Origin of the sequence: Xanthomonas sp. NCPPB 2922 (assembly GCF_041520885.1) — a bacterium.
In the GTDB taxonomy this organism is placed as follows: Bacteria; Pseudomonadota; Gammaproteobacteria; order Xanthomonadales; family Xanthomonadaceae; genus Xanthomonas; species Xanthomonas campestris.
Genome location: NZ_JBGOFY010000020.1, coordinates 1 through 57,671 on the forward strand (window position 1 = coordinate 1; position 57,671 = coordinate 57,671).

The window sequence follows — 57,671 nt, forward strand, 5'->3', positions numbered from 1 at the left end:
GGTGTCATCGGCGACCGGCTATGGGGGGGCAGCCGGTCTTTGCATTGCACGTTTTCTGGAGAGAGTCGTCATGCAATTCCATGTACTGGGCGCGGCAATTTGCTGCGCACTATCGTTTTCTGCTGTCGCTACCGCGGCTGATTTGTCGACCCCTGCGGTGGTATCGCGCGCGCAGTCCCTGCTGGGAAACAACGCCGCAGCTTTGGTCAATCGTGCGCCGGCTGATGCTTTCATCGCGCGCGACAGTATTGTCGATGCCGATGGCACCGAGCATGTGCGTTTTGATCGCACGTATCAGGGGTTGCCGGTGATCGGTGGCGATGTGGTGGTGCATTCGCGGCGCGGGGTGATGCGCGAGTTGAGCCAGACCTTGGCCACCACGCTACGCCCGGCCACGGTGCCCGGCATCGAGGCGGCGACCGCTGTGCGCGTGGCCGGCACGCGCTTCGATGTGGCGCCCGATGCCGCACCGCGTGCAAGCCTGGCGCTGTACGCTCGCCAAGGCACGCCGCGCTTGGTGTATGAAGTGATCTACAGCGGCATCAAACCCGATCAGACGCCTACCGAAATGCATTACATCGTGGATGCGGTGGATCAACGCATTCTCGAGTCCTGGGACACGGTGCATACCGCCTGCGCCGGTGGGACCAGTGCGGCCGGCACCGGGCGCGCGCTCTATGCCGGTAGCGTGGCGCTGTCGACCACGCGTTGCAGCAGCGGGTATGAGCTGACCGATCTGAGTCGCGGTGGCGGCGCCACATACACCATGCGCAACAGCACCTCCGGCAACGGCACGTTGGTCACCGACGCCGATAATGCATGGGGCAGCGGCGCCAACAGCGATACGGTGACAACAGCGGTGGATGCGCATTACGGCGTGGCGTTGACCTGGGACTACTACCGCACCGCGCATGCACGCAGCGGCATCGCCAACGACGGCGCCGGTGCACGTAGTCGCGTGCATTACGGCAGCCGCTACAACAACGCCTTCTGGTCGGACAGCTGTTTTTGCATGACCTTTGGCGATGGCGATGGCAGCGCGTTTACACCCTTGGTGTCGGTGGATGTGGCCGGCCATGAGATGACCCATGGCGTGACCAGCCGGACAGCGCGATTGGTGTATTCCGGCGAATCCGGCGGCTTGAACGAAGCAACCTCCGACATCATGGGCGCGATGGTGGAGTACTCCGCCAACAACAGCGCGCAGCCGGGCAATTACCTGATCGGCGAGAAGATCGTGCCCGGCAACACCACCGGCACGCTGGCGCTGCGCTACATGTTCAAGCCGAGCCTGGATGGCGATTCACCGGACTGCTACAGCAGCAGCCTGGGCTCGCTCGACGTGCATTACAGCTCCGGTGTGGCCAACCATTTCTATTACCTGTTGGCCGAAGGCGCGGTGGTGCCGAGTGGCTTCGGTGCAGGTACCAGCTGGAATGTGACGCCGGCCGGCTTGGTCTGCAACGGCAACACGGCGTTGACCGCGATCGGCAGGGCTGCGGCCAGCCGCATCTGGTATCGCGCGCTCACTGTCTACATGACCTCGTCCACCAACTACGCCGCGGCACGGCGTGCCACGCTCAGCGCGGCGACCGATCTGTATGGCAGCACCTCCAGCCAGTACCGGGCGGTGGCTGCGGCCTGGAGTGCGGTCTCGGTCAACTAGAGCGACTAACAAAACGGAGCAAGCAGCCGTCCGGTGGGTGCGGAGGGCGCGGAGGAACCGGCGTGTACGTAGGTACATGCCGATTTTGCGCACCGGCCGCGCCCGCCTGGCGGCGGCGCAGTCGTTTTGATCGCTGCTCTAGGGCTGGCTGCGGGCCGTGGTCCGCAGTGAGCGAGGCCGGTGCGCGGCAACCGGCGTGGACGCAACGAACGACGCCGCTGGCGGCACCACCCTCGCCCGCCTGGCGGGCAATCGCCGATGCGCGGAGCGTGATACGCAACACAGGCAACCTGCCACGCGCTGGTGCGTGGCAGGTCCTGTTCCCGGCAGCTGCCCCGCAAGCGCCACTGCGGCCATCCGCGCGCGTATGCTTGGGCGATTCCTGGGAGGGAACATGACCGAACGCACCACGACCGCGCGACCGCTCGATCGCTATTTCGCCAGTTATTCCGACGACCACCGCAACGCGACCAACCAGCAGATCCACGTGCTGGCGGTGCCGGCGATCCTGTGGTCGGTGGTGGCCTTGCTGTGGTGCATCCCGGTGGGCGGCACCTGGTTCAGCAGCGGCGTGTGGGCGGCGCTGGCGATGTTCGCCGCGTGGTCGTATTACAACCGGCTGTCGCGGCCGCTTGGTCTGGGCATGTTGGCGATCTTTTTCTTTTTCGGCTGCCTGTGCCGGCTGATCGAGGGCCGACTGGGCCTGGGCGGCCTGTTCACGCTGGCGGTGACGGTGTTCGTGCTGGCGTGGATCGCGCAGTTTGTCGGCCACAAGATCGAAGGCCGCAAGCCGAGCTTTCTGACCGACCTGACCTATCTGCTGATCGGGCCGCTGTGGGTGCTGGCGAAGTTGTATCGGCACCTGGGTTGGCGGTTCTGATCTTCGGATTTCCCGCGTCAGCGATACCGCGCTGACGCCAACGCAGGCTACTCGCCGATGCCCAGCTCTTCCGGCAGCGGGCGAAACGCACGCGGTGCATAGCCGAAGTCGCGCCGCGCCGGCTCCAGGTCGAACACCAGGTCATCGCGCATGCGCTGCAACGCGGCGGTATTCATGCTGCGCAGCCGGCCCAGGCGCTGCGCGGTGGTGAGCGCCAGACCGAACAGCGAAGGCGGCACCTGATACAGCCGTGCCGGCCGCGGCAAGGCCTCCAGCACGCGTTCCACCATCTGCGTGTAGGCCAGCACTTCGCCACCGCCCACCGCATAGCTGCGCTGATGCGTGGCCGGCTGGGCGACCACCGCCAATGCCGCGCTGGCCAGATCGTCCACATGCACCGGCTGGCGCAGCCCGGTGGCATTGGCCGGCAACACGAACGCGCCCGTGCGCCTGGCCAGCCCGGCAATCTGGGTCAGCGTGCGGTCGCGGCCGGCGCCGTAGACCAGGGTGGGGCGCAGCACGGTGGCCGCGGCGCCACGCGCCTTGGCGGCGGAAAACAGCGCTTGTTCGGCATTGGCCAGCCGCTGGGCGACATCGCGCTCGGCGGCATCGATCGAATGTTCCTTGACCTCCACGCTGGTGGAACCGAACGCGACGATGCGCGGCGTGCTCAACGCGTTGGTCTCGTACCAGTGCGCGAAGTGATCCAGCGGGCCGCAGCTGAAGATCACCTCGAAACTCTCGCCCGCCACCGCCGGTGCCGCCAGGTCACCTTGCCGCCAGATGAGTCCTGCGCGTGCGGCGCGCGGCGCGCGCGACCAGGCGGTGACCTGCCAGCCACGCCCCAGCAGGCGGGTGAGCAGGCGTTCGCCGATCTGGCCACTGCCGCCGAAGACCAGGGCACGGGGTGCAGCGGCGGCGACGGAAGGAGCGGGATTGGCAGCAGTCACAAGATACGCAGGCGGTGGCGATAGTGTCAGCATACCGAGTGCAACGCGGCGGTGCGACGGCACATCCTGTCGTTTTCCCGACAGGCGCACGCTCACCTTGACGCCGGCGTCAGTCAACGGTTTGTTAAGCTCTCTGGCCTGCTCGCGAATCTCGTGTTCCCTGCATGCCTGCACCGTTGGAAATTCTGCTCGCGCTGCCGTTCCTGATGGCGGCCGCCGTGGCGCTGTCGTGGCGCACCTCCCGTTCGATCACTGCGTGGTTGGCTGCGGCCGCGCCGTGGGCCGGCCTGGGCATCCTGGCACTGCTGACACCGGCGGTGCTGCGCGGGGAAATCATCCGCAGCCAACATGTCTGGTTACCGCAGATCGGGCTGCTGTTCTCGCTGCGCATGGACGGGCTGGCCTGGATGTTCGCGCTGCTGGTGCTGGCGATCGGCGCGCTGGTGGTGATGTATGCGCATTACTACCTGAGTGCACGCGATAGCGCCTCGCGCTTCTTTGCGTATTTGTTGCTGTTCATGGGCGCGATGCTGGGCATGGTGCTGTCGGGCAACCTGCTGCTGCTGATGGTGTTCTGGGAACTCACCAGCCTCAGCTCCTTCCTGCTGATCGGTTTCTGGTCGCATCGCAAGGATGCGCGCGAAGGCGCACGCATGGCGTTGGTGCTCACCGCCGGCGGCGGCCTGGCGTTGCTGGGCGGGGTGCTGCTGATCGGCCGCATCGTTGGCAGTTTTCAGCTGGATGCAGTGCTGGCCTCGGGTGATCTGATCCGTGCAAGCCCGCTGTACCCGTATGCGCTGGTGCTGGTGCTGCTGGGCATCTTTACCAAGAGCGCGCAGTTTCCGTTCCACTTCTGGTTGCCGCATGCGATGGCCGCGCCCACACCGGTGTCGGCGTATCTGCATTCGGCCACGATGGTCAAAGCCGGCGTGTTCCTGCTGGCGCGCCTGCACCCGGCGCTGGCCGGCACCGACCTGTTCCTGTACACGGTGACCAGCATCGGCGCGATCACCGTGCTGCTGGGCGCATGGCATGCGATTTTTCAGCACGATCTCAAGGGCGTGCTGGCGTATTCGACCATCTCGCACCTGGGCCTGATCACCATGCTGTTCGGCCTGTCCACGCCGATGGCGGTGGTGGCTGGTGTGTTCCACATCCTCAACCACGCGGTGTTCAAGGCCTCGCTGTTCATGGCCGCCGGCATCATCGACCACGAAACCGGCACGCGCGACATGCGCAAGCTGGGCAACCTGCGCCGCTTGATGCCGTTCACCAGCGCACTGGCGATCACCGCGTCGCTGGCGATGGCCGGCATTCCGCTGCTCAACGGGTTCCTCTCGAAGGAAATGTTCTTCGCCGTGGCGCTGGAGGCCGAAGGCCCGCAGCTGCTGCGCCTGCTCGCCAGCGGCGCGGCGTTGATGGCCGGCCTGCTCGGCGTGGCCTACAGCCTGCGCTTTGTGCACGACACCTTCTTCGGCCAGGGCCCGCGCGACCTGGACCGCACCCCGCACGAGCCGCCGCGCTGGATGAAGATTCCGGTGGAAGTATTGGTGCTGACCTGCGTGGCGGTGGGCATCGTGCCAGCCTGGACGGTGGCACCGGTGCTACGTGCCGGTGCCAGCGCGATCCTGGGCGATCGCCTGCCCGATTACAGCCTGGCGCTGTGGCACGGGTTGAACTGGCCGCTGGCGATGAGCATCGCCGGCGTGGTGGGCGGCGTGCTGCTGTACATGGCGCTGCGCAAGCTGCTGGATCTGTACGCGATCGAAAACCGCTCGCCGGGCAAGGCCTTGTTCAATTGGAATCTGCGGGCGCTGTTCGCCGCCTCCGCACGCGCCACCGACGCGATCACCAACGGCAACCTGCAGCGCATGTTGATGCTGCTGGTGCTCAGCGCGGTGGTGGTGGCGCTGGTGCCGTTCCTGCAGGGCGGCGCGTTGCGACCGTGGCCGACACCGGCGCCCATGCCGCTGCTGGGCTGGGCGTTGTGGCTGCTGATGCTGGCCTGCGCGCTGGGCAGCCTGTTCCTGTACCGGCAACGCTTGCTGGCGGTGCTGGTGCTGGGCGGCACCGGGTTGGCGGTGAGCCTGACCTTCGTGTTCCTGTCTGCACCGGACCTGGCACTGACGCAGTTGCTGGTGGAGATGGTGACGCTGGTGCTGATGCTGCTGGCGATGAACTACCTGCCGGAAACCTCGCGCCCGGAACGCGCGCCGCTGCGTAAATTCCGCGATGCCTGCATTGCCGTCGTTGCCGGCGGCGGCCTGGCGGCGCTGGCCTACACGTTGATGACCCAGCCCAGCCCGACCATCGCTGGCGAGATGCTGCAGCGGGCCTTGCCGGAGGCGTACGGGCGCAACGTGGTCAACGTGATCCTGGTGGACTTCCGCGGCTTCGATACGTTTGGCGAGATCACCGTGTTCGCCATCGCCGGGCTGGTGGTGCACGCGCTGCTGCGGCGCTCGCGCATGGCACCGGAACGCACCATGCCCGGCCCGGCGATCAAGCTGCCGGTGCCGGCGGATCTGGCACAGATCATGTTCCCGCTGACGCTCACGGTGTCGCTGTTCCTGTTCCTGCGCGGCCACAACGCGCCCGGGGGCGGCTTCATTGCCGGCCTGGTGCTGGCGGTGCCGTTGCTGATGCAATACGTGATCCAGGGCGCGGCGTCGGTGGAGTCGCGCTTCGGGTTCGACTACATCCGCCTGATCGGCATCGGGCTGTTGTGCGCACTGCTCAGTGGTGCCGGCTCGCTGCTGTTCGGCCGGCCGTTCCTCACCAGCGGGCACGCCGAGATTCCGCTGGGATGGCTGGGCGAGCTGGAGCTGGCCAGCGCGTTGGGCTTCGACACCGGCGTGTATCTGGTGGTGTTCGGTGCGGCGATGTTGATGCTGTCGATGATGGGCACGATCAAACCCTCGCGCACCCGCGACTCGCATCGCGGCGAGATCGATCCCACCCAGCGTTCGACGCGCACTGCGGAGCAGCATTGATGGAACTGGCACTGGCAAGCGCGATCGGCGTGCTCACCGCCCTGGCGATCTACCTGCTGCTGCGTGCGCGCAGTTTCGATGTAATCCTGGGGCTCACCTTCCTGTCGTATGCGACCAACCTGCTGATCTTCGCCGGTGGGCGTCTGCGCAGCGGGCAGCCGCCCGTGCTGCGCGACGGCATTGCCGCCGACCTGAGCCAGCACACCGACCCGCTGCCGCAGGCGCTGGTGCTCACCGCGATCGTGATTGCCTTCGCGATGACCGCGGTGAGCCTGGTGCTGGCGATCCGCAGCCGCAGCGACAACGGCAGCGACCACGTGGATGCGCACGAAGATGCGGATACCGGCGAAGACACGCGTGAGGCGCGCCGATGAACCATCTGCTGATCCTGCCGATCCTGATCCCGATGCTTGGCGCGTCGGCGTCGTTGTTTGTCGAACACCGCCGCTATGGCCCGCGTGTGCAGCGCGCCGTGGCCTGGACCAGCATGGCCCTGCTGGCGGTGGCAGTGGTCGCCCTGTTCGCCCGCGCTGCGCACGGCGAGGTGCTGGTGTACCTGCTGGGCGACTGGCCGGCGCGGCTGGGCATCGTGCTGATGGGCGACCGGCTGGCCGCGTGGATGCTGATGACCACGCTGGTGCTCGGCGCGGCCTGCCTGCTGCACGCCTGCGCCGGCTGGGACCGCCGCGCGCCGCACTTCCATGCGCTGTTCCAGTTCCAGCTGATGGGCTTGAACGGGGCATTTCTGACCGGCGATATCTTCAACCTGTTCGTGTTCTTCGAGGTGATGCTGATCGCCTCCTACGGCCTGCTGCTCAGCGGCGGGCGCGGGTTGCAGATGCGTATCGGCCTGCACTACGTGGTGTTCAACGTCTGCGCCTCCACGCTGTTTTTGATTGCGCTGGGGCTGTTGTTCGGTTTGTTCGGCACACTCAACATGGCCGAGCTGTCGCAGCGCATCGCCACCCTGCCCGCACCGGACGTGCCGCTGGCGAAGGCCACCCTGGGGTTGTTGTTGCTGGTGTTCTGCAGCAAGGCCGCACTGCTGCCGCTGTACCTGTGGCTGCCGGAAACCTATTCGCGCGCGCCGGCCTCGGTGGCGGCCTTGTTCGCCATCATGACCAAGGTGGGCCTGTACGCGGTGCTGCGGGTGTCGTCGTTGTGGTTCGGTGCCGGCGCAGGCGCATTGTACGGCTTCGGCCGGCACGCGCTGCTGTGGCTGGGCATCGGCACGCTGGTGATGGCGGCCTTCGGCGTGATGGCGGCATCGCGGCTGCGGGTGATGGTGTCGTACCTGGTGGTGTTTTCGGCGGCGACGTTGTTCATCGCCTTCTCGCTGGACGATGCACGTGCGCTGGGCGCCGGCCTGTATTACCTGCCGCATAGCTGCTTTGTGGCGGCGGCGTTGTTCATGGTTTCGGACCTGATCCGCCGGCGCCGTGGTCGCGCCAGCGATCGCAAGGAAGTGGTTGCCCCACTGCCTGGGCGGGCGATTCCCGGCGCGATGTTCATGATTGCGGCCGTTGCCGTGGCTGGCCTGCCACCGCTGTCCGGGTTCCTGGCCAAGGCCGCGCTGCTGCAGCATGTGCCCGGCGACCTGGTAGCCCCGGTGTGGGGCGCGGTGCTGGGCAGCAGTTTGCTGGTGGTGATCGGCCTCACGCGTGCAGGCGTGCGCCTGTTCTGGCGCGTGCCCGAGGCGGTGGAAGAGGCGGTCCAGGACGATGCACCGGAGCGCCTGCCGCAACGGCGCGCGCGCATGCGCCCGGTGGAAACCGCCGCCACGATCATCCTGTTGAGCGGTCTGGTGGCGATGACGATCGGTGCCGGCCCGTTGATGCACTACACCGATGCGGCCGGTGCGCAGCTGCGTGACCCCGGCGCGTATCTGGAACGGGTGCGCGGGACCACGCCGCAACGGAGGCAGCCATGAGCGCGCAGGTGTCCTGGCAACGCCGGCTGTTTCCCTCGCGCCCGCTGAGCGTGATGGTGTTCCTGTTCTGGCTGCTGCTCAGCGACAGCTTCGGGCCGCAGCAATGGGTGCTCGGTCTGCTGCTCGGCTGGGTGGTGCCGATCTTCGCCGCGCGGCTGGACCGCGAGTTCGCGCGCATCGGCTCGTTGCGTTCGGTACCGCGCATGCTGCTGGTGGCCGCTGTCGATATCGTGCGCTCCAACATCAAGGTGGCGCTGCAGGTGCTGGGGCCGGAATCGCGTATCCAGCCCGGCTTTATCTGGGTGCCGCTGGACATCGAGAATATCCACGGCATCGCCGCGCTCACCAGCATGATCACGCTGACGCCGGGCACGGTGTCGGCAGCGCTGTCGGACGACCGCAAATACCTGCTCGTGCATGTGCTGCATCTGGATGACCCGGATGCGCTGATCGCCGAGATCAAGTCACGCTATGAAACGCCCCTGATGGAGATCTTTCCATGACCGGCCATACCTTCATCGAAACGACCATCGTCGTGTGCATGCATGCGGTGGCGCTGGCCATGTTGATGTCGCTCTGGCGGCTGCTGCGCGGGCCCACCGTGCCGGACCGCATCCTGGCACTGGACACGCTCTCCATCACCGCCATTGCCGAGCTGATGTTGCTGGGCATGTACCTGGATTCGCCGATTTACTTCGAGGCTGCCCTGGTGATCGCCATGCTGGGCTTCGGCAGCACCGTGGTGCTCAGCAAGTACGTGCTGCGCCGGGATATCGTCGAATGATCGCGCTCACCGAATATCTGCTCAGCGCGTTGCTGCTGGTGGGCACCTTCTTCATCCTGATCGGCGCGTTCGGGCTGGTGAAGTTGTCGGACTTCTTCAAGCGCCTGCATGCGCCCACCAAGGCCAGCACGCTGGGCGTGGGCTGCGTGCTGCTGGGCTCGGTCGGTTATCACCTTTTCCTGGGCGTGGACCCGCAACCACGTGAGTTGCTGATCACCGTGTTCCTGTTCATCACCGCGCCGATCAGCGCGCACATGATGGCCAAGGCCGCGCTGTCGCTGATGATGGAAGACCGCCCGGAAGTCCCCAACCACGGCGACATGCAAAAAGAAGGGCTGCCGCCGGCGCAAGGCGATGTGGGCGAGAACATGGAAACCACGCCGGACCGGTCGACGTCGGAGCACAACTCCGGCGGTTGATGGGTTGACTGGTCAGCGCACTCCGGTTGTCCCGCGATGCTGCGTTCGATGCGGGTTTGGTCATTGAACGCAGGCGACACTGACGTATAGCACCGCGCTGCGCTGCCCGGATCAGCCGCAGCCTTCCACGTAATCCACCTGCGGCGCCACACCCACGCGCCAACTGGTCACCTTGCCGTCGGCATCGGTGTCGAACACCAGCGCGCTTTGCGATTGCGCGTCGGCATGCCGCAGGCTCAGCGCACCGGGGATGTACTTGTGTGGTTGTTCCGTCAGGCCATCGGGATACAGCGCGCGCAACTCGGCAGCCGTCATGCCCACCCGCCCGCCACCGGGCGCCACTTCCTTGGGCTCGTTGGTCTGGTAACGCACCAGCCGGTCGCCCTCGAACATGAAACCGAAGCGGCGCGCGTCGTCGGCCCACTGCGGGCGCAACAGGTAACAACCGCCATCGGCCGCTGCATCGCCGCGTAAGGCACCGCCCCAGGCCGCACGCGCCTGCGCGGCGTCCATGCCCAGGCGCACGTCGCCATAGCCATCCAGGCGCGCCAATGCGGCCGGGTCCTGACGCAGGCGTGGCGGCAGGCTGCCCGGCGGCGCGGTGGCCGGCGGAACGTCGCCGCGCGGTTGGTCCGCCTCGGCGGCGGGCGCTGCCGGCGGGCTGGACGCAGTGGCGTCATCCGCGGCCGGGGTTTCAGCGGTGCGGCTGCAGCCGGTGGCCAATGCCGCGAACGCGATCACTGCAATCAGTCTGGATGTCATGCCTGCACTCCCTACCAAGTCGCCATCAGCCTACACAGTGCGCATCGCGGCCATGTGCAGGCGTTGCGTGTTCGGGGCATGGCAGGTGCGCGGCTTGGGGCGTTCACGGCGCCTGCCGCCATGCGGTCGCCGATGTCATCGTCGCTTCATTGGCGACAGTCACCCTGGCGACTTCGCAGGACTACCGCCATGTACCCACGCAAGACCCATCTCGCCCTGACCGCGCTGCAATCCCATCGCAGTCCGCTGACCTTGCTGCAGCGCCGTGCACTGATCCTGGCCGATGGCCAGCGCGATCTGGACACCCTGGCGGCGCTGCTGGGCGGCGAGGCCGCCACGCTGGTGCAGACCCTGTGTGCGCTGGGCTACCTGCACCTGGGTGCAGGCGTGGCGACCAACGCGGCGCCGCCCTCCGCCGCCGCTGAAGCACCTTCAGCACTCAGCGACGCCGAGCCGGCAGCACCGTTGCTGAGCGAAGAAGAACAACAACGACAGCGGCGGCGCGCGACCACCAACGCACGCCTGTATCTGCTGGATATCCTGCAGTTGCAGCGCAACCCGGTCACGGTCCTGCTGCACCGTCGCCTGCAGGCCGCACGCAGCGACATCGAGATTCATGCCGCCATCGCCGAGGCACTGCAGGCCTTGCCGCAATTCACCTCAGCCAGCTATGCCGAACGCGTGCGTACGCGCAGTGCGGAGTTGCTGCCTGACACGCTGGGTGAAGCGACTGCAGCGGCTGCGGAATCAGTCGTGCGCCATGCGGATAACGCATCGGTTTAGTTGACGCGGCGATGGGTAGCACGACGCATGTGCTTGGAAACGAATGCGGTGGCTGCAATCGACTTACGGCATGCCATCAAGATGCTGGCTTAGAGCAGCTAACAAACGTGGCGAGCAGTTGTTGTCAGGTGGGTGCGGCCGGCGCGGAGGAACCGGAGTGTGAGGGGTACATGCCGATTCCGAGCAGCGGCCGCGCCCGCCTGGCGGCTGTGCAGTCGTTTTGATAGCTGCTCTTTAGCTCAACGCCAGCTGGTCACGCGATGCAACTGATGAAACGTAAGCTCCTTAGGAGCTGCGTTGCTGCCGATGCTGTCGCTATGCAGCTGGCGATGAACCCGATGGATCCGACGTAAACGTAGCCACCGGGTGTCGTCCGCGTTTTGCATTTGTTCGCTGGTTAACCGCCCATATCCCTCAGCAAAAATCGCAACGGCCATCGAAGATGCTTCGGAACGCTCGTGCTGTTGCGAGACTTAGGGTTAATGCGCAACAGCGTGCAGCGTCATGAGGCACCGCTCAACACCACACTATTGAGCCGGCGCTACCGCACTCAGCTAGCCGGCGGCGCCTGAAATGCATTGCGCAACCCCGCCCAGCACTGCTGATAATCGCCCTGCCGATGCGGTGCCTGCAGCGCTTGCGCGGTGGGGCGCAGCACGGCGCGGGTTTCGAACATGAAGGCCATCGTCTCGGTGATGACGTCCGGCCGCGACAGGTCCGCTTGCGAGGCCTTGTCGAAGGTGGCCGCGTCCGGGCCGTGGCCGCTCATGCAGTTGTGCAGCGACGCACCGCCCGGCGCGAAGCCGTCGGCCTTGGCGTCGTACACGCCGTGCACCAGCCCCATGAACTCGCTGGCCACATTGCGGTGGAACCACGGTGGGCGGAAGGTGTTCTGCGCCACCAGCCAGCGCGGCGGGAAGATCGCAAAATCCATGTTGGCCGTGCCGTGCGTGTCGCTGGGCGAGGTCAGCACCGTAAAAATGCTCGGGTCCGGATGATCGAAGCTGATCGAACCGATGGTGTTGAAGCGGCGCAGGTCGTAGCGGTACGGCGCGTAGTTGCCGTGCCAGGCCACCACGTCCAGTGGCGAATGGCCGATGTCCGCACGCCACAGGTGGCCCTGGAATTTGGCCACCAGTTCAAAGCGGCCTTCGCGTTGCTCGAAAGCCGCACACGGGGTTTCGAAGTCGCGCGGATTCGCCAGGCCATTACTGCCAATCGGCCCCAGGTCGGGCAGGCGCAGCAAGCCACCGAAGTTTTCGCAGACATAGCCGCGCGCGGTGTCGTCGCGTAGCTCGACCCGGAAGCGCACGCCACGCGGAATCACCCCGATCTGCTGCGGCTCCAGCTCCAGCACGCCGAGCTCGGTGTGCACGCGCAGGCGCCCGAGTTGCGGCACCAGCAGCAGCTCGCCGTCGGCGTTATAGAAGAAGCGATCCTGCATGGAGGCATTGGCCGCATATAGATGCACGGCCACGCCGTTCATTGCTTCCGGGCCGCCGTTGCCGGCCATCGTATACAGGCCCTCGATGAAATCGGTGGGTGTCTGCGGCAACGGCAGCGGGCTCCAGCGCAGCTGGTCCGGCGGCACCGGTCCGTGGCCGAAATCGTTGTGGAACTGCGACTGCTCGATCAACGAAAACGTCCCGTGCACCGCGGCAGGACGCATGCGGTACAGCCAACTGCGCCGGTTTTCGCTACGCGGCGCGGTGAATGCAGTGCCCGACAACTGCTCGGCATACAGCCCGTGCGCCACACGCTGCGGCGAGTTCTGGCCAACCGGCAGGGTATCGGCTACTGCCTCGCTGGCGAATTCATTGCCGAAGCCGGTCATGTAACGCTGGTCGTTGTGCATGGGTGCGTCCGGATGTTGACCCGCCCTCCACGACAGCAGAAGGGTGGGATCGAGTTGGATCAAGCCGCTCTTACCGAAAAAGAGCTCAAGCCTGGCGGATCAAGCCCCTCTCCCACCGGGAGAGGGGTTGGGGTGAGGGTACGGCGGCGCAACGACATGACAGATCGCCTCAACCACCGCATCCAGCGAAAGCAACACATCGTTGTTCCAGAACCGCAGCACTGTCCATCCCTTCGATTGAAGCCACCGCGTCCTTGCCTGATCGCTGGATGCTTGGTGCTGCGATCCATCCAGCTCAATAATCAATGCTGCATCGATACAACAAAAATCTGCGATGTAGGGCGGAATCGGATGCTGACGTCTGAACTTGAAATCGTGTAGCTGGTTGCTGCGTAGACAGCGCCAAAGTGCGCGTTCTGCGTCTGTCAGCTCTTTGCGTAATGCGCGCGCATGGGTGCGTGTGACAGTGGGTAATGGTGGTTTGATTTTCATCGCTCCACCGTACCCTCACCCCAACCCCTCTCCCGCAGGGAGAGGGGCTTTGACTACGTGCGTCTTCGTTGCTGTGTGTTGTCAGAAAAATGCCTTGACTGGTCGTGCTTGATCGCGACCACTTGCCGCTCGCTTCGTCGGATCCGTACCGGAACCACATCCGACATCACGGGCAGCCAGGCGCGGCACCGCAACAATCTGCACCACTCAAAACCGCACCGAAGCAATTAATGGCAGCAACCACAAATCCCGAGTAGCGAATCACCCATCCCGGCTATCAAAGCACCCCACGCTTCATCTGATCGCGCTCGATGCTTTCGAACAAGGCCTGGAAGTTGCCTTCGCCGAAGCCTTCATTGCCCTTGCGCTGGATGATCTCGAAGAAGATCGGGCCGATGCAGTTGGTGGTGAAGATCTGCAGCAACTTGCGCTGCTTGGTGTCCACGTCGGCGTCGATCAGGATCTTGTTGCGGCGCAGGCGCTCGACGTCTTCACCATGATCGGGAATGCGCAGGTCAACCACATCGAAATAGGTGTCCGGCGTGTCCAGGAATGTGACGCCGGCAGCGCGCATCCGTTCCACCGAGGTGTAGATGTCGTCGGTGAAGCAGGCGATGTGCTGGATGCCTTCGCCCTGATAAGCGTCCAGGTATTCGTTGATCTGGCTCTTCGGGTCGGAGGACTCATTGAGCGGAATGCGCACGATGCCGTCCGGGGCGGTCATCGCCTTGGACACCAGGCCGGTCTTGGCGCCCTTGATGTCGAAGTAGCGGATCTCGCGGAAGTTGAACAGCCGCTCGTAGTAATCCGACCACTGCTGCATGTTGCCGAAGTACAGGTTGTGGGTCAGGTGGTCGATGAAGGTGAGCCCGAAGCCGGCCGGATGCTGGTCGGCGCCTTCGATTGCCTCGTAGTCGGCGTCGTAGATGCTCCCCGCCTCGCCGTAGCGGTCCACCAGGTACAGCATGCAATCGCCAATGCCCTTGACCACCGGCGCCGGCACCGCGCGCGTGTCGGGCTTGTTCTGCACGGCTTCGCCGCCGTTGCCGAGCACGGTCTGCAGCACGGTGTCGGCCGGGGTGCGGAAGCGGATCGCAAAACCGCAGGCACACGGGCCGTGCGCGGCGGCGAAATCGGCCGCGAACGAATCCGGGTCTTCGTTGAGCAGGAAGTTCACCCCGCCCTGGCGATACACCGTGATCGGGCGGCTGCGGTGGCGCAACACCGCGGTGAAGCCCATCTTGCGGAAGTAGTCGTGCAACTGCACGGCCTGGCCGGCGGGGGCGGCGAATTCGACGAATTCGAACCCGTCGATGCCCATCGGATTTTCGAAGGTGGTGACCTGCATGCCCGGGTCCGGGCGCGTTGCAGTGGTGTTCGGTTGTGCGCTCATCGTCGTTTCTCCACGCTAGGGCGCCCGCGGGGCTATGCGGGGTGGCAGAAGACCCGCGAGAATGCGCAGGCCACCCTCCGTTTGTAGTTGCAAATGAAACCAAAATCAAGACACAGTGCAACATGAGCGATCTCGACACCCCCACACCATCGCCGCATCCCGTCCTGCTCAATCTCGAGCAGTTCCTGCCCTATCGCCTCAGCGTGCTGTCCAACCGCATCAGCGGCAACATCGCCAAGGTCTACGGCGACCGCTATGGCATGGCCATTCCCGAGTGGCGGGTGATCACCATCCTGGCACTGTATCCGGGCTCCTCGGCCAGTGAAGTGTCAGACCGCACGGCGATGGACAAAGTTGCCGTCAGCCGCGCGGTGGCGCGCCTGCTGGAACGGGGCTTCATCCGCCGCGAAACGCACGGCGACGACCGCCGCCGCTCGATGCTGGCGCTGTCGCCGGCCGGGCGCCAGGTGTACGAAACCGTGGCACCGCTGGTCAACGAGATGGAGCAGCGGCTGATGTCGGTGTTCAGCGCCGAAGAACAGCAGACGCTGGAACGGCTGATCGACCGCCTGGCCAAGGACGGGTTGCCGCGGATGGCCAGCAAGGACTGAGTGCGGGTCTGCGGTGCAGCTTCGGGGAGAAGCGCTGGTTCGGTCGTGCGCTGTGCGCCATCCGCGTTCTGGAAGAGAACGCCTGCGGTCTGTTTGATGCGCCGCATGGCGATGGCATGAGATTGTCGCGGCCAGCATTGCATGTGCTGTGGCGTTGGCCTGCGACGTGTGCCGCGACCCGCGGCTACGCGAGCAGAGCCGCGCGGTCTTGCGCAGTCACAGGTTCGCCGCCCACTGCGCCGCTTCCCGTGCGCGCATTCGCAGCCGGCGTCATCGCGCCATTCCCGGCAGAGCGCGGTGCGTTGCGTTGCGTTGCGCTAGACAGCACGTCCCTGCACCACCGCATCGGGTATCTACGCTGCTGGGCGTCCACTGCCACGCACCTGCACGCCCGGATCGGCTTGGGCACATGCGGCACGCAGCGTCCCAGCAAGCCACCCTCAACAAAAACCCCCGCACTGGCGGGGGTTTTGTTTTAACTCCAGCAGGAACCGTGCTCAGGCGTCCGGCGGTGCCCACTGCTTGAGAAAGTCGAACAGCTTCTTGCGGTCGTAGCCATCGCCCTTGCGCAGTTCCGGGCCGGCCTGCAGCGTCAGCGGCTTGCCGTTGTTGTCCAGCACCAGCAGCGAGGGGAAGTCGTTGAGCTGGGCGAACTGCGACAGGAACGCGGCATTCTCGTTGGACGCATCGCGGTTGACCTTGACCACCACGAAATGCGCGTCGCGGAAGCTGCGCAGCTCCGCATCGCCGCCCATCACCTCGTCCAGTGCCTGGCACGGCGCGCACGCGGCATTGCCGACATTGAGCACGATGCGCTTGCCACCGCGCTTGGCTTCGACCTTGGCCGTTTCCAGATCCGCTGCCGGATCGCGCGAGGGGTCGTACTGCGCATTGAGCGCAGCGGCCGCAGCGATATCCGCCGCGGTGGGCGTGTTGCCCGAGGACACCGGCTGGCTGGGATCGGCGCTGGGCGGTTTCTGCATGGAGGTGTCCAGCGGCCGTGGCGCCTGTTGCTGGTCGGTGGGCTGCCCGCAGGCGCTCAACAGACCTGCCATCAGCAGGCCACAGACAGTCACTTTGATCGGCATTGCGGTTCTCCTCACTTCACACCATGCATCAGTTTGTTGATCAACGGCGCGATCAGGAACAGCAACGCGCCAGCGCCCAGCAGGGCCCAGAACCCGAAGGTATACCCGCCCAGGGCCGAGGACACGCTCATGCCTTCGCTACCGCTGACATGACCGGCAAAAATGCCCGACAGGTTGTTGCCGATGCCGGTAGACAAAAACCAGCCGCCCATCCCGAAACCGACCAGGCGTACCGGGGCCAGCTTGGTCACCATCGACAGGCCGATCGGCGACAGGCACAGCTCACCCACCGACTGAATCACGTAGACCATGAACAAGGTCCAGAACGGGATCTTGCCGGCGTCGCTCACCAGGCTGGAAAGCGCAAACATCAGCAGCAGGAACGCCAGGCCGTTGAAGATCAGGCCCAGGCCGAACTTGCGCGGAATGGACGGATTGAAGCGGCCGGACTTGACCCAGATCCAGGCGATCACCGGCGCCAGGGCGATGATGGCGATGGAGTTCACCGACTGGAACCAGGCGGTGGGGAAGGTCCAATCGCCGAAGGTGCGGTTGACGATGTTGTCGGCCAGGAAGGTGAACGAGCTGCCGGCCTGTTCGAAGAACATCCAGAACAGCACGTTGAAGGCGAAGATGATCAGCATCGCGATGACCTTGTCGCGCTGCACCTTGCCCTCGCGGATGCCTTCGATCAACAGCAGCACCGACAGGCCGATGAACAGCACCGTGAGCACCGCCTGCAGCACATCCGCGCCGACTGCCAGCAGGAAATACACCACCGGGATCGACACCAGGCAGCCGCCCAGCACCATCAGCACACGGCCCATGCCCTGCGCGTTGGGCGCCGGTGCGCCGATGCCGGCCAGCTGACGGCGGCCGATCCAGAACCAGACCAGGCTGATCAGCATGCCCACGCCCGAGGCCATGAACACCATCTTGTAGGACGGCATGGCTTCGGTGCCGAAGACCTTTTCGGCCAGCAGCTGGGTCAGCACCGGCGAGATCATCGCGCCGAGGTTGATGCCCATGTAGAAGATGGTGAACCCGCTGTCGCGGCGCGGGTCGGCCACCGAATACAGCTTGCCGACCATGGTGGAGATGTTGGGTTTGAACAGCCCGTTGCCCACCACGACCGTGGCCAGGCCGATCTCGAACACCACATGGTTGGGCACCGCGATCAGGAACAGGCCCGTGGCCATCACCGCCGCGCCCACCAGGATGGAGCGCTGGTAGCCGAGCACGCGGTCGGCCACGTAGCCGCCGAAGATCGCCGCCGCGTACACCAGCGCCAGATAGGCGCCGTAGGTGCGCCCGGCCGGGGCCTGGCCGCTGGCTTCGCCGCCGAAGAACTGCGCCACGATGTACAGCACCAGCGCCCAACGAATGCCGTAGAACGCAAAACGTTCCCAGAATTCGGTCATGAACAGCATCCACAGCGGCCGGGGGTGGCCGAGCAAGGTGGGGAACTGGGGAGGCGCAGGCGGTTGCGGCGGAGTGGAGGCGGAAGTCGGCGCGGCAGCGTCAACGCTCATGAAGTGTCCCTTGCGTATTCAGTAATGGCTGGGTGCCTGGGACGAACCCGGGGCGACGCGCGAGGATCACTTAGACGTCATGTACGCGTCAAATTCGCCGGACTCGGCGACCGGATGGGGATGGGTGGAAACGCCCGCATCTCCCACCGCCGCATGCCCGCTTCCCCTTCTCCCGCTGGGAGAAGGTGCCCGCAGGGCGGATGAGGGTGCGATGTCGCTGGGTGGTGCCGATCGCCGAAGTACGAGCATCAGCAAGTAGCTGATCCCGGGGATGAGGCCCGTACCCTCACCCCAACCCCTCTCCCGCCGGGAGAGGGGCTTCGAGCGACTTCTCCACTAAGTACTTTCCCGGGTAAGTGCTCTCCCGAGCTTCAGCGCCCCCCCTGCGTTGCCAAGCTTTTGCCTCGCTCAGCGCTTCCCAGCGTCCGCACTCCCCTGCGGCGGTCGGTTGTCCACGCCTACGGACGTACGCACGTCGAACAGCTCCGGGAAAAAGGTCAGTGCCAGGGCCTGCTGCAGGAACCCCACGCCACTGGAGCCGCCGGTGCCGCGTTTGAAGCCGATCACCCGCATCACCGTGCGCATGTGCCGGAAGCGCCACAGCTGGAATTGGGTTTCCACATCCACCAGGTCTTCGCACAGCGAATATTCGCGCCAGTAGCGGTCGGTATTTTCGTAGATGCGCTCGAACACCGGCCGCAGCGTGTCGTCGGCCACGTGCGCAGCGGTCCAGTCGCGGGCCTGGTATTGCTGCGGAATCGCATGCCCGAAGCGCGCCAGGTAACGCAGGAATTCTTCGTACAGGCTCGGGGCTTCCAGTACTTCGCGCAGCCGTGCCTGGCCGGCAGGGTCATAGGCGAACACCTGCAGCATCTGCGGATTCTTGTTGCCCAGCAGGAACTCGATGTAGCGGTATTGCAGCGACTGGAAGCCCGATGAGGGGCCGAGCACATCGCGAAAGCCCATGTACTCGCTGGGGGTCAGCGTTTCCAGCACCGACCATTGCTCGGTCAGCTGGCGCAGCACCTGCTTGCTGCGCGCCAGCACCTTGCGGCATTGCCAGACCTCGTCGCGCTGCAGGTGCACGATGGCCGCGCGCAGCTCGTGGGCCAGCAGTTTCAGCCACAGCTCGGAGGTCTGATGCTGGATGATGAACAGCATTTCGTCGTGGTGCGCCGGCTCGGACAAGGGCTGCTGCGCACTCAGCAACTGGTCCAGGCGCAGGTAGCCGCCGTAGGTCAGCCGCCCTTCCAGATCGGTGTGGATGCCGGGTTCCAGGTCACGCAGGTTCTTGTCGACGGGCATGGCGATGCAAATGGATCGGGCCGGTCAGGGTAGCTCAGCGGCGGGGATTGGGGATTGGGGATTGGGGATTGGGGATTGGGGATTGGGGATTGGGGATTGGGGATTGGCGGTTGGCGGTTGGCGGTTGGCGGTTGAGAGTGGATGGGCGTCGCCGCCGGGATGGAACCGAACTGCGCCGGTGCCGTCCAGGTCGGTAACCATTCGAGGCGTGGCCCCAGTGAATGCGCATCCCGGGTGGCCGGGATGGATGAACCAGGCGTCCGTTGCTCGTCCGCACCCGGTGCGAGGGCGTGGATGCCTGCGGCGTCTGGTTGGCGCCCGTTCCGGGGCCGGGCGAGCACAGCCCGCATTGCCTGGCTACCTGGCTGCTTTCAGCGCTGGGCCGCCGTGCTCGGGCGCAAGCTGGCTGCCCGCACAGCGTGCCGCGCGAGACACGGCCACTCATCGGACGCCGCACGTCCGGGCGTGGCAGACGGGGAGGTGTTTCGCTTCTGAACCACCCGGCCAGCCGCCAGCGCAGTCGCAGCCACTGCGCCGGTGTCACCGTATCGTCAACCTAGGTCTGCAAATTCATGCAGAATCGAACAGCGCTGCCGGCCAGGGACGTGGCCGGACCAGGGGAGCGCTCCACGTCTCAAGGATCAGGGGACTCTCATCTCATGCAAGTGTTGCAGCGTCGTGCAGCCTTATTCGTCTGTGCGCTGGCGTTTGCCGGCCACGCCAGCGCCGAAGTCGTCATCAGCCAGGTCTACGGCGGTGGCGGCAACAGTGGCGCCACCCTCCGCAGCGATTTCATCGAGCTGCACAACACCGGCACCACCACGGTCAGCCTGGACGGCTGGTCGGTGCAATACGCCTCGGCCGCCGGCAGCAGCTGGCAGACCACACCACTGGCGGGCGCAGTGCCGGCCGGTGGCTATTACCTGATCAAACAGGCCGATGGCAGCGGCGGCAGCGTTGCGCTGCCCACGCCCGATGCCACCGGCACGCTGGCCATGAGCGGCACTGCCGGCAAGGTGGCGTTGCGCAACAGCACCGCCGCGCTGAGCGGCACCTGCCCCACCGAATACGCTGATCTGGTCGGCTACGGCAGCAATGCCAGCTGCGCCGAAGGCAACGCGCCCGCCCCGGCGCCCAGCAACACGCTGGCGGTGCTGCGCGGCGGCGAAGGCTGCAGCGACACCAACAACAACGCCGCCGATTTCGCCGCTGGCGCCCCGGCCCCGCGCAATGCCGCCAGCGGCGCACGGCTGTGCAGCGGTGGCGGCCAGCCGATCGCCACGCTGGCCGATGTCAGCCAGGCCGAAGGCAACGCCGGCAGCCGCAGCGTCGTGTTCACGCTGAGCCTGAGCCAGCCGGCCGGTGCCGGTGGCGTGCGCTTCACCGCCGCTACCGCCAATGGCACCGCCGTGGCCGGCAGCGACTACGTCGCCCTGCCCGCCACCAGCGTGCAGATCGCCGCAGGCGAGCGCGCTGCCACCGTCGCGGTAGAGGTGCTGGGTGACATCACGCCCGAACCCGATGAAACCTTCACCCTGCAGATCAGCGGCCTCACCGGCGCGCTGCCGGCTACGCTGAGCGCCACCGGCACCATCGTCAACGACGATTTCCAGCTGCTGCCGATCCATGCCATCCAGGGCAAGGGCGCACGCTCGCCGCTGGAAGGCCAGGTGGCGGCGACCTCCGGGATCGTCACTGCGCGCCGCAGCGCCGGTTTCTTCCTGCAGGCGCCCACGGCCGAAGCCGATGCCGACCAGGCCACCTCCGAAGGCGTCTACGTCTATACCGGCAGCGCCCCGCCGGACACCGCCGCCATCGGCAACCGGGTGCGCGTGCAGGGCACGGTGATCGAATACGTGCCCACCGCCGACCCGACCCAGCCGCCGCTGACCGAAATTGGCGGCACCCTGACCGTGCTGCTGGATTCCACCGGCAACGCGCTGCCTGAGCCCGTGCTGCTGAGCCCGGCCCTGCCCAACCCGAATGGCGCCTTTGATCAGCTCGAAGCGCTGGAAGGCATGCGCGTGGCGGCGCCCAGCCTCACCGTCAATGCGCCCACCGGCGGCAACGTCAACGAGACCACCGCCACCGCCACCAGCAACGGCGTGTTCCATGCGGTGGTCACCGGCTTGCCGCGTGCCTTCCGCGAGCCCGGCGTGCAGTTGCCCGACCCGCTGCCGGCCGGCTCGCCCGCTGGGGTGCCGCGCTGGAATACCAATCCGGAAGTGATCGCCGTCGGCAGTGCCGGCGTGGGCGCCGAGCGGCTGGATCTGGCATCGGGCTGTGTGGTGATCGGTGCCACCGGCCCGCTGGATTACAGCTTCCGCCGCTACACGCTGTATCCGGAACGCACCCCGCAAGTGAACTGCAACGGTGCCGACCAGCCGCGCCCGGCACCGATGCCGCAGGCCGACGACGTGGCCGTGGCCACCTACAACATGGAGCGCTTCTTCGACGACCAGAACGACCCGGCGATCGGTGAACCGGTGCTCACCCCGGCTGCATTCCAGGCCCGCCTCAACAAGGCCTCGCTGGCGATCCGCAACTACCTGCACACGCCCGACATCCTGGGCACGGTGGAAGTGGAAAACATCAGCGTGCTGCAGACCCTGGCTGCCCGCATCAACGCCGACGCCGTGGCCGCCGGCCAGCAGGATCCCAAGTACGTGGCGTATCTGCAGGAAGGCAATGACGTTGGCGGCATCGACGTCGGCTTCCTGGTCAAGACCGCCGACGTCAGCGGCGGTGTACCGCGCGTCGAAGTGGTTTCGGTGGCGCAGGAAGGCAAGGCCACCACCTGGACCGAACCGGGCGGCGCGGTGAGCCTGCTCAACGACCGCCCGCCGCTGGTGCTCAGCACCCGCGTGCATCAGGCCGACGGCCGCGTGCTGCCGCTGACCACCATCGTGGTGCATCAGCGTTCGCTCAACGGCGCCGAAACCGATGACGCCGCCGGCACCCGCATCCGTGCCAAGCGCCAGGCGCAGGCCAGCTACCTGGCGCGTTTGCTGCAGGCGCGCCAGCAGCAGGATCCGGCCGAACGCGTGCTGGTGATGGGCGACTTCAACGCGTTCGAGTTCAACGATGGCTATGTGGACGCAATGGGCACGGTCACCGGCAAGCCGGCAGCGGATGCGCAGACGGTGGTCAGCGGTGATGGCATCGATCTGGTCGACCCGGACTACACCGACCTGACCTGGTTCAACACACCGGACCAGAGTTACTCCTACGCGTTCGATGGCAACGTGCAGTCGCTGGACCACATCCTGGCCAACGACGCCTTGATGCGCGCATCCAACATCGCCTCGTTGTCGGTGGGCCATGCACGCATCAATGCCGACTTCCCCGGCACCGCGCGCAACGATGCCAATACGCCCACCCGCCTGTCCGATCACGACCCCACCGTGGTGCTGTTGCGCATGACGCCGCAGGTGAATGCAGACATGCGCGTGGCGGTCACTGCAGCACGTGATCAGGTGCTCGAAGGCGAGCGCATCGACTACACCGTGGATGTGGAAAACGGCGGTCCGAACAGCGCGGCATTCCCCGCTGTGGCATTGGCGTTTGATGCAGCTGTGAGTCCGCGTGTAACCGCGGCGCCGGGCTGGACTTGCAACCCGCCTGAAACCGGTGGCCAGACCGTGGTCACCTGCACCGCGCCGCTCCTGGCCGCCGGCAACGCGCAGAGCTTCACCGTGCAGCTGGATGCCGGTGCGGACCTGGCGGGTCGCACCCTTACCCTGGCCGCCTCGGTCGCCTCGCAATCGCCCGACCCGCAGCCGGACAACAACACCGACACCGCCAAGGTGGCCGTGCAGGCCCGGTTGCGCAGCGATCTGGCGGTGCGTCTGGAAGGCCCCGCCAGCCTGCCGACCACCGCCTTCAACGCGAGCTATCGCGTGCTGGTGGACAACCGCGGCAACGCACCGGCAACCGGCGTCAGCGTGCGCGTGGAGGGCAACACGCTGTCTGCGCTGTCGCTGCTGGTGCCCCCACGCGGCTGGCGCTGCGACAAGCAGCTGCAGTCGCTGCGCAGTGCGGTGTTCGTCTGCACCACTGCGGCTGCGCTGCAGCCCGGTGCGCAGACCGCCTTCCAGCTGACCGTGGCGACCAAGCCGATCCCGGCCGAACGCGCGGTGCAGGTGCAGGCCACGGCCAGCTCCAGTTCACCGGATACGAACCCGGCCGACAACGCTGCGCGGATCAGCACTCCGATTGGAGGCGGCGCCGGGCGGCGTTGATCGCACTGCAACACGTCGCAGTTTTCAACTGTGGCAAAGGGCGCGGCCTGGTCCGCGCCCTTTTTTTTGTGCAACCCAGCATCATTGTGTGCTGCGGTGCAGGACAGCTTTTTGCTTCGCCGTCCTTAACATCGCAACTCATATCATTTGAAACTTCTTGATGAAGGTGTCGCCGCAATGAGCGTAGCCGCGCAGTTCGAAATCGAATATCTGCAATACATGGACGCGGACGGCCAACTGGTCCGCGACGATCTGCCGGCCGACGCCGCCAACCCGCAACAGTTGCTCGCCCTGTTCAAGCGCATGCTGTTCGTGCGCACCTTCGACAGCAAGTCGATCGCGCTGCAGCGCACCGGCAAGCTCGGCACCTACGCCGCCAGCCTGGGCCACGAGGCCACCCATGTGGGCATCGGTGCCTCGATGCGCAGCGGCGATGTGTTCGCGCCCAGCTACCGTGAGTACGGCACCATGTTCGAACGCGGCGTGCGTCCACGCGATGTGCTGCTGTACTGGGGCGGCGACGAGCGCGGCAGCGACTACCCGCGCGACGCCGATGCGGCGATCGACTTCCCGATCTGCGTGCCGATTTCCACCCAATGCCTGCACGCGGCCGGCGCGGCGCTGTCGTTCAAGCTGCAGGGCAAGGCGCAGGTGGCAGTGGCGTGCTGCGGCGATGGCGGCAGCTCCAAGACCGACTTCTACGCCGCGCTCAACTCGGCCGGCGCCTACACGCTGCCGCTGATCCTGTGCGTGATCAACAACGGCTGGGCGATCTCGGTGCCGCGCTCGGCGCAGACCGGTGCGCAGACGCTGGCACAGAAGGGCCTGGCCGGCGGCCTGCATTGCCTGCAGGTGGACGGTAACGACCTCATCGCCGTGCTCGAAGCCATGCGCCAGGCACGTGCGCGCGCCCTGGCCGGCGATGGCGGCACCGTGATCGAATTCCTCACCTATCGCCTCACCGACCACACCACCGCCGACGACGCCCGCCGCTACCGTGGCGAGGAAGAAGTGAAGCAGGCCTGGGCACGCGAACCGATGCTGCGCCTGCGCCGCTACCTCACCGCGCAAGGTCTGTGGGACGAGGCGCAGGAAGACGCCTGGAAGGCCGAGTGCGGCGCGCGCATCGACGAAGAGGTCAATGCGTATCTCAATACCCCGGTGCAGCCGGTGGAAGCGATGTTCGATTATCTGTACGGCGACCCGCCGGCCGAACTGCTGGCCCAGCGCGCCGAGGTCATCGCCCTGGAGGCCCGTCATGGATGAGCTCAACCACGCACAGCTCGCCGGCTCACAGCAGGCCAGTGCCCCTTACAACGCCGCTGCCACGCGCGGAGAGATCGCCATGAGTTCGCCCATCACCCTGATCGAAGCCATCACCCAGGCGCTGGCCTGGGAGCTGGAACACGACCCCGCGGTGCTGGTGCTGGGCGAGGACGTGGGCGTCAACGGCGGCGTGTTCCGCGCCACCGCCGGCCTGCAGCAGCGCTTCGGCAGCGCGCGCGTGCTCGACACGCCGCTGGATGAAACCACCATCGCCGGGCTGAGCGTCGGCCTGGCCGCGCAAGGCATGAAGCCGGTGGCCGAAGCGCAGTTCGACGGCTTCGTGTATCCCATGGTCGATCACCTGATCTGCCACGCCGCACGCCTGCGCAACCGCACCCGTGGCCGCCTGCATTGCCCGATGGTGCTGCGCGTGCCGTGGGGCGGCGGCATCCGCGCACCGGAACACCACAGCGAAGCCAACGAAGCCATCTTCACCAACGTGCCCGGTTTGCGCGTGGTGTTGCCGTCTTCGCCGCAACGCGCGTATAGCCTGTTGCTGGCTGCGATCCGCGACCCGGATCCGGTGATCTACATGGAGCCCAAGCGCATCTACCGCCAGTACAAGGAAGTGGTGGCCAATGATGGCGAAGCGCTGCCGCTGGATGTCTGCTTCGTGCTGCGCGACGGCACCGACGTCACCCTGGTGACCTGGGGCGCGCAGGTGAAGGAAGCACTGGAAGCAGCCGACAAACTGGCCGGCGAAGGCATCAGCGCCGAAGTCATCGACGTGGCCACGCTGCGCCCGCTGGATTTCGACACCATTGCTGAATCGGTGGCCAAGACGGGCCGCTGCGTGATCGTGCAGGAAGCCCCGCGCACCGCCGGTTTCGGTGCGGAGATCGCTGCGCAGCTTGCCGAAAAGTCGATGTATGACCTGCTCGCCCCGGTGGAACGGGTGACCGGCTATGACACGCATATCCCGCTGTTCCGGCTGGAGATGAAGTTCCTGCCCAGCGTGGAGCGCATCGTCACCGCCGCCCGCCGCGCGGCGGCTGCAGGCTGACATGCGCGCCCGCCTGCTTTGCGACTACCGCGCCGCTTACGCCAACCCGATCCGCTTCCATGCCGGCCAGCAGGTCGCCATTGGGGTGCGCGATGAAGAATGGCCGGCGTTTGCCTGGGTGAACACCGGCGAAGGCCATGCCGGCTGGGCGCCGGTGGCCTGGCTGCGCCCGCTGGGCGACGGCCTGGCTGAAGCGCTGCGTGATTACGATGCACGCGAGCTCGATGCCCACCAGGGCGAGCACGTGCTGCTGCATTACGAACACGGGGGGTGGTGGTGGTCCGAGCGTGCCGATGGCACGCAGGGCTGGCTGCCGGCCGCCGACCTCGAACTCCTCGACGACACCACGCCGCAGTTGCAGACGGCGCAAGAGAACCTGCCATGAGCGAAGCCAAGAATTTCCACCTGCCCGACCTGGGCGAAGGCCTGCCCGACGCCACCATCGTCGAATGGTTCGTCAAGGAGGGCGACCCCGTGCGCCTGGACGACCCGCTGGTGTCGATGGAGACCGCCAAGGCGGTGGTCGAAGTGCCCTCGCCGTTCTCCGGCACCGTGGTCAAGCTGGCCGGCGCGGCCGGCGATGTGATCACCACCGGCGCGGTGCTGGCGCAGTTCGCGCTGGATGCCTCGCAGCCGCAGCGTGCCGACGGCCAGGACACCGGCCACGGGCATGGCCATGGCGCGCCTGCCGCAGCGCCGCCCCCGAGCACTGGCGAAAGCGCGGCCGGCCCCACCACCCGCGTGGTGGCCTCCGATGAGGGCGGCGAGATTGCCGATGCCGACAGCGACGGTGGCCGCGACGATGCGGGCACCGTGGTCGGCGCGATGCAGAGCTCCAACGCCGTGCAGAGCGAGCAGGCCATCGCCGTGGGTGGAGTGCGCGCCATGCCGGTGGTGCGCGCGCTCGCACGCAAGTTGCGCGTGGACCTGACCCAGGTGCGCGCCACCGGCCCCGATGGCACGGTGACGCTGGCAGACGTGAAGCAGGCGGCTGCGGCAGGCACGGCGCAGGCCGTGCGCGGCGCAGTGATCGCACCAATCGGCGGCGCAGCGGCGGCAAGCCTTGGCGGTGATCATGGGCAGCGCCCGGCCGCAGCCGGCACGACGTTGCCGCAGGCCAGCAACATCACGCGCACCGCCGACCAGGCGCGCTCCACGCTATCGGCCAGCGGCAAGCCGATGCGCACGCAATCGCCGGGCACCCTGGTCAAGGGCCAACCCGAGCAACTCAAGGGCGTGCGCCGCAACATGGCACGCGTGATGGCCGATGCGCACAGCAAGGTGGTGCCCACCACGCTCAACGACGACGCCGACCTGCACGCCTGGCAACCCGGCAACGACGTCACAGTGCGCCTGGTGCGCGGCATCGTGCGCGCCTGCCAGGCCGTGCCCGCGCTCAACGCCTGGTTCGACGGCGAGGCGCTGAGCCGCACGCTGCACCCGCAGGTGGACATCGGCATTGCGGTAGACACCGAAGAAGGCCTGTTGGTGCCGGCACTGCGCAACGCCGACATGCTGGATGCGCATGGCATTCGCGAAGGCGTCAACCGGCTGCGCCAGCAGGTGGAAAGCCGCAGCATCGCCGCGTCCGAACTGAGCGGCTACACCATCTCGCTGTCCAACTTCGGCATGTTTGCCGGCCGCTACGCCACGCCGGTGGTGGTGCCGCCCTGCGTGGCGATCGTGGCCGCCGGCCGCGCGCGCTACCAGCTCACCCCGGTGATGGGCGGAGTGGAAACCCACAAGGTGATGCCGCTGTCGCTGACCTTCGATCACCGCGCCGCCACCGGCGGTGAAGCGGCGCGCTTCCTGCGCGCCTTGCTGGACGATCTGGCGTTGGCCAACTGAGCACTGTCTTTTTTGCCATGTAGCACGATGTGCGTCACCGTGACAGCGGCAACATTGGCCGCTGTCCGATGCACATGCTGCACCGGCCCGGAACACTCATTCACGCCGATGTGCGCCTTCATCCCGAGATACCACTGCTTGCCCTCTCGGCGTGATGCATCTCAGGGTCGCGCGCGTGATCGGCGCTTTTGGTCGAACCGGGCGCAGCGATCCGCGTCGCATCGACGATCGTCCCGGGACGTAGACTCTGGCCCTTGCGCGTCAGAGGCGCGTTGACCGCTTCCAGCAACACCATGGGCCTCCAGCAAGCGTCGAAAGTTGAGAATCGTGGTCTCGTCGAGAATGTCGTCCAACCCACCGAGCTGGGCAAATCGCCGCAAGGTCGGAATCTCGTGCAGCGCTTCTTCCCTCGCAGGATCGCTCAACGCATACCCCTGCTGCAGCAGATGATCCGCAATATCGTCGCCAGTGCGTAGGGCTGCCGCCCTGGCCGCCCCGACGCCGGATAGTGCGGCGCGATCAGCCCGAGCAGTTTCTGCCACGCAACGACCTGCTCCATCTCGGCCAGGAAGATCTCGTGCCGGGTCTGCTTGCGCTTGCCCAGGCTCTCGGTGTCACTGAACATCAGTTGCATGGATCACTCATCAACATGAGGCGGGCAATTTCGTGTATCTGTGGCGCCTTGTTCAGAGGCTCCTTAGCCAAACGCCTTATAACTCAGACCGCGCTGCAATATTGGAACGCGTATGCGACCGGGCCGACAATTTGTCGGCCCGGCTAAGACAGGTTTATCTTTAATTTCTAACCTTTATAACCATTATTTTTTAATAAGTCTTTGTATGCAGCATATAGTTTTGGATCTCTCTTAGTAGACCTCTTGACATCGCTGGGAAGACCTCGCGGATACGTAGCGTAGAGCTGGCCTGCGCTGTAACTAAGTGCAGTGTCATCACTCAGCACAATACCAGGCTTTCGATCCTCGCGAGGCAAATCGTGAACAGTGGGCTCCTCTGTCGAGAATCTGACATTTAAGAGCTCTCCACGCCGACGATGGCGACTACTCATGTGTTGCAGACCGCTGAACTGAGCAGACGGAGGTGGATTCGAAGGTTGTCCCTGCTGCGGTGGCGAGCTTTCTGGATTGCTTTCATGGGAGTAGTTATAGCTACTGCTTGATGCGCCACGAATCGGACTTGTCATGTAAAAAAATCTCCACGATTAAGGCTTATTGCAGCGCCAATAAGAAATACAATTTTCACCTCAGTATGACGCCGCAACGTCAATATTCCTCCATGTTTAGATTCTTTTCTTTTTGCACCAGGAATATTTGTTGCGAGAAGCGAAATTTACAGATGATTGCATCAACTTAAGCAAAGGTGATATTGCACTCTTTGCAAATGGCGACCACCGCAAAAGAGTGTGCCACTCGGCGCATACATGCCATTGGCAAGCCGGCAGGCTGCCCACAGCCACGCTGACAAGTCGCGATGGCGACCACACCTTGAACGGATAAAGCGGCCTCGCTACATCCCTTTAACTGGAAAGCGCGTTATGTGCCTGCGTTGTCGCTTCTGCAACAACGCGTTTTTTCGGCGCCGACTGGCAGTAGCACCGTGCCGTCGCCCACGACTCTGCACTGGTGCATTTGCCTCTGCGCGCAGGAAGTCGCCTCTGCGCATGAAGTGGACCCTGCCGTCGGCAATCTTTGCTTCCATAACGTGATACCACCACTTTTAGAAACAAGAATTTCTACCTAGCATTCATCGCCAGTCAAACAACGCGCGCAGTTAGAACGTATTGCCCATAGGCGAAGCATTGCATCGTCCGTGTGCATCTCCGGAAGGTCTTCATCAATTCGGACCGCTTGAGCAACGCTGCGCTAGGGAAGGTCTGAACATTGAGTCCTGAGAGTGCGCGATGTCGCCTCGTTCCGGAGAGTCGCGCGTGGATCTTCAGATTTTTCGCCACTTCTGGCGCTTTCCGTGGGAAACACCCGGGTCACAGGCGCACGCTCCCCATAGCCTGACCCACCCCGGGAGACCGGGCCACGGCCAAGGCGAAGTCGCATTGGGCGCAGCACACCTCGGGTCGACACACCGGTTGTTGCCACTGCCGCTTGGCGGCGCCGTGGAGCGCCATGCGCGGCTAGCGCACCTGCACTTCGTTTCGGCATGCACGCCGTCGACAATGCGCGGATAATCGCGCGATGTCACTGAAAGCAGATTTGCTGTCGCTACAGCTACAGCCCGTGTTCGAGTCCGCGCTCGCCAGGGCCGGTGTGCGTGCGCTCACGCCGATCCAGGTCGCGATGATTCCGCCGATGCTGGCCGCACGCGACCTGATCGCCACCGCGCAGACCGGCTCGGGCAAGACCCTGGCGTATGCCTTGCCGCTGCTGCAGCAGCGCCTGCAGGCGCCGGAACAGGCGCCGCGCGTGCTGGGCGGGCTGATCCTGGTACCGACGCGTGAGCTGGTCGCGCAGGTCGCGCACACCCTGCTGTCGCTGGCCGCCGCCTTGCCGCGACGGCTGAAGATCGTCGCCGCCACCGGCGGTGAAGCCATCAATCCGCAGCTGATGGCCTTGCGCGGTGGCGCCGACATCGTCATCGCCACCCCGGGGCGGCTGCTGGACCTGGTGACGCACAATGCGCTGCGCCTCTCGCAGGTAAGCACGCTGGTGCTGGACGAAGCCGATCGCCTGCTCGACCTGGGCTTTGGCGCCGAGCTCGATCGCATCCTGGCCTTGCTGCCTGCCCAGCGGCAAAGCGTGCTGGTCTCGGCCACCTTCCCAGCCGCCATCGCGTCGCTGGCCAAGCGTCGCCTGCGCGATCCGTTGCGCATCACCCTCGGCGCCACGCCCGAACAGGCACCGGCGATCGCGCAACGCGCCATCGCAGTGGATGCCGGCCAACGTACGCAGCTGCTGCGCCACCTGCTGCTGGAACACGGATGGCCGCAACTGCTGGTCTTCGTCACCAGCCGCCACGGCGCCGACAAGGTTGCCGAGAAACTGAGCAAGACCGGCATCGCCGCCTTGCCGCTGCACGGCGAATTGAGCCAGGGCCGCCGCGAACGCACGCTGCGCGCCTTCAAACAGGCGGACGTGCAGGTGCTGGTGGCCACCGACCTGGCCGGGCGCGGCATCGACATCGACGCCTTGCCGGCCGTGCTCAATTACGACCTGCCCCGCTCCACTGTCGACTACACCCACCGCATCGGCCGCACCGCACGCGCCGGTGCCAGCGGCGTGGCGATCAGCTTCGTCACGGCAGACAGCGCCCAGCAGTGGCGGCTGATCGAAAAACGCCAGGGCCTGCGCGTGCCGACCAGCGTGATCGAAGGGTTCGAGCCAACTCCGGTCCAGGCGCCTGCCCCCGACCATGCGTCCGGCGCAGCGGCGCAGCGGCGCGTGCAGCGGATGACAACGGCGGCATCAAGGGCAAGCGGCCGAGCAAGAAGGACAAATTACGTGCCGCGGCGCAGGCGCAGGCTGGCAAGCCGGGCTGAAAGTAGCGAACGTACCGGCGCGAGCAGTCCTAGCACCGGTGCGTGATGACTGCGCCCACACCGTCGCACTGCAGCGCGGGCTGGCCTGGCAACCGCCGGCCTTGGTAACCGAACGCGCACAGCATGCGTAAGCCGCAACCGCCCAGCAAAAACGCGCTGGCGCAACAGCGTCGGCCAGCCACGGCCCGCTCGAACCGCTGCGTCCGAGCGGTAAGTGTCCGCTACCAAGCACCAGGAGGGTTGGCCGATGGCAGCGTCCCCGTCGCTTCGCCAATAAGGACGCTCGCCAGCGTCAAGTCACCGCAGGCCTCCTGCACCCCTGCCAGTTGCCATCCGCAACGCGCGAGGCCTGGCTCGTCCATGCGATGCGGTCGACAATCCGCCAGCAACTGCTCGTCCCGCAGCGGTGCGCCGCCGACGGGACGACGATCACACCTCAATCCTGCTCGAAATCCAGTTCGCCATCACCGAACGCATGATCGTTCTGCGCGCGTGGCGTGCGCTTGCCCGGCTTGCGCAGGATTTCGACGAAGAACTGCTCGCCACCGTCGGCGACGAGTGCGTTGATCGAGCGGATCAGCTCGGCCGGCGGCAGCGCCACGGCACTGGCTTCATCCACACCGAAGCGCATCTCGAAGTCCCAGTAGTCCGCGCCGGCCGGCAGCTCCTTGCGGCGCTCGCGGCGGATGTACTTGCGGATATCGTGCTTGCTGGATTCCAGCAGACGATCGCGGTTCTTGCCTTCGAGGTTGAGCTGGTAGGTCTTGCGCATGGCGACATCGGTGCTGGGGACTGGCCGCCTATTGTGAGGCCAAGGCGGCATCCTCGGTGAATCCAGCATCAAGTGGCGCTGCAGAACCGCCAAATGGCGGCATGCGCGCCTGGACTGACGTAATCGCGCCGTACGGCCCAACCCCTGCGTTCCCAGCCGCATCGACGCCCTGACGCATCTCACCGCAGCCCGAGCTGCTTGCGCAGGCTGCCGTCCACCGCGCTGGCGGGCAGGAACCGGCGCAGCTTGCTCAGCAGCGATGCCTGCCCGGCGGGTGTGCGGCGCATGCGCCACCTGCCCAGGGCCGCCTCCACCACGGTGGCGGCCACGCCATGCGGTTCCGGCGCGGTGTCGATACTGTGCGTGACTGCCCGCGCCACCACGCCACGCTCGCGGTCGTAATCGGCAATGGTGGCCTGCACCACCGGCGAATTGCTGCCCAGGCTGGTTTTCGTATACGCAGGCTCCACCAGCGTCACGCGAATGCCGAATTGACGCAGCTCGTGATCCAGCGTTTCCGACAGCCCTTCCACCGCATGTTTGGAGGCGGCATACACGCCCATGTACGGCGCCGGCAGGAACCCCAGCACCGAGCTGACATTGACGATGCGGCCCTGGCCGCGTGCACGCATGTGCGGCAGCACGGCCTGCACGGTGCGTAGGATGCCGAGTAGGTTGATGTCGAATAATGCGGCCGCTTCGTCGACGCTGGTTTCTTCAATGGCACCGACAAGATTGGTGCCTGCGTTGTTGACCAGCACATCGATGCGGCCCGCGCGGGCGATGATGCCATCGACCGCACGCTGCACCGAAGCGGCATCGCGGATATCCATCTCCACCAGCTCCACGGCCGTCAACGGTGTGGCACCGGCCAGGTGACGCACGCTGCCGTAAACGAGGCAGCCGGCTCGGGCGAAGTGTTCTGCGGCGGCACGGCCAATGCCGGACGACACGCCCGTGATCAGCACAACGGTCTGCTGTTGCATTGCGGTTCCTTCAATCAAGAGAAAGACATCGGCGATACGCGTGCGCCTGCATGGCATGCGTTCGGAAGGTGGTGACGATGGCGCACGACATTGCGCTGCGACGGCACCGTGGCCACGGTCGCAGAAGTGCTTCATGCAGGCCGGGCAATGTCCGGTGCGTTATTCCCTTTGCCGGGATCGGGCCGGATCTTGAACCAGATCGAATACATCGCCGGCAGGAACACCAGGGTCAACACGGTGCCGGCCAACGTGCCGCCGATCAGCGTGTAGGCCAAGGTGCCCCAGAACACGGAATGGGTGAGTGGAATGAATGCCAGGATCGCCGCCAGTGCCGTCAGAATCACCGGACGCGCACGCTGCACGGTGGCTTCCACCAACGCATGGAACGGATCCAGACCCTCGGCTTCGTTGTGATGGATCTGTCCGATCAGGATCAGCGTGTTGCGCATCAGGATGCCCGACAGTGCAATCAATCCCACCAGCGCATTGATGCCGAACGGTTGCTGGAACAGGATCAAGGTCGGCACCACACCGATCAGTCCGAGCGGGCTGGTGAGAAACACCATCACCATCGCCGAGATCGAGCGCACTTGCAGGATGATGATGAGCAACGTGGCCGCCAGCATGATGGGGAACAGCGGCAGCATCGCGGCGGTGGCCTTGCCGGACTCCTCGATGGAGCCGGCCTCCTTGATCTGATATCCGCTGGGCAGTTTGTCGATGATCGGCTGCAGCTGCCTGGTGATCGCAGCCGAGACATCCGGCGGCTGCAGCGTGTCGTCGACATCGCCGCCCACCGTGATGGTCGGCACGCGATCGCGGCGCCGCATGACCGGCTCTTCCATGCGCACATCCACCTTACCTACCTGCGACAGCGGGACGCGTTGGCCGTTGCCGCCGGCCAGGGTGAAGTCGGCGATGCGTGCCGGATCCAGACGAGTATCGCCGGCCGACCGCGCCACCACCTGCACACTGCGGATATCCTCGCGCACCAGCGTGATCGGCACGCCGCTGAGCAGGAACTGCAACTGCTGGGCGACCGCGGCCGAGGTCAGCCCCACCGCCTGCAGGCGATCCTGGTCCAGGCTGAAATGCAGGGTCGGTGTGCGCACGCCCCAGTCGGTATTGACGGTGCGCAGCATCGGGCTGTCCTGCATCACCTGCATGACCTGCGCAGCGATGCCGCGCAGCACCGTCGGGTCCGGGCCGCTCACCCGGTAGGCGACCGGAAACTTCGAATACGGGCCGAAGGTCAATTGCGTCGCGCGCACGCGCGCTTCCGGTGCCAGGCCTTGCGCGATCGCCTCACGCAAGCGCAGCTTCAACGCATCGCGCTCGTGCTGGTCGTCGGTACGCACCACGATCTTTGCGAACGAGGGGTCCGGCAGTTCCGGACCCATCGCCAGGAAAAAGCGCGGCGCGCCCTGACCGATGTAGGCGGTCACGATCTTTGCTTCCTTCTGCTTGGACAGCCAGGCTTCCACCTTCGCGGCGGCCGTGCTGGTCTGGTTGATCGAGGTGCCGTACGGCAGCTGCACTTCGACCAGTACTTCGGGGCGGTCGGAGATCGGGAAGAACTGTTTCTTGACCACGCCCATGCCTAGGACCGACAGCACGAACAGCCCCAGCACCGAACCTGCCACCAGCCATTTGCGGGCAATCACACGTCCCAGTACATCGCGGAAACGGGTGTAGCGCGGGGTGTTGTACATCGCCTCGTGGCCGCCTTCGATCTTCTTCAGATCCGGCAGCAACTTGACGCCCAGATACGGCGTAAACACCACCGCCACCACCCACGAGGCGATCAACGCGATGCCGACGATCCAGAACATGTTGCTGGTGTATTCGCCCGCGGTGGAGGCGGCAAAGCCATTGGGCATGAAGCCCACCGCGGTCACCAGCGTGCCGGACAACATCGGTGCGGCGGTGTGGCTCCACGCATACGCCGAGGCCGCAACGCGGCCGTAGCCTTCTTCCATCTTCACCACCATCATTTCGATGGCAATGATGGCGTCGTCCACCAACAGGCCCAGCGCCAGAATCAACGAGCCCAGCGTAATGCGGTCGAAGTTCTTGCCAGTGGCCAGCATCACCACGAACACCGCCGCCAGCGTCAACGGCACCGCCGCTGCCACCACGATGCCGACGCGCCAGCCCATGCTGACGAAGCACACCAGCATCACCACCAGCAGCGCGACGAAGAACTTGGTCATGAACTCGCCCACCGACGCATCGATGTTGACCGCCTGGTCGGTGACCTTGCTCAGTTGCATGCCCAGCGGCAATTCGGCGTTGATGGCGCCCACTTCGGCGTCGAGCGACTTGCCCAGATCCAGGCCGTTCCAGCCATCGCGCATGATGATGCCCAGCAACAAGGCCGGCTCGCCGCCGCTGCGGATCATGAACGTGGACGGGTCTTCATAGCCACGTTTGACGGTGGCGATATCGGACAACTTCAGGCTGCGGCCCTGCACCACCAGCGGGGTATCACGGATCTTTTGCAGGTTGTCGAGCGCGCCGTCCAGGCGAATGAACACATCCGGCCCGCGCGTTTCCACCGAGCCGGCCGCCGTCAATGCATTTTGCGCATTGAGCGCGGCAAACACGTCCTGCGGGCTGACGCCCAGCGTGGCCAGGCGATCATGCGAGAACTCGACAAAGATGCGCTCGGGTTGTTCGCCGATGATGTTGACCTTCTTGACGCCGGGCACATGCAACAGGCGTTGGCGCATGGTTTCCGCGTCGCGGGCAAGCAGCCGTTGCGGCTCGCCCTTGGCCTTGAGCGCAAACAGCGCGAAGGTGACATCGGCATATTCGTCGTTGACCATCGGCCCGATCACACCGGCCGGCAGGTTGCCGGCTTCGTCGCCGACTTTCTTGCGCGCCTGGTAGAACTGCTCCTGCACTTCACCGGGCGGCGTGCTGTCCAGCAGCGTCAAGGTGGTGAATGCCAGGCCCGGGCGCGTATAGGTTTCGGTGCGGTCGTACCAGCGCAATTCCTGCATGCGCTTTTCGAGTTTTTCGGCCACCTGCTCCTGCATTTCCTGCGGCGTGGCGCCGGGCCAGGCAGTGATGATGGTCATGACCTTGACGGTGAACGCCGGGTCTTCCGCGCGCCCCAGCTTGAGGAAGGCCACCAGGCCCGCCAGCGAGATCAGCACGATCAGGAACAAGGTGATGGAGCGCTCGCGGACCGCCAGCGCGGAGAGATTGAAGCGGCCTTCGCTCACGGCTGCGCTCCTGCCGCAGGCGCGGGCTTGGCGGTGGCGCCGGCAACGCGTACGTGCTGCCCGTCGCGCAACAGATGCGCACCCAGCGCAACGATGCGCTCACCGCGCGCGAGCGTGCCGGCGACATTGGCGTGATCGTCATCCAAACGCAGCACCCGCACGGGCCGCCACGCCACCTTGGCCGGCGTGCCGGCGATCACCCACACGCCCGTGCCCTTGCCGGCATCGAACAGCGCGCCCAGCGGCACCTGCACCCCCGCCTGCGTGGTGGCGGCTTCGGGAATACGGATGCTCACCGTGGTGCCCAGGGGCGCGTCGGCCAAGGCGCCGCCAAGCACGTAGCGCGCCTCGAAGGTACGCGTGAGCCGGTCTGCGCTGTCGGACAACTGACGCAGCGTGGCCGGCTCGGTGACCGCGGCATTGCCGAACAAGGTGGCTTGTGCGGTGGAGCCCACCTCCGGCCGCAGCGTCTCCGGCAGCTGGATGATGGCTTCGCGACGCCCGGCATGCGCCAGCCGCACCACCGGCTGCCCGGCCGCAACCACCTGGCCGGGTTCGACCAGGGTTTCCATGACCACGCCATCGGCGTCGGCCAGCAGGTCGGTGTAACGGTTGGCGTTGCGCGCCACATCAGCCTGCGCCTGCGCTGCGCTCAACTGCGCCTTGGCGGCATCGGCGGCGGCCTTGATCTGGTCGTAGGCCGAGGCCGAAATGGCACCGGTGCCGCGCAGGTCGCGGTAGCGCGCTTCGTCCTCGCCTGCCTGCTGCGCCCGCGCCCGCGCGGCGGTCACCGCTTCCTGTTGCGCCTGCGCGGCGAGCTTGAGATCGACCGGATCGATCCGCAGCAGCGGCTGGCCGCGGGTCACCCGCTGCCCGGCATCGACCAGGCGCTCGGACACCTTGCCGGAGACGCGGAAGCCCAGGTCGCTCTGGACCCGCGCCGCCACCGTGCCGGAAAAGCTGCGCGCCGCCGAACTGGCGTCGCCCACCGTCGCCACCCGCACCAACGGCGTGGCGGTGCGCGGATCAGGCGCGGTCTTGTTGCCACAGCCGGCCAACGCCAGCGGAAGCACACACAGCAGGGATGCAACAACAAGACGGCGCCGACGCATGCGAGTTCCAGTGGAGTTCTAGGATGGCTCGCATCTTGGTACTTGTGACCAAATCAGTCAATAGTCACAAACACATTAAGGCGACAGGCTGCGCAACACCAGGCCCGACAACAGCCCGGGGACCTCGTCGATGACGTCCAGGCTGTGCTGCATCAGCACGGGATTGGTGTACGGGCGGATCAGCACGTAGAGCGCCCGGGTGGCTTCGTCCAGCGGGGTCTTGCGCTCGAAATCGCCGCCCTGGCGGCCCTGTTGCAGGATCTCCTGCAGCAGCGCCAGCACCCGTTCCTCGTAGGCCAGCACCGACTGCCAACGCTCGGTGGCCGCCGAGGCGGCAATCTCATACAGCTTGCGATCCTCGAAGAACAACCGAAGGCTCGCATCCACGATCACCTTGAACATCCGGCGAAATTTCTCGGGTGGCGAGTCGGTTTCGTCCACGGCGGCGCGCACCTCGTCCTCGATCTGGCGCAGGCAGTTGGTGCAGATCATCTCGCCGATGGCCTGCTTGGATTCGAAGAACTTGTAGATGTATGCCTTGGAGAAGCCGATGGATTTGGCCAGGTCCGAGACGGCGGTCTTCTCGTACCCATAGCGTCTGAAATGCTCGGTGGCGGCGTTGACGATCTGGTCGCGCACGTCATGGTCGGCCGGGCCGCGGCCCGACACGGGGTAACTGGATGCTTTGCTCATGCGCACAGCTTAACGCTCCGACGCAGGACATACAAAAGTGACCGATTCGTATTATAGTCACCACACTTCCACTGCCGGACCGGCCCCGCCATGCCCTCTTTGCGCACCCTCACCGTGCTGCTTGCCGCCAGCCTTGCCGGCTGCGCGGTCGGCCCCGAGTACGCTCGCCCCGACGCCCCTCTGCCGGACCGTTACTTGGCCCAGGACGCCGCCGAGCAGCGCAGTGCCGCTGCCCCGGTCGATCTGTCGCGCTGGTGGGCCGGCTTTGGCGACCCGGCCCTGGACCGGTATGTCACAGCGGCGCTGGCGCAGAACCTGGACCTGGCCCAGGCCGCCGCGCGCGTGACCCAGGCGCGCGCGGGGCTGGGCGCGGCCAACGCCGCCCTGCTGCCCTCCGGCAGCATCAATGGTCAGGCCACCCGCGCCTACCAGTCGCTGGAAACCCCGTTGGGGCAGGTGCTGCGCAACACCCCTGACTTCGACCGCTATGCCAGCGTCTACGAAGCCACCGCCAATGCCAGCTGGGAGATCGATGTGTTCGGCGGGCTGCGCCGTGGCCGCCAGGCGGCACTGGCCGACTACCAGGCCAGCGCTGCCGGTGCTGCCGCCACGCGGCTGGCGGTGGCGGCGCAGACCGCCGACACCTACATCAGCATCCGCGGCCTGCAGGCACGGCTGGCGGTGGCCCAGCGCCAGGTCGCCACCCAACAGCAGCTGCTCGCCATGGTGACGCTGCTGCAGGGCAAGGGCCTGGCAGCCGACCTGCAGGTGCATCAGGCGCAGGGCGCGCTGACCCAGGCCCAGGCCGGCGTGCCCGCGCTGGAAACCGCGCTGACCGCCGCGATGAACGCCCTGGACGTGATGCTGGGCGCCACGCCCGGCACCCACCGGGCCGAGCTGGCGGCCAGCACGCCGATCCCGACCGCCCCGCAGGTGACCGGCGCCGCCTCGCCGGGGGACCTGTTGCGGCGGCGGCCGGACCTGATCGTGGCCGAGCGCCGGCTGGCCGCGGCCAACGCGCGCATCGGCGTGGCCATGGCCGAGTACTACCCCAAATTCTCGCTGAGTGGATTGATCGGCAGTGCCACCGCCATCTCCGGCGCCAACCTGTTCACCGGCGACGCCGCGCAATCGGCCGGCGTGCTCGGGCTGCGCTGGCGGCTGTTCGATTTCGGCCGCATCAACGCGCAGATCGCACAGGCCAAGGGCCAGGAAGCCGAACAGCTGGCCGCCTACCGGCTTGCCGTGCTCCGCGCTACCGAAGATGTGGAAAACGCGCTCACCGCGCTGGTCAAACGCGAGCAGCAGGCCACCGTGCTGGCACAAGGCGTGGACGCGCTGGGCAAGGCACGCGGCGCCTCCGCCGCAGCCTACGAGAAGGGCGTGGTCAGCCTGATCGAAGTCCTCAACGCCGACGACGCCTTGCTGCGCACCTCCGATGCGCAACTGCAGGCGCAGACCGAGGCGGCCCGCAGCGCGGTAGCCGCGTTCAAGGCGCTGGGCGGCGGCTGGGAGAGCACGCCCGCCACCGCAGTGGCGGTGCAGGAACCCGCGCAGCACTGAGGGTGTGCGTTCGGTCACGGGCCGTGCAGGGCGATAGCGCTACAGGTGCCTGCGGCTGTGGTTGCGTGCAGGCTGCAGCGTGACAGCGGAGCACGCGTTAGCGGTCGTGCTCCGTGCGCGGCGCAAAGGCGCCTGCTTGCAGCAGTTCACCAAACCAGCGCGCCTTTTTAGCAGCACGCGCGAGCGCTTCAATCCGCGTGGAAACGCGCACCCTCATTGAACGCGCACTGATACGCCAGTACCGGGCCGCGCTGCTGCAGACCGGGCAGGTCGTACATGTAAGTGGTGAAACGCACGCTGCCATCCGGGCGCAGCTGATAACGCATGAACTGCTGAATCGGCTTGCCGTCGTTGGCCACGGTGAAATGCGCGCCGGAGAAGGCCACGTTGCCGTCGTCGGTGATGCGATACGCATCGATATGGCGACCGCCACGCGTACGGCTCACCGGCGTGCCCTCTTCCGGTGTGCAGCGGCTCAGGTCCGTGCTCACGCTGACGTCGTAGCCGGCTTCCAGTGCGGCAAGCACGTCGGTGCGGCTGTTGAGGGTTTCACTGGCGAGGGCGGGCAGCGCGCAGGCGCACAGCGCGGCGGTCACGGCGATAGATGCGGGACGAAACATGGCAAGCTCCAGGCAGACAGGGGAATGAAGCGGCCTGGACTATAGGCAATCCAGGGCCCACAACGTGACCCAGTGCTGTCTGCAGCAGTGCAGTGCGCTACGCATCACGCGGCATGTTTGCGCTGTTTGGCAACGGCAGCGCAAAAGTGCGCAACCGATCCACATCTGCGGCTATGCCCATGCGCAGAGGCTGTGCATGACGTTGCGAGCCTACTGACGACTGCCATGCCCACCCTTGGCCGCATCGCACCGCTGTCATGACTGCCAACAGTGATCCGCCTGACCTCCCACTGCACGCGCGTGGCGGCAGCCGGCGCACACCTTACGGTCTTGCGTTGACCTCGCGCGGTGTGGCGTCGGGTTGCGGCTGTAACGCAGGCGTTGCGCCCTGCAGCAAGCGTTCGGCCAACGCGCGCGTGGCCACACGCAATTCCGGCACCGCCGTGATTTCCCAATAGCGCCCACGCAACAGCGGCCCCACGCAATACAGCCCCGGCACCACCTGGCCGGCGCCATCACGCACGCGCAGTTGCGCGTCGGTATCCACGCCCAGGCCAAGCGGATCGGCCCGCAGCAAGCCGGCTTCGCGCATGCCGGCGATCAAGGGGTCGCTGGTGCGGTCGATGTCGGTATCCAGCCCGGTGGCGCGCACCACCGCATCGAAACGGCGGGTCTGCGCATCGGCGCCCCCGCGTGGACGGATCACCGCTTCCACACCGTCCGGCACCCAGCGCGCACGCAGCAGCCGCGCCGCCACCACCTGCAGCTGCCCGCTGTCTTGCAGCTGCGCCAGTTGATCGGCCGCACCTGGTGCCACGCGGTGCCGCGCCACTTCCCAATAAGGGCGCAAATGGCGTAGAAAGCGCGCGCGTTGGCCCAGTTCCAAACGTTGCCAGAGCGGCTGCAGATGCGGGCGCAGCGCATCCACCACGCGCCGCCAATCGTCCACCACCACGCTCAGTTGGCGCACGCCACGCAACAGGGCACGCAGATCGGCATCCTTGATGGCCCGTTGCAGATGCGGCGGCAGCTCCAATGCCGCACCTGGCTGGCGTAGATGCGCCTGCGGTGCCAGGCCGCGCCGCGAGATCGCCAGCAGGCGGCCGCGGTGGCCACGTGCGTGCAAGCTCAGCGCCACGTCCACCATGGTCAGGCCGGTACCAACGATCAGCACGTCATCGTCGGGGGACAGCCGCGACAACGCATCGCCCTGCCACGGCCAGCCGATGTAGCGCGGGTGCACGCTCAAACGCGGCCCGATGCCGGCCAGCGCCTGCGGTTGTAATGCGCCTACCGCGAGCACCACCTGGTCGGTCTGGAACGCATCGCCATTGGCCAGGAACACACGAAAACCCCGCCGCACGCGCTCCACCGCCACCGCTTCCTGCGACAACCGCACGATCGACGCCTGCGCCGCACTGACTGCCGTATCCAGTTCGCTACGCAGATAGTCGCCATAGGCCAGCCGCGGCAGAAATTCCAGCCGTCCCGATTCGCCCAGGTGCAGCGTGTCGGCAAAGGCTGCCGGTGCCTGGGCATCGATGCCCAGGTCCTTGGCACGCACGTTGAGCAGGTGCTCCGGCCGTGCGGCGCCATAGGCGATGCCGCTACCGAAGGTCTCGGCTACACCCACCAGCGTGATGCGTACTTGCGCGTCGGCGCCCTGTGCCAATGCGCGCACCAGCGCACTGCCGCAGAAGCCGGCGCCGATGACCGTGATGTGGGTTTCCATGTGCAGTTCCCGCTCGAAGACCTGCACGTTGTGCCCGCAGCGCTGTGGCGGTGTGTAAACAATTGGTTAGCGGCGCGCATGCGATTGCGCATGAGCACATGCCGCATGGTGATGAGGATTGCGCTGTACGGGTCACGCATGACGGGTTGCATTCAGATGACAGCGGGCACTGCCTGGGAAAGCTGCTGCGTCATGGCACGCCAATCGCGGTGCAGCGCCGTGCTGCGCAGAATCACACCGCGCGGTTGCTGCCGGCCGCAGCGGCGTAAGTGCACAGTGGCTGGCATGGCGGTGATCGATAATGCGGCTTTACCAATGCGAGTGCCGCCATGTCCACACCTCCCCCACAACCGCATCGCGTGCTGATCGCCGGCGGCAGCCGCGGGATCGGGTTGGCGATTGCGCAGGCCTTTGTCCGCAGCGGCGCGCAGGTCTCGCTATGCGCACGCAATCCCAACGGCCTGGCTGACGCCGCTGCCCAGCTCGCAGCGCACGGAGCGCCGGTGCATACGTTTGCCTGCGACCTGGCCGACGCCGCGCAGATCGAGCGCTATGTGCATGCCGCTGCACAGGCGTTGGGCGGCCTGGACGTGGTGGTCAACAACGCCTCCGGCTACGGGCACGGCAATGACGACGAAAGCTGGCAAGCCGGCCTGGATGTCGACCTGATGGCCGCGGTGCGCTGCAACCGCGCCGCGCTGCCGCATCTGCGCCAGAGTAGCGATGCGGTAATTCTCAACATCAGCTCGATCAACGGCCAGCGCCCCACCCCGCGCGCGATCGCCTATTCCACCGCCAAGGCCGCGCTCAACTACTACACCACCACGCTGGCCGCCGAGCTAGCGCGCGACCGCATCCGCGTCAACGCGATCGCACCCGGCTCGATCGAATTCCCCGGCGGGCTGTGGGAACAACGCAGCCGCGACGAACCTGCGTTGTATGCACGTATCCGCGACAGCATTCCGTTCGGCGGCTTCGGGCAGGTGCAGCATATTGCCGACGCCGCGCTATTCCTGGCATCGCCACAGGCACGCTGGATCACCGGGCAGGTGCTGGCAGTGGATGGTGGGCAGTCGTTGAAAGTGAACTGAAGGCAGAGATCACGGTTGTTGCGCCGCAAGCCGATGAGCACGACGGCCGCAAAATTCGCACACCCATGCGCCCAGGTCCTGCGCGCCGCCCACGCCTGACTGAGGCCTGCTTGCTACATAGTGTCAGCCGCTCCTGAAGGAGCGATCCGAACCGTGTTGCAACATTTCACTGACGGCGCCGCAATCAGAGCTTGAACGCGCAACGCTTCCGATCCTTATCTGAGCAGATCAACACGTTCGAACGGTTCGGGTCTTGCTCCCAGCTTGCGCCGACAGGCTGCGCTACTTTTTTCAGCTTCAGCGACATGCGCAATCCGGAAAGACCCGGGCCGGCGTAATCGCAGGCGATCAGATGTTCGTCGCTGAGGATGGATACCGAAGTAAAGGTCAGCTCGCGCAGCTCGACATCGTCTGCCTCAGGGGGATTGACGCCGATCCACGGATTGCCATTGCTGGTCGAAATCGTAGTGTAGGTGTCGCCTTCGACAGATTTGGACTTAACGATACGAGCATTGCGCAGGTCTGGACACGATTTATTGATATCGGTGGCCGCGGCGGCGTTCCCCGCCATAGCGGCCAACGCGATTACCATCACCAGTGATTTACGATTCATCTTATCTCTCCTGCTGAGACGCCATGAATGTGACGTCATGCATAGCACTGTCGACTACCGGCAACGTAGATGGATCCGGAATGCCGAAAGGACAACGCGCCATGCGAAGCAGGCGACGGAACCTCGTCAAACATCGGCAAGATAACGTGGCTACGGAATGCACGTCGTCTTAAAGCAAATCGTCATCGGGAAGATTCACCTCTTGCTTGTTGTGCAATTGGCGCCCTTGTGCTCTTGCACTGCGTTGGCATGCGCCACCTGCACCGACTATGGCCAGCACATGCAAGACCCGAGGAGTTCTTCCGCCCGCATTATCGACCTGCCGGTGGATGGCCGTGACTACGAGCGCCGCAGTTAGAGGGAGGCAATTACGCCACCAACTCCGCTGCCTCTATACAATGCTCGCCGCGCGCAGGCGCCAGCGCGGCACTGACCATGGCGGCGGCGATGCGGTCGGCCGGGTTGATGCGCAAGCGGCGTGGCAGAACGGGGCCGAGTGCGCCGAGCACCAGGCTGCCGAGGTGCTCGCCAGTGCGGCGTTCTTCGCGTTCGCCGCCGATCAGGCCTGGGCGCACGAAGGTCAGCGAAGGGAATCCCACGGCGCGCAGGTCGCGTTCCAGCTCGCCCTTGACGCGGTCGTAGAAGATCCACGAATCGGAATTGGCGCCGGCCGCCGAGTTGAGCACGAACACTGAGGTGCCTTGCGCGCAGGCGGCGCGCGCGATCGCCATCGGGTAGTCATGGTCGATGCGATAAAACGCCTCGCGCGAGCCGGCCTGTTTCATGGTGCTGCCCAGCGCGCAGATGGCCGCTTCCATGTGCGGTGCGGTCCAGCTGTCCAGGCGTTCGAAGTCGATCACCTGGTTGCGCAGCTTGGGGTGGATCTGCGTCAACGGCCGGCGCGTGATCGCCACCACGCCGGTGCAACGCGCATCCGCCAGCAATTGCTGCAGGACATGTTTTCCGACCAGACCGGTCGCCCCTGCCAACAACACGTCCATCAGTGCGCCCCCGCCATCAGCGGGCGCCTTCCGACACGATCCGGGCACTGCTGGCAATGCGGTCACGCTCCACCGCCAGCAAGGTGAGCGAATGCGCCGGTGCCTTCCATTCGCTGCCACCGGCAACCACGCGGCCACCATGACGTGCGGTGTCCACCAGCACGCGCCAGTGTTCGTCGTGCATCGCCGGCAGCGTAAACGCGACGCTGGTGGGCGCGGCATTGATCAGCATCAGCAACGTCACGTTGGCGGCGATCTCGCGCAAGCCGGTGGTCGGCGAGCGGCCGTCCAGGCGCAGCATCAGCGCGCGCGCTTCGGGGTCGTGCCAGGCGGCTTCGTCCATCTCGTTGCCGTTGGGCGCCAGCCAGGTCAGATCCTTCAGGCCCAGCGCTTCGTCGAACTTGCCGTCGAAGAAGCGTGCGCGATGCAGCAACGGGTAACGTTGGCGGATGCGGATCAGGCGACGCACAAACGCGGCCTGGTCTGCGGCAGCGGCTTTGGTGGCCGCAGTCCAGTCGATCCAGGTCAGCTCGTTGTCCTGGCAATACGCGTTGTTGTTGCCGTTCTGGCTATGCCCGAATTCATCGCCGGCCAGCAGCATCGGCGTGCCCTGCGAGAGCAGCAAGGTGGCCAGCAGGTTGCGCATCTGTTGCCGCCGCAGCTGCTTGATGGCGGGGTTGTCGGTCTCGCCTTCGGCGCCGTAATTGGCGGAGATGTTGTGATCGCTGCCATCGCGGCCGTCTTCGCCGTTGGCGAGGTTGTGCTTGCCTTCGTAGCTGACCAGATCGCGCAAGGTGAAGCCGTCATGCGCGGTGACGAAATTCACCGACGCGGTGGGGCGGCGGCCGCTGTGGTTGAACAGGTCTGCCGACCCGGTGAGGCGCGTGGCCAGTTCTGCCAGCTGGCCGCCATCGCCACGCCAGAACGCACGCACGTTATCGCGGAATTTGTCGTTCCACTCCACCCAGCCTGGCGGGAAGTTGCCCACCTGATAACCGCCGGGGCCGATGTCCCATGGCTCGGCGATCAGCTTGGTCTGGCTGAGCACCGGATCCTGGCGCACGGCATCCAGGAAGCTGCCCGAGGGATCGAACCCATAGCGCTCGCGGCCGAGGATGCTGGCCAGATCGAAGCGGAACCCGTCGACATGCATTTCCTGCACCCAGTAACGCAGCGAATCCATCACCATGCGCAGCGCGCCGACGTTGGTGAGGTCGAAAGTGTTTCCGGTGCCGGTGTCGTTGATGTAGAAACGGCGGTCGTCGGCCAGGCGGTAATAGCTGGCGTTGTCGATGCCCTTGAACGACAGCGTCGGCCCGAGCTCGTTGCCTTCGGCAGTGTGGTTGTAGACCACATCCAGCAGCACTTCGAGCCCTGCGTGATGCAGCCGCGCCACCATCTGCTTGAACTCGGCCACCGTGCGCGTGGACATGTAACGGCCCTGCGGCGCGAAAAAGCCCAGCGTGTTGTAGCCCCAGTAATTGCGCAGGCCTTTTTCCAGCAGGTACTGGTCATCGACAAAGGCATGCACGGGCAGCAATTCGACCGCAGTGACGCCGAGTGAACTGATGTGGTCGATCAACTCGTCGGTCTTCAGTGCCGAGAACGTGCCGCGGTTTTCCGGCGGCACGGCCGGGTGCAGCATGCTCAGGCCGCGCACGTGCGCCTCGTAGATCACCGTGCGGTTCCACGGGGTCTGCGGCGGGCGGTCCTGGCCCCAGGTAAAGGCCGGGTCGATCACTGCGGACTTGGGCATGAACGCGGCGCTGTCGCGGCGGTCAAAACTCAGGTCCTTGTCGCGGTGGCCGATGGTGTAGCCGAACAGATGCGGCGCCCATTTGAGCTCGCCCACGATCTGCTTGGCATACGGGTCCAGCAGCAATTTATTGTGGTTGAAGCGGTGCCCGGCATCGGGTGCGTACGGGCCATGCACGCGGTAGCCGTAGAGCTGGCCCGGGCGCGCGTCGGGCAGATAACCGTGCCAGACCTCGTCGGTGTATTCGGGTAGCGGGATGCGTTCCTGCTCGCGGCCACGCTCGTCGAACAGGCACAGCTCCACGCGGGTGGCATTGCGCGAATACAGCGCGAAGTTGACGCCCAGGCCATCCCAGGTGGCACCGAGTGGATTGGGACGGCCTTCGCGAATGCGCGAGCGCTGGGTGAACTTGCGAGTGGCCATCGGTGACTCCTTAGAACGCGGTGAACGAATACGGGAACGCGATTACGACGATGCAACGATACGCGGGCCGGCGGGCGCGGCGGCGCCCTGCTCGGCGGCGCGAATTTCTGCCTCGACCAGGCGCTCGGCCATGGCCCAGTGGCGGTCGGCATGCCCGTCCGGGCGGCCTTCGGCCTCCCATATTTCCTGTGCCAGCTGACGGAGGCGTGCCTGGCGCTGCGTGTCGTTCATCGTGTTTCCTCTGAGGGGGTCAGCAACACTGCCACCGGGGAGCGTGCAAATAGCGTGGACAGCGCAAGACGCCCGCGCTGGGGCTGCAGTGTGCTGCCATCGAGCACATTGCGATACGCCCCATCCGGCACGGCCAGCGCCGCGTTGCCCCATTCCGCCGGCGGCACCAGCAGCGGCAGCTCGCCAGATGCCTGCTCACCGGCACCCAGCCGGGTGACGGCCACGATCAATGATTGACCACGATGCTGGCGACGGAAGGCGATCACTTGCGCCTGCGTGCCGGTGGCTACGTTCAAGGGCTGATAGTCGCCTTGCGCGAACAGCGCCGGATGCGCGGCGCGCAGTTGCAGCAGCACCGCGGTGAGGCGCGCCTTGACCGCGCCATCGCGCCAGCTGCGCAGCAGCGCATGCCAGTCGCGGCGCAGCGTCAGCCATTGCTGGCGTTGGGCGTAGTCCACCGGGCGGCGGTTGTCCGGGTCCACCAGCGACAGATCCCAGCCTTCGGTGCCCTGGTAGAGATCGGGCACGCCCGGCACGGTGAGGCGCAGCGTGGTCTGCGCCAACGCATTGCGCGCACCGGCAGCGGCGATGTGGTTGCTGGCGCGCAACAGCGCGCGGCGCAGCGGCAGGCCGGCGCGGCTGCACAGCACCTGCTCCACGGTGGCCTGCACGGCCTGTTCGTAATCGGGCGAGCCATCGGTCCAGCTGGTGTGCAGCTTGGCTTCGCGCACGGCCTTGAGCAGCCACTGCGCCACGCGCTCGGCAAACGCGGCCAGCGGCTCGGCCTGGTCGGCGCCCAGCCCGATCGGCCAGGCGGCCACCAGGGTCTGCCACAGCATCTGCTGGTCGCCGCCGGCCAGGGCCGGTGCCTCCAGCGACTCGGTCAGCGCATCGAACTGCGTGCTCTGCTCCACCCACCAGCGCGGTTGTTCGGACAACACCGCCATGCGCATGCGCAGGTCTTCGCCGCGCTTGTGGTCATGCGTGGCGGTGGCCAGCAGCGCGCGCGGGTAGTGCTTGGCGCGCTCCTGGTTCTGCGCATGGAACTGCGCGATGTCGTTGGCGAAATGGGTCGGATGGCTGCCGACCTCGTTGCGCGACAACAACACGCCGTGGCGGTAAAACGCGGTGTCTTCCACGGCCTTGGCATTGAGCGGGGCCGACAACTGCTCCACCCGGCGGCGCAGGATGCGGCGCAGCGCAATCTGCGCGCGGTCGGCGCCGTTGTCGTCGAGCAGCCAGCGCTCGATGGCATCCACCGCCGCCACGATCGCCTCGGGCATGCCCTGGCGCGCGCGCGCGGCGGTGCTGCGCAGGCGCTCCGCATCGGCACCGCTCAGGCCCTTGGCGCCGGCATAGGTGCGGTACACCGGGAACCAGCGCAGCAGCACGCACAGCCCACGTGCCAGCATTTGCGGGCTGAACTCACGCGTGGGCGGATCCAGCCGCGCCAGGGCCGACAACGCACCCACCGCGCGATTGAACTCGGTCTGCAGCGAGCCGCGCAGCATCTCATCGCGTGCGCTGCGTTCTTCCTGCGCAAAGTCGCCACTGCGTCCGCTCACCTTCTGCCAGGCGCGCGCCAGCGGCTTGAAGCCGGCCGCGTCGTGCAGCACGCCGCCCACCTGGTCCATGAAGTCATAGCCGGTGGTGCCGTCGCACGGCCAGTCGGCCGGCAGGTGCTCGCCGGGGGCGAGGATCTTTTCCAGGTACAGGCCCAGGCTGCCGGGCTTGAGCCCGCGCTGGCGGCCGGCCGCATCCAGGCGGCTGCGCAGCTTGCGCACATAGCCGGTGGGATCGGTGAGGCCATCGACATGGTCGATGCGCAGGCCGTCCAGATGGCCTTCGGCCACCAGCCGCAGCGGCAGCGCATGCACCGCGTCGAACACTGCCGGCAGCTCCACCCGCAGCGCCACCAGCGAGGTGATGTCGAAGAAGCGGCGGTAGTTGAGCATGTCGTTGCCCACGCGCCACCAGTTCAGGCGGTAGGGCTGGCGTTCGATCAACTTGTGCAGGCGGCCGTCGCCGCGTTTGGCACCGTCGTTGTAGTCGCGCAGCCACTGCGCGCGCGCCGAGGCTTCCGGCACGTCGAGGGTCTGCGGACGGATCGGGTAGCGCTGGTCGTAATGCGCCAGTGCGGGCGTGCCGTCGTCATCCAGCACCAGCGTGATCAGGCCGTCGGCCAATGCGTTGGCATAGGGCCGGTCGAGCACCGCCAGCCACAGCTTGCCGTCGCGGCCCGGGGCGCGCCAATCGATGTCGAACCAGTCGGCGTGCTTGGCGCTGCGGCCGTTGCGCAAGACATCCCACCACCACGCGTTCTGCGCGTGCGTGGCCATGTGGTTGGGCACGATGTCGGCGATCAGGCCCATGTCGTGCGCGCGTGCGGCCTGTGACAGCGCCACCAGAGCGTCTTCGCCACCGAGCTCCGGGTTGACCACCGTGGGATCGATGTTGTCGTAGCCGTGCGTGGAGCCCGGCACCGCAGTGCCGATCGGCGACAGATACAGATGGCTGATGCCCAGCCCGGCGTAGTACGGCACCTGCGCAAGCGCATCGTGCAGGGTGAAACCGGCATGCAGCTGCAGGCGGGCGGTGGCGCGAAGGGGAATCATGGATGCGGTTCCGAAACGGCCGAGACGCGGCGCGCCTCGGCAAAACCCTGCAGCGCGGCGGTCAGCTGCGCCTGGGGCAAGGGGTCGGGCAGGCGTCGGCGCCAATTGGGATGGACCTCGACGGTGCCCGGCAGATTGGGTTGTTCGTCCAGCGCCAGCGCGTCTTCCACCGGCAGCAGGGCCAGCGGCGACACACTGCTGGCGGTGAAGCGCAGCGCATCCAGCAACGGCGCATCTCTGCCCAGGCCGGCGTCGGCCACGGCCGCGTCCAGGCGCGAAGCGTCGCGCGTGCGCGTCTGGTGGTCGGCCTGCGCCTGCGCGGGCTGGATCAGCTCGAGCTTGCGGCGCCAGTCGATGTCGCGGCCGGCGCGCCAGCCGGTCAGGGTGGGCAGATCGTGGGTGGTGGTGGTGGCCACCGCGTCCGCACGCCACAGCGCCGGCGGCACGAAGGCACCCTCCTGGTCGCGGGTGAACATCAGCACGTCGATGCCCATCACGCCGCGGCGCGAGAGCTCCTCGCGGATGCCCGGCGGCACCACGCCCAGGTCTTCGCCGATCACGATGGCGCGATGCCGCCAGGATTCCAGCGCGAGCAGATTGAGCAGGTCCTGCAGCGGATACGCCAGGTAGGCGCCATCGCCGGAGCTGGCGCCATCGGGCACCACCCACAGCCGCAGCAGGCCCAGGATGTGATCGATGCGGATGCCGCCACGGTCGCGCAGCACCGCACGCAGCAGCGCGATATACGGCGCAAATCCGCTACGGCGCAGCGCGGTGGGCGAGTACGCACCGATGCCCCAGTGCTGGCCATCGGCATTGAAGGCGTCCGGGGGCGCGCCCAGCACCAGCCCGCGCAGTACGGTGTCGGCCGCGGCGGCGGCTTCGGCACCATTCGGATCAAAGCCCACCGCCAGATCGGCAATCAGGCCGATCCGCATGCCGCGCTCGTGCGCTTCACGTTGCACGTCGGCCCAGCTGCGGGCGGCCAGCCATTGGGTGAACACATGCAGGTGCGCATCGCCATCGCCGAAGTCGCGCGCGGCGAAGTGTGCAAACGCCTCCAGCGCCGCGCCACCCTGAGCGCGAAACGCCGCCAGCTCCGGGTGGTCCGGCGTCACCTGGGTGGACAGCTGGCGCAGCAGTTCCCACTTGGCAGCGGCCGAGGCCGGCCAGTCGATCAATGCGGTGCCATGCAGCCCGTCCAGGCGTTCGCGCAGGCCGGGCACGGCAGCAATCGCCGTGTGCACGGCATCGCCCAGCACGCGCACCGGTGCGGCGTGCAAGGGGTCCAGGAACCGCCGGTCGCTGGGCGAATACGGGCTGTAGCCGCCGGTGATCGGGCGCGAGGCATGCACCGGGCTCAGCGCCAACGCATCGGCATTGGCGCCGGCGGCCTGCCGCACCCACTCCATGGCTCCGGCCGCATCGCCAATGCCGCCATCGTCGGCGCTGCGGGCCGAATACACCTGCAGCGCCATGCCCCACGCACGCGGCACCGGCTGGCCACAGGCGTCGGCCACGCTGAAGCAGCGCTGCGGCGCCACGGCCACCTGCTGGGCCGTGGTGCCCAGTTCCAGCGTCCAGTAGCCAAAGCGCGCCGGCGCCAGCAGCCGGCCCTGCGCATCGGCCCGCGCGGCCTCGCTGCTGCCGTCTTCGGCCTGCCAGCGGCCCTGTGCGTTGGGCGCAACCTGCAACGGCAAGGGCTCGCCCACCTTCACCGTCACCAGCGGCGCCGGCTCGGCGGCAGTGGCGCGGATGCGCTGCAGGCTGTCGGCGCGCTGCGCGGCGCTGGCGGCGGGCAATTCCAGCGCGGTGAGCACGGCATGGATCGACTCCGGCGCCACCTGGCGCGGCTGGTCGCTGGCGTCCACCCAATCCACCATCACCCCGGCCGCGGCGGCCAGGGCATGCAGTTCCTGCGTACTCATGCGTGTTCCTCGTACCAGGCGATGAAGCTGTCGGTGGGCAGCGTCTGCGCATCGGCCGCAACGTTTTCGGCATGCGCCACGCGGCCACGCAGCGGCGGCAACGGCACTGCATCGGCACCAACGTTGAAGGCGATATGCCACAGCCCGCCCGGCAACTCCCAGGTGGCGGTGACTGCACCATCGGCCAGCACGCTGGCACGCAGCGCGCGCGCCTGCGCCAGGCCGGGCACCAGCCACTGCCGGCGCACGCCCAGCAGCGCCTGGAACCAGGCCGCCCACTGCGCGCCGTCGCCGTGCGCGGCGTCTTCGATCGGCGCACGCGAGGCAGCAAAGGTGGCGTGGCTGTTGGGGTCGGGAATGGTTTCGCGCTTGGCCGGGTCGGCGAATGCGGCAAAGTGCGCAAACTCGCGGCGGCGGCCTTCGCGCACCGCATCGTCGAGCGGCGGGCCGAAGTCGGTGAAGAACAGGAACGGCTGCGTTGCGCCCCACGGCTCACCCATGAAGAACAGCGGGATCATCGGCGTCAACGCGGTCAGCGCCAGCGCCGCACGCAACCGTTGCGGCGACACCAGCACGCTCAGCCGCTCACCGCAGGCGCGGTTGCCGATCTGGTCGTGGTTCTGCGCAAAGATCACGAACTTGTGCGGCGGCAGCGCCCCGCTCGGCTCGCCACGCACATGCCCGCGCGGATCGGGCTGGCCCTGATAGGCGAAGCCTTCGCCAAGCACGCGCGCCAGATGCTGGGAGGGCTGGTCGGCAAACGCGGCGTAATAGCCCTCTTCCTCACCGGTCAGCAGCACGTGCAGCGCATTGTGGAAATCGTCGTCCCATTGCGCGGTGTAGCCACGGTCCAGTTGCGAGGCCTGGTTGGCTTCGTTTTCCAGCACCAGATGCACGTGCCGCCCGGCCGGCAGGCTGGCCTCGATGGTCTCGCGCAAGGTATCCAGGAACGCATTGGGCGTGATCGCATGCACCGCATCCAGGCGCAGCCCGTCGAAGCCGTATTCGTGCAGCCACATCAGCGCGTTGTCGAGGAAGTAGCGCTGCACCGGTGGCTTGCGGAAGTCGATCGCTGCGCCCCACGGCGTGGGCTTGTCTTCGTTGAAGAACGCCGAGGCGTAACTGCCCAGGTAATTACCGTCCGGGCCGAAATGGTTGTAGACCACATCCAGCAACACCATCAGGCCATGGCCGTGTGCCGCGTCGATCAGTGCCTTCAGCTCGTCCGGCGTGCCGTAGGCCTCGGCCGGCGCATACGGCAGCACGCCGTCGTAGCCCCAGTTGTGCGCACCGGGAAATGCGCTCAGCGGCATCAGCTCGATCGCGGTGATGCCCATTGCCGCCAGCTGCGGCAATTGCGCCTGCACACCGGCGTAGCCCCCGCAGGCACCGACGTGCAGTTCGTAGATCACCGCCTCGTCCCACGGCCGGCCCTGCCACTGCGTGTGCGTCCAGTGGTAGCCGTCAACGCGCTGCACCGCACTGGAGCCGTGCACGCCATCGGGCTGCCAGCGCGAGGCAGGGTCCGGCACCGGCGTCTGGCCATCCACGCGGTAGCGGTAGCGCGCATCCAGTGCGCAGGCCGCCACACCACTGAAAAACCCATCGTCCTGCCGCTGCAGCGCGGCACGCTCGCCGCTGTCGAAGATCACTTCCACGGTGTGGGCATCGGGCGCCCAGAGCGCAAAGCGCACCTGCCCGTCGCCCGCCGGCCATGCACCCCAGGCGGGCGTGGTCACATTGCGCTCGATCATGTCATTTCTCCGCTTGCAGGTAGATCGTGGCCAGCGGCGGCAGCGTCAGGCGCAGGCTTTGCGCGTGGCCATGCATCCCGGTCGGTTCGGTCAGCAGACGACCGCCATTGCCAAGATTGCTGCCGCCGTAATGGGCACTGTCGGTATTGAGGATTTCGCGCCAGCCGCCGGCACGCGGCACGCCGACGCGGTAGTCGTGATGCGGCTGCGGGGTGAGGTTGCTCACCGCCAGCAGCGGCGCGCCGCCGTCGGGGTCGTGGCGAATGAAGGCCAGCACGCTGTTGCGCGCATCGTCGGCCACGCTCCACTCGAAGCCATCGGCACGGTGGTTGCCGCGGTACAGCGCAGGCACGCGGCGCAAGGCGCGGTTGAGATCGCGCACCAGCTGCTGCATCCCGCGATGCGGCGCGTGATCGAGCAGGTGCCAGTCCAGCGAGCGGTCGTGGTTCCAATCCGCCCGCTGGCCGAATTCGGCGCCCATGAACAGCAACTTGTCGCCCGGGTGAGCCCACATCAACGCCAGGTAGGCGCGCAGGTTGGCAAAGCGGCGCCAGTCGTCGCCGGGCATCTGGCCAAGCAGGCCGCCGGTGCCGTGCACCACTTCGTCATGCGACAGCGGCAGCACGAAGCGTTCGGAAAACGCATACACCAGCCCGAAAGTCAGCTGGCTGTGATGCTGGGCGCGCGCGGCCGGGTCGCGCTGCATGTAGTGCAGCGTGTCGTGCATCCAGCCCATGTTCCATTTGTGCGTAAAGCCCAGCCCGCCTTCGCTGATCGGCGCGGTCACGCCCGGCCAGGCCGTGGATTCCTCGGCGATGGTCAGCACGCCGGGGAACTGGCTGGCGATCTCGCCGGTGAGCTGGCGCAGGAACGCCACCGCCTCCAGGTTCTCGCGCCCGCCGTGGGCGTTGGGCACCCACTCGCCCTCGGCACGGCCGTAGTCGCGGTAGAGCATCGAGGCCACCGCATCCACGCGCAGGCCATCGAGGTGGTAATGCGCAATCCACTCCATCGCACTGCCGAGCAGATACGCGGTGACCTCGGGCCGGCCGTAGTTGTAGATCAGCGTATTCCAGTCGCGATGCATGCCCTCGCGCGGGTCGGCGTGCTCGTAGGTGGCACTGCCGTCGAACTGGCTCAGCCCATGTGCATCATCGGGAAAGTGCGCGCTGACCCAGTCCAGGATCACGCCGATGCCGGCGCGGTGGCACGCATCGACGAACTGGGCAAACCCGTCCGGGCTGCCGTGCCTTGCAGTGGGCGCGTACAAGCCCAGCGGCTGATAGCCCCACGAGCCGCCGAACGGGTGCTCGGTGATCGGCAGTAGTTCGATATGGGTGAAGCCCAGCTCCTGAACGTACGGGATCAACTGCGCCGCCAGCGACACCCAGTCCAGCGGCTGATCGTGGCCGTCGCGGCGCCAGGAGGCAGCGTGCACTTCATAGATCGACAGCGGCGCCGGCTCGGCAGCGGCGCTGCGGCGTGCCATCCACTCGGCATCGGTCCAGGCAAACGCATCCGCACTGGCCACCACCGAGGCGGTGGCCGGTGGCAACTCGCTCTGTCGGGCCACCGGGTCGGCCTTGAGCAAGACCCGGCCATCGGCGGTGGTGATGGCGTACTTGTAGCGCGCGCCGGTCTCCACGCGTGGCAGCACCAGCTCCCAGATGCCGCCGCTGCGCTGGCGCATTGGATGGCGGCGTGGCTCCCAACCGTTGAAGTCGCCCACCACTGCCACGCGCTGGGCATGCGACGCCCACACCGCAAAACGCACCGTGGGCACCTCGCCAACCTGCACATGCCGCGCGCCCAGGTTGGCGCGCAGCGCCTGGCCGTCGCCGGCAGCAATCTGCAGCAGCGCCGATTCATCGATCTGCGGCGCAAACGCGTATGGGTCTTCGATCTCCTGCACCACGTCCGGCCAGACGATGCGCAGGCGGTACGCGGCCTCTGCCGGCAGTTCGCCTTCGAACACACCGTCGATCGGGCTGGCCTGCATGCGGGCCAGCAACTTGCCGCGGCCATCGATCAGCCCCAAGGCCTCGGCGCCGGGCGCCAGGACCCGCACACGCAAGCGGCCATCGGCCTGCACGTGCGGCCCCAACACCGCAAAGGCGTCGCCGGGGAGCCCGGCGGCGATCGCCTGCAGGTCCTGCAGTGCTACGGCGCTCCCTCCGCCGCCTTCCACCATGTCCTGCTCCGCGTCCCGGCCGTGCACGCCCAACCGTTCGCTCATGACACCGTCGCAACAGCGGGTGCGGTTTCAGCGGTGCGCTCGTATAGCGAGATGTATTTCTTGCCCGCCACATCCCAGCCGCTGGGCCGCAGCATCGCGGCGCGGCGCATCGCCGACAGCAGGCTGGGCAGGCGGAAGGTGCGGAAGGCGCGCTCCAGGCAGCGCCGCAGCGCTTCGGCGCTGGCCTGCTGGAACAGGAACCCGGTGACACCATCGTCCACGGTGTCGATCAGCCCACCAGTGGCATGCGCGATCGGCAGGCAGCCGAAGCGCTGCGCGTACATCTGGCTCAGGCCGCACGGCTCGAAGCGCGAGGGCATCAGCAGGAAGTCGGCGCCGGCGAACATGCGCCGCGCCAGGCCTTCCTCGAAACCGATGAACGCACCGACCTGGCCGGGATAACGCCGGGTCAGCTCGGCCACCTGTTGCTCGATCTCCGGCTCACCGCCGCCGATCACCGCGATCTGGCCGCCAGCGGCCACGATCTGCGGGGCGACCTCGCAAATCAGGTCCAGGCCCTTCTGGTGCACCAGGCGCGACACCACCGCGAACAGCGGGCCGGCGCTCTCACGCAGACCGAAGGCCTTGCGCACCTGCGCGGCGTTGGCCTGGCGGCCCTGCCAGTGGTTCACGCTGAAATGGCTGTCCAGGTATTCGTCGGTGCGCGGGTCCCAGCTGGCGTCGATGCCGTTGACGATGCCGCTCAGCGCGCCCTTGGCGGCGCGGCCGGCCAGCAGGCGGTCCAGCCCGCAGCCCTGCGCCGGGCCGGTGATCTGCTGCGCGTAGCTGACGCTCACCGTGTTGACGTGGTCGGCATGCACGATGCCGCCGCGCAGGAACGACATCTGTCCGTAGAACTCCAGCTCCGAGACGCGCTCGGCCGGGATGCCCAGTGCGGCGGCCATCGAATACGGCACCAGGCCCTGGTAGGCCAGGTTATGGATGGTCAGCAGGCACGGCGTGGTGCCGCCGGACCAGCGCACGTAGGCGGCAGCCAGGGCACACGGCCAGTCGTTGAGGTGCAGCAGGCGCGGCCGCCAGCCCAGCCCGGCACGGCCGGCGGCGATCTGCGCGGCAGCGTGCGACAAGGTGGCAAAGCGGATTGCGTTGTCTTCGAACTCCGAACCGCTGGTGCTCACATACGGCGAGCCATCGCGTTCGAACAGTTCCTTGGACAGCAGGATGTAGATCGGCAGGCCGTCCGATTGCACGATGCGGCCGATGTCGCAGGCCGGCAGCGCGGCATGCGCCAGCACACGGCCCACGATCTCCACCTTGCCCGCGCGCGCCAGCACCGCGCGGTAGCCGGGGATCAACACGCGCACGTCGTAGCGATGGCGCAATGCGCGCGGCAGTGCCGCCGCCACATCACCCAGGCCGCCGGCCTTGATGAAGTCCGCCATCTCCGACACCACGAACAACGCACCGCGCGTATCGGCCAGTGCAACCGGCAGACGCTCGTGGTGACGGATGAAACGGCCGCGCGCATCACGCGGCCGCACGCTCTTCTTGAGCGAAGTCGGGATCATCGTGCTGCGCTCTAGGCGTGCGGTAGTGGCGTGAAGCGGCATCATGGCAACCATCTAAACGTCCGTCGTAAAGTGGGTGGAGACGGAAAAACAGAGAAGCAAAAACCATCGCCTGCCTGCGTGGCCAGACGACTTGCAACGAAGAGAGGAGCGGGGCCAACGCGCGTACTCCACGTCGTCCTTGTCAGTGAATCTACACCCCGTCTAAATAAAAGATGCGTGAACACGTGCTGACTTTTCCAAGACAGCACACATTCCCTTGCAGTGGTTCTGCTGCGGCATTCGGCAGAAGCGTGAGATTGCAGTGCGATGACATCCCCACATAGGTGCGCGGTGGTTGCGTTGCACCGAAATCGGGAGCCGCGGCCGTGGCTGTCGTCATCTGCGTAACTGGTTCAGATGCGCACGATCCGCCCTC

41 protein-coding genes, 3 other RNA genes and 2 pseudogenes are annotated in these 57,671 nt (G+C 66.4%); 19 read left to right on the forward strand and 27 right to left on the reverse strand.

Annotated features, from left to right (window positions below; all coding sequences use genetic code 11):
* Positions 1-70: 70 nt before the first annotated feature.
* Positions 71-1,666 carry a M4 family metallopeptidase gene (locus ACD584_RS17870; protein ID WP_076037343.1) on the forward strand — a complete coding sequence of 532 codons (1,596 nt, stop codon included), beginning with the start codon at positions 71-73 and terminating at the stop codon, positions 1,664-1,666.
* Positions 1,667-1,669: 3 nt separating this feature from the next.
* Here ACD584_RS17870 and ACD584_RS17875 read toward each other — a convergent pair.
* Positions 1,670-1,744, reverse strand: a non-coding RNA gene (locus ACD584_RS17875) — sX9 sRNA.
* Between the two features lie 316 nt (positions 1,745-2,060).
* Between ACD584_RS17875 and ACD584_RS17880 the strand changes: the two genes are divergently transcribed.
* Positions 2,061-2,546 carry a DUF962 domain-containing protein gene (locus tag ACD584_RS17880; RefSeq protein WP_070689509.1) on the forward strand — a complete coding sequence of 162 codons (486 nt, stop codon included), beginning with the start codon at positions 2,061-2,063 and terminating at the stop codon, positions 2,544-2,546.
* A 47-nt stretch (positions 2,547-2,593) separates the two neighbouring features.
* On the opposite strand, the gene ACD584_RS17885 is transcribed toward ACD584_RS17880, so the two are convergent.
* On the reverse strand, positions 2,594-3,496 hold the full coding sequence (locus tag ACD584_RS17885) for an NAD(P)-dependent oxidoreductase (RefSeq protein WP_175611715.1): 903 nt from the start codon (positions 3,494-3,496) through the stop codon (positions 2,594-2,596).
* A gap of 164 nt (positions 3,497-3,660) precedes the next feature.
* Between ACD584_RS17885 and ACD584_RS17890 the strand changes: the two genes are divergently transcribed.
* Genes ACD584_RS17890 through ACD584_RS17915 form a run of 6 tightly spaced genes read left to right on the forward strand, consistent with a single transcriptional unit; the run spans position 3,661 to position 9,622 of the window.
* Positions 3,661-6,489 (forward strand): monovalent cation/H+ antiporter subunit A, encoded by a 2,829-nt coding sequence (locus ACD584_RS17890; protein WP_076037345.1) that lies wholly within the window; start codon positions 3,661-3,663, stop codon positions 6,487-6,489.
* Positions 6,489-6,863, forward strand: a complete 375-nt coding sequence (locus ACD584_RS17895) for a Na+/H+ antiporter subunit C (protein ID WP_005990640.1) — start codon at positions 6,489-6,491, stop codon at positions 6,861-6,863. The genes ACD584_RS17890 and ACD584_RS17895 overlap by 1 nt, the downstream gene beginning before the upstream one ends.
* Positions 6,860-8,419 (forward strand): monovalent cation/H+ antiporter subunit D, encoded by a 1,560-nt coding sequence (locus tag ACD584_RS17900; protein ID WP_076037346.1) that lies wholly within the window; start codon positions 6,860-6,862, stop codon positions 8,417-8,419. Before ACD584_RS17895 ends, ACD584_RS17900 begins: the two co-directional genes overlap by 4 nt.
* Positions 8,416-8,922: a Na+/H+ antiporter subunit E gene (locus tag ACD584_RS17905; RefSeq protein ID WP_076037347.1), complete on the forward strand. Its 507-nt coding sequence runs from the start codon at positions 8,416-8,418 to the stop codon at positions 8,920-8,922. The genes ACD584_RS17900 and ACD584_RS17905 overlap by 4 nt, the downstream gene beginning before the upstream one ends.
* On the forward strand, positions 8,919-9,203 hold the full coding sequence (locus ACD584_RS17910; RefSeq protein WP_011035695.1) for a K+/H+ antiporter subunit F: 285 nt from the start codon (positions 8,919-8,921) through the stop codon (positions 9,201-9,203). Before ACD584_RS17905 ends, ACD584_RS17910 begins: the two co-directional genes overlap by 4 nt.
* Positions 9,200-9,622, forward strand: coding sequence for a Na+/H+ antiporter subunit G (locus tag ACD584_RS17915; RefSeq protein WP_070689506.1), 423 nt, complete (start codon positions 9,200-9,202; stop codon positions 9,620-9,622). The genes ACD584_RS17910 and ACD584_RS17915 overlap by 4 nt, the downstream gene beginning before the upstream one ends.
* A gap of 111 nt (positions 9,623-9,733) precedes the next feature.
* On the opposite strand, the gene ACD584_RS17920 is transcribed toward ACD584_RS17915, so the two are convergent.
* Positions 9,734-10,384 carry a lectin gene (locus ACD584_RS17920; RefSeq protein ID WP_076037348.1) on the reverse strand — a complete coding sequence of 217 codons (651 nt, stop codon included), beginning with the start codon at positions 10,382-10,384 and terminating at the stop codon, positions 9,734-9,736.
* Positions 10,385-10,573: 189 nt separating this feature from the next.
* Here ACD584_RS17920 and ACD584_RS17925 point away from each other — a divergent pair, with 189 nt between their 5' ends.
* Complete coding sequence (locus ACD584_RS17925; RefSeq protein WP_076037349.1) at positions 10,574-11,167, forward strand: hypothetical protein; 594 nt, start codon at positions 10,574-10,576, stop codon at positions 11,165-11,167.
* A gap of 96 nt (positions 11,168-11,263) precedes the next feature.
* Here the strand turns inward: ACD584_RS17925 and ACD584_RS17930 are convergent.
* The 4 genes from ACD584_RS17930 to hppD all read right to left on the reverse strand — a co-directional run bounded on the left by ACD584_RS17930 (position 11,264) and on the right by hppD (position 14,907).
* A non-coding RNA gene (locus tag ACD584_RS17930) (sX9 sRNA) lies at positions 11,264-11,339 on the reverse strand.
* 378 nt (positions 11,340-11,717) lie between these two features.
* Positions 11,718-13,022: a homogentisate 1,2-dioxygenase gene (gene hmgA, locus ACD584_RS17935; RefSeq protein ID WP_162277032.1), complete on the reverse strand. Its 1,305-nt coding sequence runs from the start codon at positions 13,020-13,022 to the stop codon at positions 11,718-11,720.
* A gap of 99 nt (positions 13,023-13,121) precedes the next feature.
* Positions 13,122-13,514 carry an endonuclease domain-containing protein gene (locus tag ACD584_RS17940; RefSeq protein WP_076037351.1) on the reverse strand — a complete coding sequence of 131 codons (393 nt, stop codon included), beginning with the start codon at positions 13,512-13,514 and terminating at the stop codon, positions 13,122-13,124.
* 277 nt (positions 13,515-13,791) lie between these two features.
* Entirely contained in the window at positions 13,792-14,907 is a 1,116-nt protein-coding gene (gene hppD / locus ACD584_RS17945; protein ID WP_070689502.1) for a 4-hydroxyphenylpyruvate dioxygenase, read from the reverse strand.
* A 122-nt stretch (positions 14,908-15,029) separates the two neighbouring features.
* On the opposite strand from hppD, the gene ACD584_RS17950 reads away from it, so the two are divergent.
* Entirely contained in the window at positions 15,030-15,518 is a 489-nt protein-coding gene (locus tag ACD584_RS17950; protein ID WP_011035688.1) for a MarR family winged helix-turn-helix transcriptional regulator, read from the forward strand.
* Positions 15,519-16,015: 497 nt separating this feature from the next.
* Here the strand turns inward: ACD584_RS17950 and ACD584_RS17955 are convergent, their stop codons facing one another.
* The 3 genes from ACD584_RS17955 to ACD584_RS17965 all read right to left on the reverse strand — a co-directional run bounded on the left by ACD584_RS17955 (position 16,016) and on the right by ACD584_RS17965 (position 19,443).
* Positions 16,016-16,606, reverse strand: coding sequence for a thioredoxin family protein (locus ACD584_RS17955; RefSeq protein WP_076037353.1), 591 nt, complete (start codon positions 16,604-16,606; stop codon positions 16,016-16,018).
* Positions 16,607-16,617: 11 nt separating this feature from the next.
* Positions 16,618-18,138 carry a peptide MFS transporter gene (locus ACD584_RS17960; protein WP_040940481.1) on the reverse strand — a complete coding sequence of 507 codons (1,521 nt, stop codon included), beginning with the start codon at positions 18,136-18,138 and terminating at the stop codon, positions 16,618-16,620.
* Between the two features lie 408 nt (positions 18,139-18,546).
* Positions 18,547-19,443 (reverse strand): tryptophan 2,3-dioxygenase, encoded by an 897-nt coding sequence (locus ACD584_RS17965; RefSeq protein ID WP_011035685.1) that lies wholly within the window; start codon positions 19,441-19,443, stop codon positions 18,547-18,549.
* A gap of 659 nt (positions 19,444-20,102) precedes the next feature.
* Here ACD584_RS17965 and ACD584_RS17970 point away from each other — a divergent pair.
* From ACD584_RS17970 to ACD584_RS17990, 5 genes are all read left to right on the forward strand, one after another.
* On the forward strand, positions 20,103-23,684 hold the full coding sequence (locus ACD584_RS17970) for a lamin tail domain-containing protein (protein WP_076037354.1): 3,582 nt from the start codon (positions 20,103-20,105) through the stop codon (positions 23,682-23,684).
* Between the two features lie 177 nt (positions 23,685-23,861).
* Positions 23,862-24,950 (forward strand): pyruvate dehydrogenase (acetyl-transferring) E1 component subunit alpha, encoded by a 1,089-nt coding sequence (gene pdhA, locus ACD584_RS17975; protein WP_076037355.1) that lies wholly within the window; start codon positions 23,862-23,864, stop codon positions 24,948-24,950.
* A complete protein-coding gene (locus ACD584_RS17980) occupies positions 24,943-26,013 on the forward strand; it encodes an alpha-ketoacid dehydrogenase subunit beta (protein ID WP_175611716.1) in 1,071 nt (356 codons plus the stop codon). The genes pdhA and ACD584_RS17980 overlap by 8 nt, the downstream gene beginning before the upstream one ends.
* Position 26,014: 1 nt before the next feature.
* Positions 26,015-26,398, forward strand: a complete 384-nt coding sequence (locus ACD584_RS17985; RefSeq protein WP_040940478.1) for an SH3 domain-containing protein — start codon at positions 26,015-26,017, stop codon at positions 26,396-26,398.
* Complete coding sequence (locus tag ACD584_RS17990; protein ID WP_076037356.1) at positions 26,395-27,861, forward strand: dihydrolipoamide acetyltransferase family protein; 1,467 nt, start codon at positions 26,395-26,397, stop codon at positions 27,859-27,861. The genes ACD584_RS17985 and ACD584_RS17990 overlap by 4 nt, the downstream gene beginning before the upstream one ends.
* A 2-nt stretch (positions 27,862-27,863) precedes the next feature.
* On the opposite strand, the pseudogene ACD584_RS17995 reads toward ACD584_RS17990, so the two are convergent.
* Positions 27,864-28,495: pseudogene (locus ACD584_RS17995) on the reverse strand (IS5 family transposase); the annotation flags it as partial.
* A 1,537-nt stretch (positions 28,496-30,032) separates the two neighbouring features.
* Between ACD584_RS17995 and ACD584_RS18000 the strand changes: the two are divergent.
* Positions 30,033-31,368 (forward strand): annotated as a pseudogene (locus ACD584_RS18000) (DEAD/DEAH box helicase).
* A 436-nt stretch (positions 31,369-31,804) separates the two neighbouring features.
* Here the strand turns inward: ACD584_RS18000 and ACD584_RS18005 are convergent.
* From ACD584_RS18005 to ACD584_RS18025, 5 genes are all read right to left on the reverse strand, one after another.
* Positions 31,805-32,140, reverse strand: a complete 336-nt coding sequence (locus tag ACD584_RS18005) for a DUF6172 family protein (RefSeq protein WP_014509250.1) — start codon at positions 32,138-32,140, stop codon at positions 31,805-31,807.
* Between the two features lie 179 nt (positions 32,141-32,319).
* A complete protein-coding gene (locus tag ACD584_RS18010) occupies positions 32,320-33,126 on the reverse strand; it encodes an oxidoreductase (protein WP_011035676.1) in 807 nt (268 codons plus the stop codon).
* A 131-nt stretch (positions 33,127-33,257) separates the two neighbouring features.
* Complete coding sequence (locus ACD584_RS18015) at positions 33,258-36,356, reverse strand: efflux RND transporter permease subunit (protein WP_076037359.1); 3,099 nt, start codon at positions 36,354-36,356, stop codon at positions 33,258-33,260.
* Complete coding sequence (locus tag ACD584_RS18020) at positions 36,353-37,468, reverse strand: efflux RND transporter periplasmic adaptor subunit (protein WP_076037360.1); 1,116 nt, start codon at positions 37,466-37,468, stop codon at positions 36,353-36,355. Before ACD584_RS18020 ends, ACD584_RS18015 begins: the two co-directional genes overlap by 4 nt.
* Before the next feature lie 75 nt (positions 37,469-37,543).
* The gene (locus tag ACD584_RS18025; protein WP_175611717.1) at positions 37,544-38,161 is read right to left on the reverse strand and encodes a TetR/AcrR family transcriptional regulator; all 618 of its coding nucleotides are present in this window, start codon (positions 38,159-38,161) and stop codon (positions 37,544-37,546) included.
* Between the two features lie 90 nt (positions 38,162-38,251).
* Between ACD584_RS18025 and ACD584_RS18030 the strand changes: the two genes are divergently transcribed.
* The gene (locus ACD584_RS18030; RefSeq protein WP_040940471.1) at positions 38,252-39,724 is read left to right on the forward strand and encodes an efflux transporter outer membrane subunit; all 1,473 of its coding nucleotides are present in this window, start codon (positions 38,252-38,254) and stop codon (positions 39,722-39,724) included.
* Between the two features lie 188 nt (positions 39,725-39,912).
* Here ACD584_RS18030 and ACD584_RS18035 read toward each other — a convergent pair whose 3' ends face one another.
* Positions 39,913-40,344 carry a VirK family protein gene (locus tag ACD584_RS18035; protein WP_050911206.1) on the reverse strand — a complete coding sequence of 144 codons (432 nt, stop codon included), beginning with the start codon at positions 40,342-40,344 and terminating at the stop codon, positions 39,913-39,915.
* A 322-nt stretch (positions 40,345-40,666) separates the two neighbouring features.
* Entirely contained in the window at positions 40,667-42,076 is a 1,410-nt protein-coding gene (locus tag ACD584_RS18040) for an FAD/NAD(P)-binding protein (RefSeq protein WP_162275186.1), read from the reverse strand.
* 329 nt (positions 42,077-42,405) lie between these two features.
* On the opposite strand from ACD584_RS18040, the gene ACD584_RS18045 reads away from it, so the two are divergent.
* Both ACD584_RS18045 and ACD584_RS18050 read left to right on the forward strand, forming a co-directional pair.
* Entirely contained in the window at positions 42,406-43,167 is a 762-nt protein-coding gene (locus tag ACD584_RS18045) for an SDR family NAD(P)-dependent oxidoreductase (RefSeq protein ID WP_076037364.1), read from the forward strand.
* A 55-nt stretch (positions 43,168-43,222) separates the two neighbouring features.
* Positions 43,223-43,296, forward strand: a non-coding RNA gene (locus tag ACD584_RS18050) — sX9 sRNA.
* 55 nt (positions 43,297-43,351) lie between these two features.
* Here ACD584_RS18050 and ACD584_RS18055 read toward each other — a convergent pair.
* The 9 genes from ACD584_RS18055 to glgA form a co-directional block, all read right to left on the reverse strand.
* Positions 43,352-43,780, reverse strand: coding sequence for a DUF3757 domain-containing protein (locus tag ACD584_RS18055; RefSeq protein ID WP_076037365.1), 429 nt, complete (start codon positions 43,778-43,780; stop codon positions 43,352-43,354).
* A gap of 368 nt (positions 43,781-44,148) precedes the next feature.
* Positions 44,149-44,781: an NAD(P)H-binding protein gene (locus tag ACD584_RS18060; RefSeq protein WP_139328400.1), complete on the reverse strand. Its 633-nt coding sequence runs from the start codon at positions 44,779-44,781 to the stop codon at positions 44,149-44,151.
* A gap of 16 nt (positions 44,782-44,797) precedes the next feature.
* Positions 44,798-46,960, reverse strand: coding sequence for a glycogen debranching protein GlgX (gene glgX / locus ACD584_RS18065; RefSeq protein ID WP_011035667.1), 2,163 nt, complete (start codon positions 46,958-46,960; stop codon positions 44,798-44,800).
* Between the two features lie 42 nt (positions 46,961-47,002).
* Complete coding sequence (locus ACD584_RS18070) at positions 47,003-47,191, reverse strand: DUF2934 domain-containing protein (protein WP_011035666.1); 189 nt, start codon at positions 47,189-47,191, stop codon at positions 47,003-47,005.
* On the reverse strand, positions 47,188-49,806 hold the full coding sequence (gene treY / locus ACD584_RS18075; RefSeq protein ID WP_076037368.1) for a malto-oligosyltrehalose synthase: 2,619 nt from the start codon (positions 49,804-49,806) through the stop codon (positions 47,188-47,190). Before treY ends, ACD584_RS18070 begins: the two co-directional genes overlap by 4 nt.
* Positions 49,803-51,734: a 4-alpha-glucanotransferase gene (locus ACD584_RS18080; RefSeq protein WP_076037369.1), complete on the reverse strand. Its 1,932-nt coding sequence runs from the start codon at positions 51,732-51,734 to the stop codon at positions 49,803-49,805. The genes treY and ACD584_RS18080 overlap by 4 nt, the downstream gene beginning before the upstream one ends.
* Complete coding sequence (gene treZ / locus ACD584_RS18085) at positions 51,731-53,488, reverse strand: malto-oligosyltrehalose trehalohydrolase (RefSeq protein ID WP_076037370.1); 1,758 nt, start codon at positions 53,486-53,488, stop codon at positions 51,731-51,733. The genes ACD584_RS18080 and treZ overlap by 4 nt, the downstream gene beginning before the upstream one ends.
* 1 nt (position 53,489) lies before the next feature.
* The gene (locus ACD584_RS18090; protein WP_076037371.1) at positions 53,490-55,724 is read right to left on the reverse strand and encodes a 1,4-alpha-glucan branching enzyme; all 2,235 of its coding nucleotides are present in this window, start codon (positions 55,722-55,724) and stop codon (positions 53,490-53,492) included.
* Positions 55,721-57,307, reverse strand: a complete 1,587-nt coding sequence (gene glgA / locus ACD584_RS18095; RefSeq protein ID WP_175611718.1) for a glycogen synthase GlgA — start codon at positions 57,305-57,307, stop codon at positions 55,721-55,723. The genes ACD584_RS18090 and glgA overlap by 4 nt, the downstream gene beginning before the upstream one ends.
* Positions 57,308-57,671 lie beyond the last annotated feature (364 nt).

Bases quoted from the DNA above. Each gene is read 5' to 3' on its own strand.
- ACD584_RS18090 (WP_076037371.1), bottom strand. From the start codon at position 55,724: ATGAGCGAACGGTTGGGCGTGCACGGCCGGGACGCGGAGCAGGACATG.
- ACD584_RS18025 (WP_175611717.1), bottom strand. From the start codon at position 38,161: ATGAGCAAAGCATCCAGTTACCCCGTGTCGGGCCGCGGCCCGGCCGAC.
- treY (WP_076037368.1), bottom strand. From the start codon at position 49,806: ATGATTCCCCTTCGCGCCACCGCCCGCCTGCAGCTGCATGCCGGTTTC.
- ACD584_RS17940 (WP_076037351.1), bottom strand. From the start codon at position 13,514: ATGAAAATCAAACCACCATTACCCACTGTCACACGCACCCATGCGCGC.
- ACD584_RS17950 (WP_011035688.1), top strand. From the start codon at position 15,030: ATGAGCGATCTCGACACCCCCACACCATCGCCGCATCCCGTCCTGCTC.
- ACD584_RS18030 (WP_040940471.1), top strand. From the start codon at position 38,252: ATGCCCTCTTTGCGCACCCTCACCGTGCTGCTTGCCGCCAGCCTTGCC.
- ACD584_RS17960 (WP_040940481.1), bottom strand. From the start codon at position 18,138: ATGAGCGTTGACGCTGCCGCGCCGACTTCCGCCTCCACTCCGCCGCAA.
- pdhA (WP_076037355.1), top strand. From the start codon at position 23,862: ATGAGCGTAGCCGCGCAGTTCGAAATCGAATATCTGCAATACATGGAC.
- ACD584_RS17925 (WP_076037349.1), top strand. From the start codon at position 10,574: ATGTACCCACGCAAGACCCATCTCGCCCTGACCGCGCTGCAATCCCAT.
- glgA (WP_175611718.1), bottom strand. From the start codon at position 57,307: ATGGTTGCCATGATGCCGCTTCACGCCACTACCGCACGCCTAGAGCGC.
- ACD584_RS17890 (WP_076037345.1), top strand. From the start codon at position 3,661: ATGCCTGCACCGTTGGAAATTCTGCTCGCGCTGCCGTTCCTGATGGCG.
- ACD584_RS18040 (WP_162275186.1), bottom strand. From the start codon at position 42,076: ATGGAAACCCACATCACGGTCATCGGCGCCGGCTTCTGCGGCAGTGCG.
- ACD584_RS17980 (WP_175611716.1), top strand. From the start codon at position 24,943: ATGGATGAGCTCAACCACGCACAGCTCGCCGGCTCACAGCAGGCCAGT.
- ACD584_RS18060 (WP_139328400.1), bottom strand. From the start codon at position 44,781: ATGGACGTGTTGTTGGCAGGGGCGACCGGTCTGGTCGGAAAACATGTC.
- ACD584_RS17905 (WP_076037347.1), top strand. From the start codon at position 8,416: ATGAGCGCGCAGGTGTCCTGGCAACGCCGGCTGTTTCCCTCGCGCCCG.
- ACD584_RS17985 (WP_040940478.1), top strand. From the start codon at position 26,015: ATGCGCGCCCGCCTGCTTTGCGACTACCGCGCCGCTTACGCCAACCCG.
- ACD584_RS18080 (WP_076037369.1), bottom strand. From the start codon at position 51,734: ATGAGTACGCAGGAACTGCATGCCCTGGCCGCCGCGGCCGGGGTGATG.
- ACD584_RS18005 (WP_014509250.1), bottom strand. From the start codon at position 32,140: ATGCGCAAGACCTACCAGCTCAACCTCGAAGGCAAGAACCGCGATCGT.
- ACD584_RS17915 (WP_070689506.1), top strand. From the start codon at position 9,200: ATGATCGCGCTCACCGAATATCTGCTCAGCGCGTTGCTGCTGGTGGGC.
- ACD584_RS17880 (WP_070689509.1), top strand. From the start codon at position 2,061: ATGACCGAACGCACCACGACCGCGCGACCGCTCGATCGCTATTTCGCC.
- ACD584_RS17955 (WP_076037353.1), bottom strand. From the start codon at position 16,606: ATGCCGATCAAAGTGACTGTCTGTGGCCTGCTGATGGCAGGTCTGTTG.
- ACD584_RS17970 (WP_076037354.1), top strand. From the start codon at position 20,103: ATGCAAGTGTTGCAGCGTCGTGCAGCCTTATTCGTCTGTGCGCTGGCG.
- ACD584_RS18020 (WP_076037360.1), bottom strand. From the start codon at position 37,468: ATGCGTCGGCGCCGTCTTGTTGTTGCATCCCTGCTGTGTGTGCTTCCG.
- ACD584_RS18045 (WP_076037364.1), top strand. From the start codon at position 42,406: ATGTCCACACCTCCCCCACAACCGCATCGCGTGCTGATCGCCGGCGGC.
- ACD584_RS17920 (WP_076037348.1), bottom strand. From the start codon at position 10,384: ATGACATCCAGACTGATTGCAGTGATCGCGTTCGCGGCATTGGCCACC.
- ACD584_RS18010 (WP_011035676.1), bottom strand. From the start codon at position 33,126: ATGCAACAGCAGACCGTTGTGCTGATCACGGGCGTGTCGTCCGGCATT.
- ACD584_RS17870 (WP_076037343.1), top strand. From the start codon at position 71: ATGCAATTCCATGTACTGGGCGCGGCAATTTGCTGCGCACTATCGTTT.
- ACD584_RS17990 (WP_076037356.1), top strand. From the start codon at position 26,395: ATGAGCGAAGCCAAGAATTTCCACCTGCCCGACCTGGGCGAAGGCCTG.
- ACD584_RS17965 (WP_011035685.1), bottom strand. From the start codon at position 19,443: ATGCCCGTCGACAAGAACCTGCGTGACCTGGAACCCGGCATCCACACC.
- ACD584_RS17895 (WP_005990640.1), top strand. From the start codon at position 6,489: ATGGAACTGGCACTGGCAAGCGCGATCGGCGTGCTCACCGCCCTGGCG.
- ACD584_RS18055 (WP_076037365.1), bottom strand. From the start codon at position 43,780: ATGAATCGTAAATCACTGGTGATGGTAATCGCGTTGGCCGCTATGGCG.
- hmgA (WP_162277032.1), bottom strand. From the start codon at position 13,022: ATGCACAACGACCAGCGTTACATGACCGGCTTCGGCAATGAATTCGCC.
- glgX (WP_011035667.1), bottom strand. From the start codon at position 46,960: ATGGCCACTCGCAAGTTCACCCAGCGCTCGCGCATTCGCGAAGGCCGT.
- ACD584_RS17900 (WP_076037346.1), top strand. From the start codon at position 6,860: ATGAACCATCTGCTGATCCTGCCGATCCTGATCCCGATGCTTGGCGCG.
- ACD584_RS18070 (WP_011035666.1), bottom strand. From the start codon at position 47,191: ATGAACGACACGCAGCGCCAGGCACGCCTCCGTCAGCTGGCACAGGAA.
- treZ (WP_076037370.1), bottom strand. From the start codon at position 53,488: ATGATCGAGCGCAATGTGACCACGCCCGCCTGGGGTGCATGGCCGGCG.
- hppD (WP_070689502.1), bottom strand. From the start codon at position 14,907: ATGAGCGCACAACCGAACACCACTGCAACGCGCCCGGACCCGGGCATG.
- ACD584_RS17910 (WP_011035695.1), top strand. From the start codon at position 8,919: ATGACCGGCCATACCTTCATCGAAACGACCATCGTCGTGTGCATGCAT.
- ACD584_RS18035 (WP_050911206.1), bottom strand. From the start codon at position 40,344: ATGTTTCGTCCCGCATCTATCGCCGTGACCGCCGCGCTGTGCGCCTGC.